The following is a 56,639-nucleotide window of genomic DNA, read 5'->3' as shown; positions in this document are numbered from 1 at the left end:
CAAGGGCGTCGGGCCGACGGTGGTGGCGCGGCTGGAGGAAATCGGCATCGCCTCGCTCGCCGAACTCGCCGAGCGCGAGCCCGAGCAAATCTGCGTCGAGGTCAGCCTGTACCTCGGCGCGAGTTGCTGGCGCAACAGCCCGCAGTCGCGCGCTGCGATCGCCGCTGCGGTCGCCTGCGCGCGCGGGGCGGCGGGCTAGCCGATACGATAAGGGACGATGTGCCGCCGGTCGGGATCAACCAGGATCGGCCGGTCGCTCGGCGGAAAGGCGCGCTGATCGCAATCGTCGCGCGGGCAGATACGGCATGACAGGCCGATCCGCGTCGCGGCTTGCGGCGCGGCGACGTCGACCCCGTCGGCATAGACGAAGTCGCCGGCATATTGCGCCTCGCACCCCAGGGCGACGGCATAGCGGCGGGGGCTTCGCGCATAGCTGCCCGACGGTTTGACCAGCCCCTTGGCCATCGAAACATAGCGCAACCCGTCGGGGGTCTCGGCAAGCTGGAACAGGATGCGATCGGGGATCGCCGCCGCCTCATGCACGATCCACAAGGGGCAGGCGCCGCCAAAGCGGGCAAATTGGAGCCGCGTCGCCGAATGGCGCTTGGTGATATTGCCCGCCATGTCGACGCGGCAAAAGAACATCGGAATGCCGCGCGCGCCGGGGCGTTGCAGCGTCGAGAGGCGGTGGCACGCCTGTTCGAAGCTGACGCCATAGTCGAGCCGCAGCCGGTCGATATCGTGGCGCAGCGCGCGGGCGCTGGCGCGAAACGGGGCATAGGGCATCAGCACCGCGCCAGCGGCATAGTTGGCGAGCCCGACGTGGAGCAGCTGGCGCGCCGCCGCGGTGCGCAGCGGTGATGCCTCGACCACGGCGGCGATTTCGTTCGCCAGCGCCAGCGCCGCAAGCTGGTGCGCCATTTGAAAGCGGCGGCTTTCGGGTGGCTGCGACGCATCGATGATCAGGTGGCGCATCGTCGCGTCGAAATCGCGCAGCCCCTGATGCTGTTGATAGACGATCGAAATGCCGAGGGCATCGCGCAGCCGCCGCTCGATCGTCTCGATCGCGGGGGAGGGGGATGAACCGCGCAGCCCCTTGGCGAGCTGTTCGGCGGCCCGGTCGATGCTGTCGACATAATTGCCGGCGTCGTGGAACCAGTCGCGCACCTCCTCCCACGGCAGGCGGCTGCCCTCGGCGGTGCCGCCGGTCAGCGCCTCGTCGATGATCTCCAGCCGCTGTCCGGCGCGGCGATAGGCGGCGTGGAGCGCGACGAACTGGTCGGTGAGTAGCGGCTGCTGAAGCGCTGCGCGCTCAAGCTGTTCGGGGGCGATCGGCGATGCCGCGAACAAGGGGTCGGCAGCCGCCTCGCGCAGTGCCGCCGCGCGCCGGTCGCCGGCGTCGGCGGCAACCTCTTCCCATTCGAGCGGGAAGAGCCTTTGTAAACGGTCGAGCAGCGCCGGGGTCAGCGGCCGGTCATCATGCTCGATCTGGCTGAGATAGGAAGCCGAGATGCCAAGCCGCGCGGCGAAGTCGGCCTGGCGTAGCGCACGGCTTTCGCGAAGTTGGCGAAGTTGGCGTCCGGCATAGAGTCGGGTGGGGGTCACCGGTTCGCTTCTCCATCCCCGTTCGCATCGAGCGAAGTCGAGATGCCGCCCAGCGTGGCGCGATGTCGATGGGTGTCTCGACTTCGCTCGACACGAACGGCAACAAAAGCAGAATACTTTGCAAAGTTTGACTTTGCAACTTTGCAAATTCGCATTTGCATGATGGCATATGTCGAGGCAGACGAGGCTGTCCGAAGCTGAGTGGAGAGCCAAGTGTCCGCCAATATCGCCGAAATGGAACGCCGCCGCGCCGCCGCCGCGCTGGGGGGCGGGCAAAAACGCATCGATGCACAGCACGCCAAGGGCAAGCTGACCGCGCGCGAGCGGCTCGACGTGCTGCTCGACGAAGGGTCGTTCGAGGAACTCGACACCTATGTCGAGCATGACTGCGTCGATTTCGGGATGCAGGACCAGAAAGTACCGGGCGACGGCGTTGTTACCGGATCGGGGACGATCAACGGCCGCCTCGTCTATGTCTTCAGCCAGGATTTTACCGTTTTCGGCGGCTCGCTGTCGAAGCGCCACGCCGAAAAAATCTGCAAGGTGATGGAAAAGGCGATGCTCGTCGGCGCGCCGGTCATCGGCCTCAACGACAGCGGCGGCGCCCGCATTCAGGAGGGCGTCGCCAGCCTTGGCGGCTATGCCGATGTGTTCCAGAAAAATGTGCTGGCAAGCGGCGTGGTGCCGCAGATCAGCCTGATCATGGGCCCTTGCGCGGGCGGGGCGGTGTACAGCCCGGCGATGACCGACTTCATCTTCATGGTGAAGGATTCAAGCTATATGTTCGTCACCGGCCCCGACGTCGTCAAAACCGTCACCAACGAGGTGGTGACGCAGGAGGAGCTCGGCGGCGCGATCACCCACACGACCAAAAGCTCGGTCGCCGATCTGGCGTTCGAAAATGACATCGAGGCGCTGCTCGCAGCGCGCGATTTCTTCGATTATCTGCCTGAAAGCAACCGCAGCGGGGTGCCGGTGCGCCCGACGAGCGATCCTTATGACCGTGCCGAGATGAGCCTCGATACGCTGATCCCGCCCAATGCCAACCAGCCCTATGACATGCACGAGCTGATCCGCAAGACGGTCGACGAGGGCGATTTCTTCGAGGTGCAGCCGGCGCATGCGGGCAATATCATCTGCGGTTTCGGGCGGATCGAGGGGCGCACGATCGGCATCGTCGCCAACCAGCCGCTGGTGCTGGCGGGTGTGCTCGACATTAATTCGTCGAAGAAGGCGGCGCGCTTCGTCCGTTTCTGCGATGCGTTCGAAATCCCGATCGTCACCTTCGTCGACGTCCCCGGCTTCCTGCCCGGCACCGCGCAGGAATATGGAGGCATCATCAAGCATGGCGCGAAGCTGCTGTTTGCTTATGCCGAGGCGACGGTGCCCAAGATCACGGTGATCACGCGCAAAGCCTATGGCGGCGCCTATGACGTGATGGCGTCAAAGCATCTGCGCGGCGATTTGAACTATGCCTGGCCGACCGCCGAGATTGCGGTGATGGGCGCCAAGGGCGCGGTTGAAATCATCTTCCGCGCCGACATTGGCGACCCCGAAAAGATCGCCGAGCGTACGAAGGAATATGAGGACCGCTTTGCGAACCCCTTTGTGGCGGCGCAGCGGGGGTATATCGACGAGGTGATCTACCCGCATTCAACGCGGCGGCGGATTGCGCTGGGCTTAAGGAAGCTCAGGAACAAGAGCCTCGAAAACCCGTGGAAGAAGCACGATAACATTCCGCTGTGAGTCTGGTCGTCACCCCGGACTTGATCCGGGGTCCCGCTGATCGGCGTTCAAAAAGCGGGATGGCGATCAAGTCCGGCATAACAAAATTGGAGAGGGTTTGGGATGAAATTGGTTTGCTCCAATCTCATGCGAAGCTGCGCTTGCGGCGGCTTCGACTTCACATTATAATGACATGATAATGTGAAGGAGATTATCATGCAAACCGAGCGCGTGACCTTTCTGACGAGCCGCGAGCATAAGGCGGCGCTGGATGCCTTTGCGTCCAAACGCGGCGAATCCGTCGGCAATGTCGTGCGGGAGGCAACGGCGCGTTATATGGCCGAGCCGGTGTCGGAGGATGAGGAGGAGGCGCTGAAACTGCTTGCTCAGGAGCTTGAAGACGCGGTTCCGAAAATGCGGGCCAGCCTTGAACGGTCGATTGCCTCTCTCGCCGCGACGCGGCGGGAGGTCGACCAGATGTTGCGTGAAGCGGGGGTGCGGAAATGAGCACGGTTGGCGACATCCTGAAATCCGTCCGCGAGGTGCTGCTGCTGCAATCGCAGGTGGAGCGGCTGGAGAATGAAATTGACGAGCAGAACAAGGAACTGCGCCAGATTTCGCGCGACGTGATCGGTTTGGACAAGCGCGTCGTCCGCATCGAAACCATGATCGAAATGTCGGGCCGCAGTGGCCAGCAACCAAGGATCGAAGGATGAAACTGGGTCGTTTGAACCATATCGGCGTTGCGACCCCCTCCATCGCCGACAGCATCGTCTTTTACCGCGACGTGATGGGCGCGACGCAGATTCGTCCGCCCTTCGACCTGCCCGAGCAGGGGGTGAAGGTGTGTTTCGTCGATACGCCGACCGATAGCGGGCTGAACGGCACGCAGATCGAACTGATCGAGCCGCTGCCCGGCAACACCTCGATCGCGGGCTTTCTGGAGAAGAACCCGGCCGGGGGGCAGCATCATCTTTGTTATGAAGTGCCCGACATCCACGCCGCCAAGGCGGAGTTCGAGGCGATGGGCAAGCGCGTGCTCGGCGAGCCGCGGATCGGGGCGCATGGGACGCTGATCTTCTTCCTGCACCCCAAGGATATGGGCGGGGTGCTGACCGAGATTATGGAGACGCCGAAGGGCGGCCACTGACCCCTGTTTGCCGTTCGTGTCGAGCGTAGTCGAGACACGTGCAGCGCGACCACAACGTCTCTCGACTACGCTCGAGACGATCGGAGAGTTTGAAAGTGACCGAAAAACCCACCCTTGACCAATGGGCTGCCGCCGCCACGAAGGAAGTGAAGGGCAAGGACCTCACCTGGGCGACGCCCGAGGGGATCGCCGTCAAGCCGCTCTATACGGCGGCCGATGTCACCGCCGACCCCGGCCTCCCGGGTTTCGCGCCCTTCACGCGCGGGGTGCGGGCGTCGATGTATGCGGGGCGGCCGTGGACGATCCGGCAATATGCGGGCTTTTCGACCGCCGAGGAATCCAACGCTTTCTATCGCCGCAACCTGGCGGCGGGGCAGAAGGGGCTGTCGGTCGCCTTCGACCTTGCGACGCACCGCGGCTATGACAGCGACCATCCGCGCGTCGTCGGCGATGTCGGCAAGGCAGGGGTCGCGATCGACAGCGTCGAGGATATGAAGATCCTGTTCGACGGCATCCCGCTCGACCAGATGTCGGTTTCGATGACGATGAACGGCGCGGTGATCCCGATCCTCGCTTTTTTCATCGTCGCGGGCGAGGAGCAGGGGGTCGAGCGCAAATTGCTCGACGGGACCATCCAGAACGACATTCTGAAGGAGTTCATGGTCCGCAATACCTATATCTACCCGCCCGAACCCTCGATGCGGATCATCAGCGACATTTTCGGTTACACGTCGCGCGAGATGCCGAAGTTCAACAGCATCTCGATCTCCGGTTATCATATGCAGGAGGCCGGGGCGACGCAGGTGCAGGAGCTGGCCTTCACCATCGCCGACGGCATCGAATATGTGAAATATGGTGTGGCGAGCGGCCTCGACATCGACAAGTTCGCCGGGCGCCTGTCCTTCTTTTTCGCGATCGGCATGAACTTCTTCATGGAGATTGCCAAGCTGCGTGCGGCGCGCGTGCTGTGGCACCGGGCGATGACGACGCTGGGAGCGCAGGACGAGCGGTCGAAGATGCTCCGCACCCACTGTCAGACATCGGGGGTCAGCCTGACCGAACAGGACCCCTATAACAATGTCATGCGCACGACGATCGAGGCGATGGCGGCGATGCTGGGCGGCACGCAGAGCCTGCACACCAATGCGCTCGACGAGGCGATTGCGCTGCCCACCGATTTTTCGGCCCGTATCGCCCGCAATACGCAGATCGTCATTCAGGAAGAGACGGGCATGTGCAACGTCGTCGACCCGCTCGGCGGCAGCTATTATGTCGAGGCGCTGACCCAGCAACTGGTCGACAAGGCGCAGGAGATCATCGACCGCGTCGAGGCGGAGGGCGGCATGGCGAAGGCGGTCGCCGCCGGCTGGCCCAAGGCGATGATCGAGGAAGCCGCCGCGGCGCGCCAGGCGCGCGTCGATCGCGGCGACGATGTGATCGTCGGGGTCAACAAATATCGCCTTGCCAACGAGGATCTGCTCGAAACGCTGGAAGTGGACAACACGAAGGTCCGCGAGGCGCAGATCGCGCGGATCAATCGGGTGAAGGCGAGCCGCGACGAAGCCGCGTGCCGGGCGGCGCTCGCGGCGCTGCGCAATGCGGCCGCGTCGCCGCAGTCGATCGAGAGCAATTTGCTGGCCCATGCGGTCGAGGCGGCGCGTGCCCGCGCAACGCTCGGCGAGATTTCGTCGGCAATGGAAGAAAGCTTTGACCGTTATGCGACGGTGCCGACCCCGGTGAAGGGGGTGTATGCGGCGCCGTACAAGGACGACAGCCGCTGGGCGCAGGTCGTCGGCGGGGTCGAGGCGGTGGCGCGGCGGCTTGGCCGGGCGCCCAAGCTGCTGGTCGCGAAGATGGGGCAGGACGGGCATGACCGCGGCGCCAATGTCATCGCCTCTGCCTTTTCCGACATGGGGTTCGACGTCGTGTCGGGGCCGCTGTTCCAGACGCCCGAGGAAACGGTCGTGCTGGCGCTGGAATCGGGCGTCGATGCGGTGGGCGCGTCGAGCCTTGCCGCCGGGCACAAGACGCTGATCCCCGAATTGATCAAGGGACTGCGCGCGGCAGGACGCAGCGATATCAAGGTGATCGCGGGCGGGGTCATTCCGCCGCAGGATTATGATTATCTGCGCGACGCGGGCGTTCAGGGCATCTATGGCCCGGGCTCCAACGTGGTCGAGTGCGCCGCCGATGTGCTGCGCCTGCTGGGCCACAACATGCCGCCCGCTGATGCCAGCGAAGCGGCCTGAGAGCCGGAGGAAAGACAATGAGCGAACAAAAGCCCGAAACGCTGGCCATTCATGCCGGAACAGCCCCCGACCCGGCGACCAATGCGCGGATCACGCCCATCTATCAGACCGCATCCTACGTCTTTGACGATGTCGATCACGCATCGCGTCTGTTCAACCTGCAGGAATTCGGGAATATCTATACCCGGATCATGAACCCGACCAACGGCGCGCTCGAAGGCAAGATCGCGGCGCTGGAGGGCGGACAGGCGGCGCTGGCGGTGGCATCGGGCCATGCGGCGCAGTTCCTGGCCTTTCACACGCTGATGGAGCCGGGGTGCGAAATCGTCGCGGCGAAAAAGCTGTACGGCGGGTCGCTGAACCAGCTCGGGCAAAGCTTTCGCAAAATGGCGTGGACGACGCATTTCGTCGATGCCGACGACCCGGCGAATGTCGCGGCGGCGATCAATGACAAGACGCGCGCCGTGTTCATCGAAAGCCTGGCCAACCCCGGGGGCGTGGTGCAGGATATCGAGGCGATTGCAAAGGTCGCGCACGACGCGGGCGTGCCGCTGATCGTCGACAATACGATGGCGACCCCGATGCTGTGCCGTCCGATCGAACATGGCGCCGACATCGTCGTCCATTCGACGACCAAATTCCTGAATGGTCATGGCAATGCGATCGGCGGGGTGATCGTCGATGCGGGATCGTTCGATTGGGCGAAGGGCGGAAAATATCCGGCGCTGAGCGAACCCAACGCATCCTACCACGGGCTGACGTTCACCGAGGCGTTCGGCAATCTTGCCTTCATCCTTGCCACGCGCACCCTGGGGCTGCGCGATCTGGGGCCGGCGCTGGCGCCGATGAATGCCTTCCTCGCGCTCACCGGCATGGAAACGCTGGCGCTGCGGATGGACCGCCATTGCAGCAATGCGACCGCGCTCGCCAAGTGGCTTCAGGATCATCCGGCGGTCGGCTGGGTTTCCTATGCCGGGCTAAGCGACAGCCCCTATCACGAGCTGGCCCACAAATATCTGGGTGGCCGCGGCGGCGCGGTTTTCACCTTCGGATTGAAGGGCGGCTATGACGCGGGGGTGAAGCTGGTGTCGGCGGTCAAGCTGTTCAGCCATCTCGCCAATCTGGGTGACACACGTTCGCTGATCATCCACCCGGCATCGACCACGCACAGCCAGCTTTCGGAAGCCGAATTGATGCAGGCCGGAGCCGGCCCCGACGTCGTGCGCGTGTCGGTGGGCATCGAACATATTGACGATATCATCGCCGACCTCGCGCAGGCGCTGGAGACTATTGCATGACCGACGAGTTGATCCGTACCGACTGGACGCGCGAGGAAATCGCCGCATTGTTCGACCTGCCGTTCGACGAACTGATGTGGGAGGCGCAGGGGGTGCATCGGCGGCACCATGCGCGGGGCGAGGTGCAGCTTTGCACGCTTCTGTCGATCAAGACCGGCGGCTGTGTCGAGGATTGCGGTTATTGCTCGCAGTCGAAGAGCGCCGACAGCGGTTTGAAGGCCACCAAGCTGATGGACCTGCGCGCGGTGCTGCAATCGGCGGCGCAGGCGAAGGACGCAGGATCGAAGCGATTCTGCATGGGCGCTGCCTGGCGCAACCCCAAGGACCGGGACATGCCCGCGATTGTCGAGATGATCGAGGGCGTGCGCCAGATGGGCATGGAAACCTGCATGACGCTGGGGATGCTCACCAAGGAGCAGGCGCAGACGCTCGCGGTCGCGGGGCTCGATTATTACAACCATAATATCGACACGAGCCCGGAGAATTACGCGAATATCATCTCGACGCGGACGTTTCAGGACCGGCTCGATACGCTCGAGGAAGTCCGCAATGCGGGGATCAACGTCTGTTCGGGCGGGATCGTCGGGCTGGGCGAGACGCGCAGCGACCGCGTCGGTTTCATCCACGCGCTGGCGACGCTCGAACGTCATCCCGAAAGCGTGCCGGTCAACGCGCTGGTGCCGGTGAAGGGCACCGTGCTCGGCGACATGCTCGCCGATACGCCGCTCGCGAAGATCGACGACATCGAATTCGTCCGCACGATCGCGGTCGCGCGCATCACCATGCCGAAATCGATGGTCCGCCTGTCCGCGGGGCGCGAGAGCATGTCGGAGGCGACGCAGGCGCTCTGCTTCATGGCGGGCGCGAACAGCATCTTCACCGGCGACAAGCTGCTGACGGCCGCCAATGCAGGCGACAATGCCGACGCGGCGCTGTTCGCGAAGCTGGGGCTGCGGCCGATGGAGAGCGAGGAGCCGATGCGCCAAGGCGCGCAGATGGAGGCGGCGGAGTGATGTTGACGACGCTGTTGGTGCTCACCGCTGCGGTGCAGGAGCCCGAGATCAATTGCGATGATGCGATGACGCAGTTCGAGCTCAATACGTGCACTTATCGGGCGTATGAGCGCGCCGATGCAGCGATGAATGCCCAGTGGAAAATTACGTCGAGACGGATGAAGCAGAACGACGCCAATATCGATCGCCGGCATGACAACCGCGCCGGATATTTCGATACGCTGCTTGCTGCGCAGCGGGCATGGCTAACCTATCGCGACAAGCATTGCGCCAACGAAGGTTACGCGATGCGCGGCGGCTCCGCGGAACCAATGGTGATTAACGGCTGCTTGGCTCAGCTCACTGCAGCGCGCACCAAGCAGCTCCAAGAGCTCATCGAGGAATATTGATACGATGTTCAAGAAAATCCTGATCGCCAACCGCGGGGAAATCGCCTGCCGTGTTATCAAGACCGCGCGGCGCATGGGCATCGCGACCGTCGCTGTCTATTCGGACGCCGACGCGCGCGCGCCCTTCGTGCAGATGGCGGATGAAGCCGTTCACATCGGCGCTTCCCCTGCGTCCGAATCCTATCTGATCGCCGACAAGATCATCGCCGCGTGCAAGGCGACCGGCGCCGAGGCGGTGCATCCGGGTTATGGCTTCCTGTCCGAACGCACCAGCTTTGCCGAGGCGCTCGCGAAGGAAAATATCGCCTTCATCGGCCCGCCCGTGAACGCGATCGCCGCGATGGGCGACAAGATCGAGTCGAAGAAGCTTGCGAAGGAAGCGGGGGTCAATGTCGTCCCCGGCTTCGTCGGCGAGATCCGCGATACCGACCATGCGGTCGAGATTTCGAACGAAATCGGCTATCCGGTGATGATGAAGGCGTCCGCCGGCGGCGGTGGCAAGGGGATGCGCCTTGCCTACACCGAACAGGACGTCCGCGAGGGGTTCGAGAGCGTCAAGCGCGAGGGGCTGAACAGCTTCGGCGACGACCGGGTGTTCATCGAGAAGTTCATCCTGAACCCGCGGCACATCGAGATTCAGATCCTCGGCGATCAGCATGGCAACATCCTCTATCTGAACGAGCGTGAGTGCAGCATCCAGCGCCGTCACCAGAAGGTGGTCGAGGAAGCGCCGTCGCCTTTCGTCACCGAAAAGATGCGCAAGGCGATGGGTGAACAGTGCGTCGCGCTGGCGAAGGCAGTCGGCTATTACAGCGCGGGCACGGTCGAGCTGATCGTGTCGGGCGCCGATCCGACGGGCGAAAGCTTCTACTTCCTCGAAATGAACACGCGGCTGCAGGTCGAGCATCCGGTGACCGAGGCGATCACGGGCATCGACCTGGTCGAACAGATGATCCGGGTCGCGGCGGGCGAGAAGCTGGCGATGGCGCAGGACGATATCCGGATCGACGGCTGGTCGATCGAGAACCGCGTCTATGCCGAAGATCCGTATCGCGGCTTTCTGCCCTCGACGGGGCGGCTCACGCGCTATCAGCCGCCGGTCGCGGGATGGACCGACGATGGCGAGGCGAACGGTCGCCGCGGCGTCGATGGCGTGCGCGTCGATGACGGCGTCTATGACGGCGGCGAGGTCTCGATCTTTTACGACCCGATGATCGCGAAGCTGATCACCTGGGGCAAGACGCGCGACGAGGCGGCGGACCTGCAGGTTGCGGCGCTCGACCGCTTCGAGCTTGAAGGACTCGGCCACAATATCGACTTTCTGTCGGCGATCATGCAGCATCCGCGTTTCCGCTCGGGCGAGCTGACCACCGGCTTCATCGCCGAGGAATATCCCGAGGGTTTCCACGGCGCTCCGACCGACGAGGCGGTGACGCGCACGCTTGCCGCGATCGCGGGCTTCATGGCGAGCGCAGAGGCGGACCGGGCACGCCGCGTCGATGGGCAGCTGGGCGATCGGCTCGATCCGCCGGCCAAGTGGCACGTCACCATCGACGGTCACGCCCATAAGGTGAAACTGGGGCGCAAGCATATCAAGGTCGATGGCGAAAAGGTCGATGTCGCCCTGGAATATACACCGGGCGACCGGCTGGTGGTTGCCGAGATCGACGATGGCGAACTGGCGGTGAAGGTCGCGAAGACGCGCACCGGCTGGCGCATGACAACGCGCGGACACATCCATGACGTGCGGGTGTTGCCATGGCATGTCGCTCCGCTGGTTGATTATATGATCGAAAAGATACCGCCTGATCTGTCGAAATTCCTCATCTGCCCGATGCCGGGGCTGCTCGTCGCGCTGCACGTCGGCGAGGGCGACGCCGTCGAGGCCGGGCAGCCGCTGGCGACGGTCGAGGCGATGAAGATGGAGAATATCCTGCGCGCCGAAAAGGCGGGCGTGGTCAAGACGGTGAACGCCGCGCAGGGCGACAGCCTGGCGGTGGATGCGGTGATTCTGGAACTGGAGTGATCCCAACCGTGCATTTCGTCATTGCGGGGCGCGAAGCGGCGAAGCAATCGAGCGTGGCGTAAGCTGTTCTGGATTGCGTCGCTTCGCTCGCAATGACGAATGAGAGCATGGTTGGTGGAATTTGATACATGCACCTAAATCACGACCCCGACGCCCCCGCGGCGTCCGAAATCGCCTTTGACGACTTCCTCCGCGTCGATATCCGCATCGGCACCATCGTCGATGCGGCGCCTTTTCCGGAAGCGCGCAAGCCTGCTTTCAAACTGACGATCGATTTCGGCCCGGCGATCGGCGTGAAGAAGAGTAGCGCGCAAATCGTCGACCGCTATCGAATCGAAGACCTGCCGGGGCGGCAGGTCGCCGCGGTGGTCAATTTTCCCCCGCGCCAGATCGGCAAATATATGTCGGAGGTGCTGACACTGGGGTTCGCCGATACGGACGGCGCAGTGATCCTGTTCGCGCCCGATCGTGCGGTGCCGAACGGGTCGCGGCTGTTCTAGCGGCGCGCCGCGTATCTGCTTTGGGGTGGGAAGCGGATGTTGCCCTCCTTCTTCATCCCGGACTTGATCCGGGATCCCGCTCTTTTGAGGCGCGGATCGCCTTCGATCTCAAGCGGGACCCCGGATCAAGCCCGGGGTGACGACGATGGATAGGTCAACTTCCGGTCGGAAACGGTCATTCCAATGACCCGCAGCGTGGTTCAATCCCCGATCAGCGCGACCGCCCGGATCCATCCCGCACTTGCGCGTTCGATTTTCACGGGAAAGCAACTGAGCGTCCAGCCGGTCGGGGGCAGGGCGGCGAGGTTGGTCAGCTTTTCGATCTGGTAATAGGGTTTGATGCGCCCGGCCTTGTGCCCCTCCCAGATGATCGACGGATCGCGCGTTTCGGCCCAGCGTCGGGCGGTGTGGCTGAACGGTGCGTCCCAGCTCCAGGCGTCGGTGCCGACGACCTTCACGCCGCGTTCCGTCAGGTACAGCGTCGCTTCTGCGCCCATGCCGCACCCCTGATCGGTGAAATTGTCGGTGCCGTAAACCGCGCCGGACTGAACAAGCACGATATCGAGCGGCTGAAGATCGTGGCCGATGCGCGCCAGTTCTGCCTCGACCTCCGCCGCCGAGACGACATGGCCGGCGGGCCGGTCCGAAAAATCGAGCTTCACGCCGGGACGAAAGAAGAGATCAAGCGGGGCTTCGTCGATGCTCGGGGCCGGGCTGGCGCCCGCGTCCGTCGTCGAATGGAAATGCCATGGGGCATCCATGTGGGTGCCGTTGTGCGTCGACAGCGTCAGGCTTTCGACCGCCCAGCCTTCGCCGTCGGGCAGATCCTCGCGGGTCAGGCCCGGAAAGAACATCGCGATCTGTTCCCACGTGTTTTCGTGGGTCATGTAGGTGATCTGGGGTCGCATGACCGGCGGGTCCGACACGACGTCGTTGGTGATCGGGATCGAAAGGTCGATGAACTGCATGGCGGCCACTCTGCCATCGAACGCGCCGTGCGCCAAGAAGGCTTGCGCGGCGCCACAGCTCAATTAGACGTTACGTAACCGTTCGAACGAGCGGATCGGAAATGGGAGGTCCGGGCGGCGTCAAATGCCGATACCGGCCAGGGGAGAGTATATGACCGAAGAGGCTGCCGCCGCCGGTGCGCGCGCGGACTATCAACCGAGCGCGAAGGAAATTCGCATGGTGATCGCCGCGTCGTCGGCGGGAACCGTTTTCGAATGGTATGATTTCTTCATCTACGGGACGCTCGCGGCGATCATCGGCAAGGCATTTTTCCCCAGCGACAATGCGACGCTGGAAATTTTGCTGGTCTGGGCGGGCTTCGCGGTCGGTTTCGGTTTCAGACCGCTGGGCGCGGTGCTGTTCGGTTTTCTTGGTGATCGACTGGGGCGCAAATATACCTTCCTCGTCACTGTCACCTTGATGGGTATCGCGACCGCCGGGGTCGGCATGATTCCATCGGCCGCGACCATCGGCATCGCCGCGCCGATCATCGTCATCCTGCTGCGCGTGCTGCAGGGGCTGGCGCTCGGCGGCGAATATGGCGGGGCGGCGGTCTATGTCGCCGAACATTCGCCGCCCGAAAAGCGCGGCTATTACACCAGCTTCATCCAGGCGAGCGTGGTCGGCGGTTTTGTCCTCAGCCTTGTCGTCGTGCTGGGGTGCAAGCTGCTGATGCCCGCCGTTGTTTGGGAAAGCTGGGGGTGGCGGGTGCCTTTCCTGCTGTCGCTGATCCTGCTGGGCATTTCCTTGTGGATGCGGCTCAAACTGTCCGAAAGTCCGGTGTTCCAGGCGATGAAGGCAGAGGGCGAGATCGCCCGGAACCCGTTGAAGGAAAGCTTCACCTATCCCGGCAATCCACGGCGCATCTTCGTCGCCCTGTTCGGCATTGCCGCCGGGCTGACCGTGATTTGGTACACCGCGATGTTCTCGGGCCTGTCCTTTCTGAAGGGGCCGATGAAGGTCGAGGATACGGCTGCCGAGATCATCGTGGGGATCGCCGCGGCGCTCGGCATGGGCTTTTTCATCTGGGCGGGGCGCCTTTCCGATCGCATCGGCCGCAAAAAGCCGATCCTCTGGGGCTATGTGGCGACGTTGTTCCTGCTCTTTCCGCTTTTCTGGCTGATGGGAAGCGTGGGCAATCCGGGGCTGACCGCCGCCGCCGACAGGGCGCCGGTGGTCGTTGCCGGATCGCAATGCAGCTTTGATCCTTTCGCGCAGAAGCAGGCAACGGCGTGCGGACGCACGCTTGGCGAACTGACAAAGCTGGGCATTCCATACAGCGTCGTGACGACCCCCGGCGACTTTGACAGCGTCAAGGTGACGATCGGCGCGCGCGAGGTGGCGGGTGAAGATCCGGCGGTGCTGAAACCCGCGCTGGAAGCGATGGGCTATAGCTTCGAAAAGCAGGTTCCGGACGCGCTGGGTATCGCCGTCATCCTTGTCGCGCTGTTGGGGCTGAGTGCGCTGTCGGGTTTTACTTATGGTCCGGTCGCGGCGCTGCTTTCCGAAATGTTCCCACCCCACGTCCGCTATTCGTCGCTGTCGATTCCCTATCATATCGGTACGGGATATTTCGGCGGTTTCCTGCCACTCATCGCGAGCTTCATCATCGCCAAGACTGGCGATGCCTATGCCGGATTGTGGTACACATGGGTGGTTGTTCTGGTCGCCTTCCTCGTGACCCTGTTCATGCTGCGCGAACCGAAGGAAGGGGAGTGGGACAAGGCGAGCGCAGCCCAGCGCTGAACCGGCCATTGGCGCTCAATTCAAACACCGCTAGGGGCGTGACATGATGCCTGTCCCTTCGCCGCTTCGCCTTCGTCTCGATTCCTCGGCGCTGGTCGCCAACTGGCGCTGGCTGCGAGCAAAGGGCGGCGCGGCGATATGCGGTGCAGCGCTGAAGGCCGACGGCTATGGCCTCGGCGCATCGGGGGTGATGCGGCACCTTGTCGCTGCGGGGTGCCGCGATTTCTTCGTCTCCAACTGGGCCGAAGCCGCGGCGTTGATGCCGCTGGCCGCCGATGTGTCGCTTTCGGTACTGCACGGGGTGAGCGACAGCGACATGGCGGCGGCGCGGGCGCTGCCGGTGCGGCCCGTGCTGTGCAGCGTCGATCAGGTCGCGCGTTGGCGGGCCGGCGGGGATGGGCGTCCGTGCGACGTCATGGTCGATACCGGAATGAACCGGCTGGGCTTGCGTCCCGACGAGGCGATGGGCGGGGCGCTCGACGGACTCGCGATCGACACGCTGCTCAGCCATCTGGTCTCCGCCGACGAGGAAAGCGATTTGACGGCGCGCCAACTCGCGGCCTTTCATCGGCTGCGTGCCGCAATTCCGGCCCGCCGATACAGTCTTTCGAACAGCGCCGGCGTTTGCCTTGGCGCCGACTATGGTTTCGACCTGACGCGCCCCGGTATTGCGCTTTACGGCGGCGTACCGCGTGCCGAGGCGGCGGGGCAAATCCGGCAGGTCGTGTTTCCGGAAGGCCGCGTGCTGCAATTGCGGACCGTGCCCGCCGGTGAAACGGTCGGCTATGGGGCAAGCTGGGCTGCGCGGAGCGATGTCCGCGTCGCGGTGGTCAACATGGGTTATGCCGACGGCTATTTGCGCTGCCACGCGGGGAGCGGCGGTGCGCGGTGGGGCGACATTTGCCTGCCGCTGATCGGGCGGGTGTCGATGGATCTCATCGCCTTTGACGCCAGCGCCGCGCCCGGCCTGGCCGAGGGGGACTGGCTGGCCGTTGACTACGATCTTCCCGGCACCGCGGCCAAAAGCGGGCTGTCGCAATATGAGTTGCTGACCGGGCTTGGCGCGCGCTTCGATCGTCAGTGGATCTAGCGCGCGCCGATACCGGGTTCAGAAACGCGCCGTTGCGCCGATCCGGAAATAGCGGCCCAGCACCCCGCTGAAATAGGTGATCGTGCCGCCGCTGGCGGGATAGGGATGGGGCGGCTGCTTGTCGAAGAGGTTGTCGACCGCGACGCGGAGGTTGAAACGCTCCGCCACGCGCACATCGGCCCCCATGTTGACGAAGGCGATGCTTGGCAAACCGTCCAGCCCATCGGGGTAAAAGCCCGGTGCGGCCTGCGGATCGATCTTTGCCTTGCCGATATACTGGACCTGCGCGAACAGGCCGAAGGCGTCGCCGCGATAATCGATCGTGGCCAGCGCCTTGTGCCGCGAATAGCCAAGCCCGCCGTCGAGGCGAACACGCGCCGACGCGCCATCGGCCCGGGTGCTGAGTTCGTCGAGATACTGATAGGACAGATTGACGCCGACGCTGCCGCCCGCGCCGAAAGCGGGCAGGCGATAATCGAGGGCCGCAAGATAGCCCTTGTACCGCTGTTCGGCGAGGTTGAGATATTGTACCTCGATAAAGTTCAGCTGCCGATCGGCGCCGCGTGTGAAGCGCGCGCAATCCGGTGCGTTCGGAAAGTCCGCCGAGTCATAACAGGCCGCCACGATGCTGTTCGCGCCGCCGTTGGTGATCGCATCCTTGAGGTGGATGTTGATATAATCGACGCTGGCACGCAATTGCGGCGCAAAGCGCGGCTCGATCATCAGGCCAACGGTCCAGCTATCGGCCTTTTCATTCCGCAACGCCGGATTGCCTTCGATCGCCTGCGTGAACGTGCGGCTGTTCGACAGCGAAGCGAAATTGGCGGGCAGGCCGGCTGCGGTGCAGTTCGCCTGCCGGGTCGCGGGGGCCGGGCCGTTGCCGCGGTTCGCCGCGTCGCAAGGATCGACCGCAAAGCCGAAATAGCTGCTCGACGGATTGAACAATTCGGTAATGGCGGGCGCCCGGATCGCACGGGTAAAGTTCCCGCGCAGCATCACGCCGGGAACGACGCCCAGCCTGCCGCCCAGTGTCCAGGTCCAGTCGCCGCCAGCCAGCGAATGATCGACGTAGCGCGCGGCGCCGCGAATCTCCAAAAGGTCGATCGGCGCGCCGGTCGTCTGGCCGATGATCGGCGCCAGAAATTCGAACGAGAATTCGTCGGTATTGAACTTGCCATATACCGGCAGCACCGGTGTCGCGCGGCCATAGCCGACGCGGTCGTTCGCTGGGTCGCCATCGCCGTTGCTGTCGGTCAGCGGGTCGGGATCGTCGGCGCCATGGAAAAAGGCTCCGGGATCGAAATCCTGCGATTCTCGGCGATGTTCATAACCGATTGCCACGGTGAAATCGCCGCCGGGCAGCGCGAAGACGGGTCCGGTGACGGATGCGGTGAACTGCGTCTGCTGGTTCAGCGAAACGGGGCGAGCGACGGCGGTGACATAATCCAGCGCGGCCTGTGAACTGCGTCCGGCTCCGAACAGGTTCAGCGGTGCGCATTGCGCGCCGGGTGCGGTGATCGACGAGCTGACGTGACCGGGTCGGCACACGATGTTGCCGCCGCCGTCACGGATCGCATCGACGGCGTTCAGGAAGTTCTGCTGGATCAGTTCACGCGAACTGCTGCGCGTTCTGGAGCGGCCATAGTTGCCGGCGACCTCCCACTCCCATTGCCCCGATAGCAGGTCGAAGCTGCCCGAAAGCCCGGCGACGAAGCGCATGACCTCGACCTGCCCCAACGAGGCGCCGGTGGTCAGGTCGCCGTTGGCGCGCGCGAGATAGAAATAATCTTGTCCAGGCGCGCCGCTGTTGAGATCGGACAGCGGGTTCGTCGCGATCGCGTTCAGGATCGCGGTGCGCGCGGCGGACGACAGATAGGGGTTGTCGATGCTGATCAGAATATTGCCGTCGGGCGACCCGGCCGGACCAGCAAGTCCGGTATTGAAAACCGGCTGACTGCGCAGGTTGCGCCCCTTGCTGTTCGAATACCAGGCCTCGCCGAACAGGCGAAGATTGTCCGACAGGTCGAAATGCGCGAGCGCCACGCCATTGTAGCGGCGGGTCGAGGCGAGCAAATTCGTCGTCGATGCGGCGCTGAAGCCGTTGCCGCCTTCGAAATCGACACCGAAACTGCCGGGTGCGCCAGCGTAGCGGCCAAAGACGATCGGCGTCAGATTTCCGTCGGCGTCAAAGCGCAGCTGCTCGCCAGCCGCGCCGGAGACGCCGAAGTTGAGCCCCGGAAAGCCGAAAAAGGCAATCTGTTGCTCGGTGCTCAGCGGGATGCCGTCGCCGACCAGCGGAATGCCCGATTCCGACACCGCAGGCAGGCGGCGATCGGCATAGAGTTGCTGGACGAAGGCCGAGGACGGATCGCTCGATGGTGCAAAGAACAGATTGCTCGCGGCGATCGCGCGCATGGCGTTGGTCAGCCCGTGCGCGCGCTGATATTCGCCCGCGATCGTGATGTTGCCGCGCCCGTCGCCGAAATTCTGGCCGGCAATGGCACGGACACGATAATTGGCCGCGTCGCCGCGGCTGGCCAGGCCATATTGACCGTCGAGTTCCAGCCCCTGATAGTCGCGCCGCAGCACGACATTGACCGTTCCGGCCACCGCATCGGCGCCATAGATCGGCGCCCCGCCCACCGCGATGGTTTCGATGCGGTCGACCAGCTTGGTCGGGATGGCGTTCAGGTCGACCTGGCTTCCCGCGCCGGTGGGACCGAAAATGGAGGCCGTGTTCGACGATACGAAACGGCGCCCGTTCACCAGCGTCAATGTCCGCTGCGATCCCAATCCGAGGAAGTTGACGAAGCTCTGCCCCTGGCCGACGGCGGACTGCGCCCCGACCGGCGATGCGCCGGGCACACCAAAGGCAGGCTGTTCCTTCAACGCCTGTCCGATCGTTTCGAAACCGCGGGCGTCGATCGCCTTCGACTCGACAACGAACGCCGGATCGACCGTTTCAAAGCGCGTACGCGCGATGCGCGAGCCGGTAACGATAATCGTATCGGCATCGCAGCCGGTTTCAGCGGCTAAACCATCGCAAGCATTGGACATATCCTGCGCCAGCGCCAACGGACTGACCGAGGTGGCAAGGGCAAGGGTGGCGACGCTCATGACGAGACGCGGCGTATTCATTCGAGACTCCGGTGTTTGGATCACATCATCGTGACGCACCGGATTCTAGGGGCGAATGGTTAACAAAAGTGGCGGCGGTTCGGCAACGCACCCGGCGAGGGTCGTCGATTATCGCCGCATTCGCGCGCCATGTTGCGATGCATCATGCAATGGTGCTAATGCTGCGCAGCATATTCGCGGAACGCGTGGCGGGCTTGCCTTTGCCATGGCTTGAGGGAGTTGAGGGCCGGCATGGCAAAATCGAAAACGGGCGCCGCCGATGACGTGGTGGTCATCAAGAAATATGCGAACCGGCGCCTCTATGACACCGAACGCAGCTGTTACATCACGCTCGATGATCTGGGGACGATGGTGCGCGACGGGCGCGAGTTTCGCGTCGTTGATGCCAAGAGCGGCGAAGATATCACGCACAATGTGCTGACGCAGATCATCATGGATACCGAGACGCGGGGCGAGACGCTGTTGCCGGTGTCCTTTTTGCGCCACCTGATCGGCATGTACGGCGACAAGATGCAGTCGATGGTGCCGCAGTATCTCGAAGCCTCGATGACCGCCTTTCGCAAGAATCAGCAGGATGTCCGTGCGGCCTTCGAGGGCGCGCTGGGGTCGAACCCGCTCGCCGAAATGGCGCGGCGCAACATGGAAATGTTCCAGCAGGCGGCCGGCGCGTTCATGCCGGGGATGAGCGGCGGCAAGTCGCAGGACGCCGAAATCGCGGCGCTGAAGGCGGAAATCGACGCGCTCAAAGCCGAACTCGCCAAGAAAAGCAAATAAGGGCGCGCGGCGCCCGCTTACGACGGAAAACAAGAATATCATGGTCAAACATGCGCTCAGCGTAACCCGGCAGGCCGACTTCGCGGCCTGGTATCAGGATGTCATTGCCGAAGCCGACCTTGCCGAGGAATCGGGCGTGCGCGGCTGTATGGTGATCAAGCCGTGGGGATATGGCATCTGGGAACGCATCCAGAAGGTGATGGATGCGAGCATCAAGGATGCGGGGGTTCAGAACGCCTATTTTCCGCTGTTCATTCCCCTGAGCTTTTTCGAGAAAGAGGCCGACCATGTCGACGGCTTTGCCAAGGAGATGGCAGTCGTCACGCATCACCGCCTGATCGCGGATGGCAAGGGCAAGCTGGTTCCCGATCCCGAGGCAAAGCTGGAAGAGCCGCTGATTGTCCGCCCGACATCCGAAACGGTGATCGGTTCGGCGATGAGCCGCTGGGTTCAGAGCTGGCGCGACCTGCCGCTGAAGGTCAATCAATGGGCGAATGTCGTGCGCTGGGAAATGCGGACCCGCATGTTCCTGCGGACCAGCGAATTCCTGTGGCAGGAGGGGCATACCGCTCACGCCGACAGGGATGATGCGATGGCCGAAACGCTGCGCGCGCTCGAAATGTATCGCGGCTTTGCCGAAGACGTCCTGGCGATGCCGGTCATCGCGGGCGAGAAACCAGAGAATGAACGCTTTCCTGGCGCCGTCGCGACCTATTCCATCGAAGCGATGATGCAGGACGGCAAGGCGCTCCAGGCCGGCACCTCGCATTATCTGGGGACGGGCTTCGCCGAGGCGGCGAACATCCGCTATCAGGACAAGGAGGGCGGCCACAGCCTGTGTCACACGACGAGCTGGGGCACATCGACCCGTATGATCGGCGGCGTGATCATGACGCACGGCGATGACGATGGGCTTCGCTGTCCGCCGCGCATCGCGCCGCATCAGATCGTCATCGTGCCGATGCTGCGCGACAATGACGAAGACGCCGCCATCCTCGATTATTGCCGCGCGCTCGAAACCGAGCTGAAGGCGCTTGATGCCTTCCGCGAGCCGGTGCGCGTGCTTCTCGATTCCAGTGCCAACAAGGCGCAGACCAAGCGTTGGGGCTGGGTCAAGAAGGGCGCGCCGATCATCCTCGAGATCGGCCCGCGCGATGTTGCGAACGGCAATGTCGCGGCCATCCGCCGCGACCGGCTGTACAAGGATGACGGCAAGCTCAACACCGCCTTCCTGGCCAAGGATGATTTCACCGCGGCGGCGGTCGCGATGCTGCAAGAGATTCAGCAAAGCCTTTATGCCGAGGCGAAAGAACGGCTTTATTCCAACATCCGCCGCGACGTTGCCGACCTTGCGGCGCATTTTTCGGGCGACGACAAATTTGTCGGCTGGGTCGAGGTGCAATGGTCGCGCCCGACCGGCGCCGCGCTCGATGCGGTGGTGGAAAAGCTGAAGGCGCTCAAGCTGACGATGCGCAATACGCCGCTCGATGCTGCGCCTGCCGATGGTGCGTGCTTCTTTACCGGCGAACCGGCGGTCGAGCGCGTGCTGATCGGGCGGACCTATTAATTGGCAAAAGGTCCCAAACGGCCGCAGCCCGCCGGGCTTCCTTCGCGCGACGACATCCTGCGTTTCATCGAGGAGAGTCCCGGCGCGATCGGCAAGCGCGAGATCGCAAAGCATTTCGCGCTGCGCGGTGCAGACAAGATCGCGTTGAAGGCATTGCTGAAGGACATGACCGACGAGGGTGTCGTCGACATGGCGCCGGGACGCGCCTTTCACAAACATGGCGGCTTGCCGCGCGTCACCGTGCTGCGCGTCGCGGCGGTCGAGGGCGATGCCGTCTGGGCAGTCCCCGATCGGTGGGAAGGCAGCACCCCACCACCGCGACTGCGCGTGATGGAAAAGGGGCGGCGGGGCGCGCTTGGCATCGGCGACCGTATCCTCGCCCGGACCGAGGAGCGTGGCAGCGGCCATGTCGCGCATCCGATGAAAAAGCTTCAGGCGGGCGGCGAGAGCGTCATCGGGGTGCTCGTCGCCGATACCGGCCCGGGGGGCAAGCCGATGACCTGGCTGCGCCCCGCCGACAAGCGCGCGCGTTTCGACTTTGCGGTTTCCGACATGGGGGATGCCGCCATCGGCGATCTGGTGCGCGCTGAACTTTCGGGACGCGGTCCCGCGACCAAGGCGCGGGTGATCGACCGTATCGGCGACCCTTTCGCGCCACGTTCACTCAGCATGATCGCGATCGCGCGGCACGAGATTCCGCATGTCTTTGGTGACGAAACGCTCGCCGAGGCGGAAAAGGCTGCGACGTTGCCGCTTGCTGCCGACGGGCGCGAGGACCTGCGCGATCTTCCCATCCTGGCCATCGATCCGCGCGATGCCCGCGATCATGACGATGCCGTCTGGGCGGCACCCGACGAGGATCCTGCGAACAAGGGTGGCTGGCGCGCGATCGTCGCGATCGCCGATGTCAGCTATTATGTCCGGCCCGATGGCGCGCTCGACCGGGAGGCGCGGCGCCGCGGCAACAGCGTCTATTTCCCCGACCGCGTGGTTCCGATGCTGCCCGAAACCTTGTCGGCGGGAATGTGCTCGCTCAAGGCGGGGCAGGATCGCGCGGCCATGGCGTGCCATCTCGTCGTCGACAGCCATGGGCGGGTGACGGCGTGGCGCTTTGCGCGTGCGCTTGTGCGGCTGCGCGCGAATATCGCCTATGAAGATGCCCAGGCGGCCCATGATACGGCGGTTCCCAAGGCGGATTGGGACGATGAGGTTCTGCCCGCCCTGCAGCATCTGTGGGGGTGTTGGACGCTGCTGGCGAAGGCGCGCGACGCGCGCGCTCCGCTCGACCTTGACTTGCCCGAGCGGCAGGTGATGCTCGACGAACAGGGCAATATCGCCGAAATCCGTGTCCGCGAGCGGCTCGATGCGCATCGGCTGATCGAAGATTATATGATCGCGGCGAATGTCGCGGCGGCGAAAGCGCTGGAAGCGAAGAAGTCGCCGGTGATGTACCGCATTCACGAGCCGCCGAGCCGCGAGAAGCTTGTCAGCCTGAAAGATTATCTGGACACTTTCGACCAGAATTTCGCGTTGGGGCAGGTCATCACCCCCGCCGTGTTCAACCGTCTGATCGACGGCTTTTCCGGCGACGACCGGCTTCCGGAGATTATGGAGGCCATATTGCGCAGCCAGACGCAGGCCTATTACGGACCCGCGAATGCGGGGCATTTCGGCTTGGCGCTAGGCTCTTACGCGCATTTCACCTCACCGATCCGCCGCTACGCCGATCTTGTCGTCCACCGTGCGCTTGTCGATGCGTACAAGCTGGAGGTTCCGATCAAGACGAAGGGCGTGCCCGAGCGCAGCGGGCTTGGCGAGGCCGACCGCAAGGGGCTGTCGCGGATCGGCGAAGCGATCAGCGCGCTCGAACGCCGCGCGATGGAGGCCGAGCGCGAAACGATCGACCGCTATGTCGCCGCCTATCTTGCGACAAAGGTGGGAGAGATCGTCCCGGCACGGATAACGGGGGTCCAGCCGTTCGGCTTTTTCGCGACGGTCGATGGGCTTGGCGGGGACGGTCTTGTCCCGGTTTCGATGCTGGGCAGCGAGCGCTTCTTTTACAACGAGGCGGCGCGCACGCTCGACAGCGAACATGGGCGGATCAGCTATGGCGTGGGCCAGCGGCTCGACCTGCGTTTGATGGAAGCCAATCCGATCAGCGGGGCGCTGCGTTATGAACTGCCCGACGCGCCTTCGGGGGGCGGTGTCAAGCGCCCGCCACGCCGGGACGGAAAGGGCAAGCATGTCGTGGGTCGGCGCGGCAGACCCGCCAATATTCGCCATCAGGGACGGCGGCGCTAATCACTGCGTCGCCCGATCGCGCCCTCCTGCTCAGCTGTTGAACACGGCGAGCTGCGATGCGAAAATTCCGAACAGGCTGCTGCCAAAGACGGAAAGCGCGATGATGACCGCGGGCGCGGAAGCGCGCGGGCGCCGGGGCGCGGGTACGATATCGGCCTTTCCGCGAAACAGGGTCGTGACAGCGGTCAGGTGCAGTACCAGCCAGATGCCGCTGGCGAGGCAGCAAAGTATGAGCAGTGCCATCAACGCGGGTAGGGCCCATATTTCCACGGTGGTTTCCTCCGTCGGTTCTTGCAGTGCGAAAAGGAAACGTGGCACCCTGCGGCAAGGTTCCTTCAAACCGACGCTATGAACGGGCGTTCTGTCCAAGCTGATTCAACAGGCGCGCGCTTTCGGCGTCCGCCGGGAAAAAGGCTTCGATGGCGAGTTCGGACAGGGTGATGTCGACCGGGGTGCCGAACAGGGTCACGGTCGAAACGAACGACAAGCGCCCGACCGGGGTGTCGAGGATCAACGGGACAGCGATGTCGTTCGCGGTCTTGTCCCCTTCCATATTGGCGTTCGTGTCGCCGCCGACGCCATAGTCGGCGAGTTCGTCGCGCAGCGCGGCCAGGCCATTGTCGGCGGTCGCTTCGATCTGTCCGTCCAGCCGGTCGAGAATATGCTGACGCCACTCGGCGATATTGACGATCGCCGGTGCAAGGCCGTCGGGGTGGAGGGCAAGGCGCAGCACATTGACCGGAGGCTCGAGCAAGGCGGGTGCGACGCCGCGTGTCAGCAACGCGATGGCGGCGTTGGCGGCGATCATGTTCCAGTGCCGATCGACCGCCAGCGCCGGATAGGGTTCATGGCCGCGCAGCACATGTTCGACGATGCGCTTCATCCCATCCATTTCGGGACTGTCGAGCGGGCGCTCGCGATAGTGGGGGGCGTGGCCCGCCGCCAGCAACATCGCGTTGCGGGCGCGGTGGGGTAGGGCAAGCCCATCGGCGAGGCGCTCGATCAGCGGCGCGCTTGGTTTCGACCGGCCGGTTTCGATGAAGCTCAGGTGGCGCGTCGAAATCTGCGTTTCGAGCGCGAGGTCCATCTGGCTCATGCGGCGCCGATTGCGCCAATCGCGGAGCAGTTCGCCGAGCGGCGGGGCCTTTGCGGCATGCATGACAATCTCCCTTGATGTCCGCCGAAATATACCGGTCGTTTCGTCGTTTCCATTACCTGTGACGTAATCGACGCGCCGCATTTTCCGCGCGACATGGCGGTCATTCGAAAGGAGAATGAACATGTCGCTCTTTCATCTCAAGAATGTACTGATCGCCGATGCGATCACCTGTGCCGTGATGTTCCTCTTGTGCGTGCTCGCCACCGCTGCGGTGTCCGCGCTGCTGGGTTTGCCCCCGGCGCTCGTGGCAATTGCCGGATGGATATGCCTCGCCTCGGCGCTCCTGATGCTGACGACGGCCTTTCGCCAGCCGGTGAGCGCGGGGCTCGTCCATCTGATTGCGTTCGGCAATCTGGGTTGGGTCGCGGCGAGCGCCGGAGTGCTGTCGCTATATTGGGGCACGATGGCATGGCCCGGCGCCCTTCTGGTGGCCGGGCAGGCAATCGTCGTCCTGATCTTTGCACTGTTGGAAATGCGGGGCGCTGCCGCCTTGCCGCGGGCTGCGCGCGTCTAGCTCAGTTCATCCAGCCGGGCGATGTCTATCCCGCCCGGCACGACCATCACCGGGCATGGCAGGGTTCCCGCATCATGCCCGGTGAAATGCGCGACCAGCGGCCCCGGCGCGCCGCTTGCGGCAGTGCCCAGCACCAGCGCTGCGATCGCTTCATTGCCGCTGATGACATCGCGTACGATCTCCACCGGTTTGCCCGATTTGACCATGATCTGCGGCGTGACATTGGCTTCCTGTACCACCGCGTCGGCGGCGGCGGCGACCAGCCCTTCGGCATGTTCGCGGGCTTCGGCCTCGATGGTCGCCTGCACCCCGCTAAAGGCCAGGAAATCCTGCGGCTGCACGATCGCCAGCACGATGACACCGCCCCCGGTTCGGGCCGCGCGCCGCGCGGCAAAACGCAGCGCCAGCGAGGATTCGGGGCTGTCATCGATCACCACCAAATATGTCCGCACGATCGACCCCCCGTATTTTTGATGGGCGCGAGAGTGCGTCACATTCGTATGAAAGGCAAGTTTCACCCGATAGACCTTGACCGAAGCACCGCTTATGGCGAGGGAGAAACCGTAGCGGCAAGCGCCGCCAGCCAGACTGACGAGGGACGAATCCTACGATGCCGATCGAACTGAAAATGCCCGCCCTTTCGCCGACCATGGAGGAAGGGACGCTTGCCAAATGGTTGGTGAAGGAAGGCGACAGCGTCCGTTCGGGCGATCTGCTGGCCGAAATCGAAACCGACAAGGCCACGATGGAATTCGAGGCGGTCGACGAAGGAACCATCGCGCAAATTCTGGTTCCCGAAGGCACCGACAATGTCAAAGTCGGCGCGGTCATCGCGGTGATCGCTGGCGAGGGCGAAGATGCGGCCAGCGCCAAAGCGGCTCCAGCTCCGGCTCCCGCGCCCGCGCCGGCTCCCGCCGCAAAGACTGAGGCCGCCCCGGCCCCGGCCCCGGCACCAGCGGCCCCCGTTGCCGCTCCGCCCGCCGCTTCGGGTGATCGTATCAAGGCAAGCCCGCTCGCCAAGCGCCTCGCCGCCGAACGCGGAATCGACCTCGCGGCACTGACCGGCACCGGCCCCGGCGGGCGTATCGTCAAGGCGGATCTGGAAGGCGCAGGCGCAGGCGCAGGCGCTGCCGCACCGGCGCCTGCGGCCGCTGCGTCGTCCGCCGCGCCGGTCGCGGCCGCTTCGGCGCCCGCTCAGCCGTTCACGACCGATATTCCGCACAGCGCGGAAAAGCTCAGCAACATGCGCAAGACCATCGCGCGGCGCCTGACCGAGAGCAAGCAACAGGTCCCGCACATCTATCTGACGGTCGACGTCCAGCTCGACAAGCTGCTGAAACTGCGCGGCGAACTCAATGCGGCGCTCGAACCGCAAGGCGTCAAGCTCAGCGTCAACGACCTCTTGATCAAGGCGCTTGCCAAGGCGCTGATCCAGGTGCCCAAGTGCAACGTCAGCTTCGCGGGCGACCAGCTCATCAGCTATGAACGCGCCGACATTTCGGTCGCGGTCAGCGTCCCGGCGGGTCTGATCACCCCGATCATCGTCGGGGCCGACGAAAAGGCGGTGAGCAAGATTTCGACCGAGATGAAGGAACTCGCGGGCCGCGCCAAGGAAGGCAAGCTCCAGCCGCAGGAATATCAGGGCGGCACCGCCAGCCTGTCGAACATGGGCATGTTCGGCATCAAGCAGTTCGAAGCCGTCATCAACCCGCCGCAGGGCATGATCATGGCGATCGGCGCGGGCGAAAAGCGTCCTTTCATCGTCGACGACGCGCTGGCGATCGCGACCGTGATGTCGGCGACCGGCAGCTTCGATCACCGGGCGATCGACGGCGCCGACGGCGCACAGCTGATGCAGGCGTTCAAGCAGATTGTCGAAAACCCGCTGGGACTGGTGGCGTAACATGGCGGACACCAATTACGACCTTATCGTCCTCGGTTCGGGTCCCGGCGGCTATGTCGCCGCGATCCGCGGGGCGCAGCTGGGGCTCAAGACCGCGATTGTCGAGCGTGAACTGCTCGGCGGCATCTGCCTCAACTGGGGCTGCATTCCGACCAAGGCGCTGCTGCGCTCGGCCGAAATCTATCATTATATGCAGCATGCGAAGGATTACGGTCTCGCCGCGGCGAGCATCAGTGCCGACATCGAGGCAGTGGTCAAGCGCTCGCGCGGCGTTGCAAAGCAGCTTAATCAGGGCGTCACGCACCTGATGAAAAAGAACAAGATCGCCGTCCACATGGGCACGGGCAAGCTCACGGCGCCCGACAAGCTGGAGGTGTCGGGGGACAAGGGCACCGAGACGCTCTCGGCGAAGCACATCATTGTCGCAACCGGCGCGCGCGCGCGCGACCTGCCGTTCGCGCCCGCCGACGGCAAGCGTGTCTGGACCTATCGCCATGCGATGACGCCCCCCGAGATGCCGAAAAAACTGCTCGTCATCGGGTCGGGTGCAATCGGCATTGAATTTGCAAGCTTCTACAACGACATGGGCGCCGATGTCACGGTCGTCGAAATGCTCGACCGCATCGTGCCGGTCGAGGATGCCGATGTGTCGACCTTCCTCGAAAAATCGCTGAAGAAGCAGGGCATGACCATTCTGACCGGTGCCGGGGTCGAAGAGCTGAAGGTCAGCGCGACCGGCGTTTCAGCGAAGATCAAGACGAAAGACGGCAAGGTCCAGGCCAACGAATATAGCCACGCGATCGTCGCCATCGGCATCGTTCCCAATACCGAGAATATCGGCCTCGACACGCTGGGCGTGGCGACAACCAAGGGACATATCGACACCGACCCCTATTGTCGCACCAATGTAAAGGGTCTTTGGGCGATTGGCGACGTGACGGCGCCGCCGTGGCTTGCGCACAAGGCGAGCCATGAGGGCGTGATCGCGGCCGAAGCCATCGCGCAGGAACTGGGCAACAAGGATGTCCACCCGCACCCCATGGATGCGCGCAACATCCCCGGCTGTACCTATTGCCATCCGCAGATCGCGTCGGTCGGTTTGACCGAAGCGAAGGCGAAGGAGGCCGGGCACGAGGTGCGCGTCGGGAACTTCCCCTTCATCGGCAATGGCAAGGCGATCGCGCTCGGCGAGGCCGAGGGGTTCGTGAAGACGGTGTTCGACGCGAAAACGGGCGAACTGCTCGGCGCGCATATGGTCGGCGCCGAAGTCACCGAGATGATCCAGGGTTATACCATCGGCAAGACCGCCGAACTGGTCGAGGAAGATTTCCTGCACACCGTCTTCCCGCATCCGACGATCAGCGAGGCGATGCACGAAAGCGTCCTCGGCGCCTATGGGCGCGCGTTGCACATCTGATTTGGGTTGAGGGGCGCGCTTTGCGGTTTCGGTAGCAGCGCTATTGCCGCTTGCCGCCGCCGCGGCGCGCTGCCTCGATCCCAAAAGCATCGTGCCTAGCCGGTCGCGGTGCGCCGGGCGCTTGCCCGGCCCGTCTCTTTCGGCCACGCTGCTCGAATGACGCCATCGATCCTCTATTTTTCCCGTGCGGGAAGCATGGTGAAATCGCTGTTCTTTTTGGGCGTCGGGCTGGCCGGCCTGGCGGTCGCCTATGCGATGCATGCCGAACGCAATCGACCCGCTTCGATGATCGAGGCGCCCGGAGGGCTCCTCCTGCCACCGCCGGCGCATCGTGACAGCCCGGTCGATTCGATCCGTATCATCATCGCGGTCGTGGCTGGCGGCGCGGCGCTGCTGTTTGCCGGCAGGCATGGTGCACGCCTGTTCTCGCGGGCGGCCGCTGTGCGGCTGGAGGGCGGGCATTTGCATTTCCACCCGAGCTATGGCGAGGTTTCGGGGCCGCTGGCTTTGGAGCAGGTCCGCGCGATGCGTTTTGATCGGGCCGACCGGCTGGCCCCCGATGGCGCCGGGTCTTCCGCGCGCCTCGGCGCGCGGGCCCGCCATGCGCTGTTGATCGAATATGATCGGCAGGGGCGGATCGAGGCGATACGGCTTGTGGACAATGACTTTGACGGTGGGGCCGATCAGCTTCGGCGGTTTGCGGCCTTTGTCGACAGCCACCGCCAGTCGGCGCACCGACGTGGAGGCGGAGGCTGATGTCCGATGGGCAAAGGCGCATATGCCTTGGTCTTGGTGCGGGCGCGGCCCTCGCGTTTCTGATGGTCAGCCTGATGATGGGGGCTGGCTTTGCAGACCCCATCGACCGTCAGTTGTTGCAGAGTATCGCGCTGCGGCAGGGGGACGCGCCCCTGCTGATCGATTTCATGCAAGGGGTCAGCTGGCTGGGCGGGGGACTCGCACGCTGGGCGCTCGTGCTGATGTTTTGCGCCGGTCTGTGGCGTTTTGCGGGGCGCCGGGCGGCCCTGCTGCTCGCGGGGATGGCGGCCGTCACCAATATCGCATCGAGCGGGCTGAAAATGTTGTTCGCGCGCGCGCGGCCCGATGTGGTGCCGCACCTCGATCCTGTAACCAATCTTTCCTATCCAAGCGGTCATGCAGCCAGCGTCGCCGCGGTCGCGATCGGGCTGGCGTTGCTTGTTCCGCCGCGTCACCGTTTCATGGCTGCCTGGGCGGCGGCATGGGCCATTCTGCTGACCGGCTTGTCGCGGATGATGCTAGGGGTTCACTGGCCGACCGATGTGCTGGGCGGGACGTTGCTGGGCGCCGCTGTCGCCTTTGCCGTGGTCGGGCTTTTCATCCGTGCGCGTTGAATCGTTCGCGCTATCCTGTTTGCGTGATTTTTCGCTGTTCGGAGCGGACTGATTTTGCCATCATCCATGCTCATTTGACGAGCGCAAGGGGCGGCGGACATGGATTTCACGGCGAAAATCGGAACGATATTGGGCGCGGCGGCGGTCGCCGGAATGACACTGAGCCCGACATCCGCTGCCGCCGCCGACGCCGGTCAGACGGTGATCACCGCAGCGCGCTATGTTGACGTGCTCACTGGCAGGACGGTCGACCATCCGGCGATTTTCGTCGGCGCCGATGGCCGCATTACCAATGTGGCCGATGCGCGGACCGTCCGCTGGGGACAAGGCGTCAAGCATATCGACCTTGGTGACCGTACCTTGCTTCCGGGACTGATCGATATGCACGTCCATCTGGACGGTCCCGCCGACATCGGCGGTTATCGCGGGTTGGAATTCACCGACAGCTTCTGGGGCATGACCGCGGTAAAGAATGCGCGCGACATGCTGCACGCGGGCTTTACGACGGTGCGCAACGTCGGGGCGGGCAATCGCAACGATATCGGGCTGAAACAGGCGATCGACGCGGGCTATGCGATCGGGCCGCGCATCGTTCCGGCTGGCTATGCGCTCGGGGCGACCGGTGGGCATTGCGACAGCACTTTCCTTCCGCCGAGCCTTGAAAAAGCGAACGGCAAGGAAGAGGGGATCGGCGATACGCCCGACGAGCTGCGCTATCAGGTCCGGCGCCAACGCAAATATGGCGCCGAGGTGATCAAGGTGTGCGCGACCGGTGGGGTATTCTCCCGCAATACCGAGCCTGGTCAGCTTCAGGTGCCCGAAAACGAGCTGCGCGCCATCGCCGACGAGGCGCACCAATGGGGGCTGCGCGTTGCGGCCCATGCGCATGGCGCGGCGGGCATTCGCGCGGCTGTCGCGGCGGGGATCGATACGATCGAACATGCCAGCCTGGTCGATGACGAGGGGATTCGCATGGCGGTGGCGCGGAAGCGCCCGGTGTGGTTCGCGATGGATATCTTCAACACCGAATATACCCAGGCCGAGGGCGCGAAAAACGGCGTGCTCGAGGATAATTTGCGCAAGGATCGCGAGATTGCGCAGATCCAGCGCGACAATTTCCGCAAGGCGCACCGTGCCGGCGTCCGCATGGTCTTTGCCTCGGACGCCGGGGTGATGCCGCACAGCGATATCGGCGGACAATTCCGCGTCATGGTCGAATATGGGATGACCCCGATGGAAGCGATCCAGGCGGCCACGCGCAATGCCGCGGAAGCGCTGGGGCGTGAAAAGGATCTCGGTGCGATTGCGGTCGGGCGCTATGCCGACATGATCGCGGTCGACGGCGACCCGCTGGCCAATGTCCGCGAGCTTGAAAGCGTCGACGCAGTCGTCAAGGGCGGGGTACTGGTGAAGGGGTAAGCGCACCAGCCCGCCCGGCATGGGCGGGCAGGTCGGATGGCTTACACCACCAGCTTGTCGATCATGGCCTCGCGCATTGCGGGGGTGACGTTCAGCACCGCCTCCGCATAGCTTGGCACGTCGCCATGGTCGCGCCGCACCGTCGCCAGCGCGGCATCCAGAAAGGCCGGATTGACCGACATCAGCATGCGGATCGCATCATCCGCAATCTCGCGGCCGTAACGCGCCCGAATATGCGCACCGCCCTGCGCGATCCGCTCCTCGATCTTGCCCGCGCTGTTGGTCAGCAGATAATCGTGCATCAGGTCATCTTCGTGCACACCGAGCAGCCGGTGAACGATGGCGACGGCAAAGCCGGTGCGGTCTTTCCCCGCGACACAGTGGACCAGACTGGGGGCGTCATATTCGGCCAGTGCGGCGAGATAGAGACGAAGCGTGGCGACCAGTACCGGGCGATAGGGCATTCCGGCATAGGTATCGACCATCCGTGCCCGCGCGGTGTCGACGTCGATGGCTCCCTGTGCGGCTTGCAAGTGCGGTGCCAGCCCGGCGGTATTGCCCTCCGCAAACAGCACGCGCGCGGCAAAATTGTCGGATCGGCGGCACGGATGCAGCGCCCGTTCGTCGTCGCCGCGCAGGTCGATCACGGTTTCGAGGCCCAGCGCATCGATCGCCGCCAGATCCGCGTCGGTCGCGGCCTCGTGATGCGCCGAGCGCCAGAGCCAGCCTTCACGCAGTTGCCCGCTGCCCTCGACCGCATAACCGCCGTAATCGCGGAAATTGTGGACGCCCGACAGGGGCAGGACCGGATCGGCCAGCATGGTCATTCTCCCGTGAACACCGGCGCGCGCTTTTCGATGAAGGCGTCGATCGCCTCGCGATTGTCGGCGGTTTCATGGACGATCGCCTGATATGCCGCGCTCAGTTCCAGAATGTCGCTCATCCGGCTATGCTGTGCCTCGCGCAGCAGGCGCTTGGTCAGGCGCAGGGCGCGCGGTGGGTTGCACACGATCCGTTCGGCGATGGCGATGGCATGGTCCAGCAGTTCGTCGTCAGGGACGACTTGCGAGACAAGACCATATTCCTTCGCTGTGGCCGCGTCGAAACGATCGCCGGTGAGGAACAGTTCGGCGGCGCGCGGATAGCCCAGAACTTTTTGCAGCAGCCAGGCGCCGCCGTCGCCCGGGACGATCCCCACCTTGACGAAGCTGCAGGCAAATTTGGCGCTTTCCGCCGCAATGCGGATGTCGCAGGTACACGCCAGGTCGCAGCCCAATCCGACGGCATGGCCGTTGACCGCCGCGATCATGGGAATTTCGCAATCCATCAACGCGCGGATCACCGCCTGCACGCCCTTGCGATAATTGCTGCGCGTCGAATCGGGCTGGTCGAGTACGCCGATTCCCTGACGATCCTTCATGCCTTTCAGATTGCCGCCCGCACTGAACGCCTTTCCGCTACCGGTCAGGATGATCGCGCTGACGCTGCGATCCTCTCCCAGCTCTTGCAGCGTTCCTATGATATCCTGGCAGTCCTCATGGGTGCCGATCGCGTTCATGCTTTCGGGCTTCGCCATCGTCAGGATGGCAATCTTGCCCCGCCGCTCGACACTCAGAAACTCACCCATCGCAATCTTGTCCTTTCCCGGCGTTTCGCCAGCTTCCTGTTTCATAGCATGATCGGGCGCAAGCCGCTAAAAATTGCGGCGCGCGGTGGGGGCGGCTCAGCGCACCGCGCCGCCTTCTTGAAGCGCGGCGATCCTCGAGTTGTCGTAGCCCAGATCGGCCAGAATCGCCTCGGCGTCGGCACCGACCAGCGGTGCGGCGCGCGGTTCATCGTTCATCGTCACCGAATAGCGCGGGGCGGGCGCCGGCTGAACCGCACCGCCGACCTCGACAAAGGTTTCGCGTGCGACATTATGGGGATGCTTCGGTGCCTCGTCGAGTGACAGGACGGGCGCGAAACATATGTCCGTCATTTCCATGATCGCGCACCATGCATCACGGCTTTTGGTCGCGAAGAGCGCCGTCAGCTTGTCTTTCAGCGGCCCCCATTGCGACGGATCGAGTTGGGCGTCGAAGGCAGGATCGGCGTCGAGGCCGGTCTTTTGACGCAGCAGCGCATAGAATTGCGGCTCGATCGATCCGATGGAAATGAATTTGCCATCGGCGCAGGCATAGGTGTCATAGAAATGAGCTCCGCCATCGAGCATATTGACCCCGGCCTCGTCCTTCAGCCGTCCCATCGCCTTGAACCCCCAGGTCATTCCCGCGAGCAGCGCCGAGCCGTCGGTCATCGCGCAATCGATGACCTGGCCTTCGCCGGTCCGCGCGGCATGCAGCAATGCACTCGTCATGCCAAAGGCCAGCATCATGCCCCCGCCGCCGAAATCGCCGACATAATTGACCGGCGGTACCGGGCGTTCGCCCGCGCGCCCGATGCCGTGGAGAACCCCGGACAGCGCGATATAGTTGATGTCATGCCCCGCCGCCTGGGCATAGGGGCCGAACTGTCCCCAGCCGGTCATGCGGCCGTAAACAAGCCTGGGATTGTCGCCGATAAGGACGTCCGGACCCAGCCCAAGCCGTTCCATGACGCCGGGGCGATAGCCTTCGATAATGCCGTCGGCGCTCTTGCAAAGGTCGCGCGCGACATCGACGGCGCCCGGCGCCTTCATGTCGAGCGCGATCGAGGTTCGGTTGCGCGATAACGGGTCGCGCGGGTCGAGGAATCCGCCGGGCCGATCGATGCGGATAACGTCCGCCCCATGATCGGCGAGCATCATCGCGCAAAAAGGGCCGGGGCCTATTCCAGCGAATTCGATGATCCTGATTCCCTTCAGCGGGCCTGACATATTATGCTCCTCTTTCCTGATTCATCGCGGCGGTGCCCGTTCGACAACTGTCTTTGATTTGTCCCATTTGCGTCGCAGTGCGTCATGGGTTCGTAACCGGGAGAATATTGTTCATGCTTGACCGTCGCCAGTTTGCCGGAGTTGCCCTTGCTTTCGCGGGCCTCGCCACCCAGAGCCGCGCCGCCGCTGGCGGCCTGATGGCGACGACGCCCGGCTATGGGCCGTTGCAACCCGATCCGGCCGGGCTGGTGGATTTGCCGCCGGGCTTTTCCTATCGCATCGTCTCTGAACTCGGGCAGCGCATGAGCGATGGTTATCGCGTGCCCGACCGCGCGGACGGCATGGGATGCTTTCGGCTTCCCAATGGCAAGATCGCGCTGGTCAGAAATCACGAATTGCAGCCGAGACACGGCGCGCAAGGCCCGTTTGGCGGGCAGGCGGTGGCGCCGCCCGAGGCGTTCGACAGCAAGGCCGGAAGTGCGCTTCCCGGCGGAACCACGACCCTCGTGCTCGATCCCGGCAGTCTGGAGGTCGAGTCCCAATATCTCAGCCTTGTCGGCACGATCCGTAATTGTGCCGGCGGTGTGACACCCTGGAACAGCTGGCTGACCTGCGAGGAAAGCGTCGACGGGCCTGAAAAGGGGGTGGGTCAGCCCCACGGCTGGATGTTCGACGTGCCGGCTGATGCCGGAAGGCTGGTCAAGGCGGAACCGCTGAAGGCAATGGGACGCTTCATGCGCGAGGCCGCTGCCGTCGATCCACGGACGGGGATCGTCTATATGACCGAGGATCGCGAGGACAGCCTCTTCTATCGTTTCCTGCCCGATGTTCCCGGGTCGCTGCATCGCGGCGGGCGTTTGCAGGCGCTGGCGCTTTTTGACCGCGGCATCGGTGACAGTCGCAATTGGGCGGGGCGCGCCATGCAGACGGGCAGCTGGCATTTCGCCGACTGGGTCGATCTGGACAACCCCGAAAGCCCCGCGGACGATTTGCGGTTTCGCGGCGCGGCAAAGGGCGGGCTCCTCTTTGCGCGCGGGGAGGGGATTCACTGGGGCGATGGCGAACTCTATTTCACCTGCACGTCCGGCGGTCAGTCGAAACAGGGACAGATCATGCGCTATCGCCCCTCGGCTCACGAAGGGACCGACAAGGAACGCGCGATGCCGGGGCGTTTGCAGCTTTTCCTCGAATCGACCGATCCGGCCCAATATAGTTTTGGCGACAATCTGACAGTCGCGCCCAATGGCCATCTGATCGTCTGCGAAGACCAGTATGAAGATACGGTCGACAACCATCTGCGCGGTGTCACTCCCCATGGCGAAGTCTATGCCTTTGCCCGGATACGGGTCCAGACCGAACCGGCAGGCGTTTGTTTCTCGCCCGACGGTTCGACCATGTTTGTGAACCTTTACAGTCCGACGAAGACGCTCGCGATACGCGGACCCTTCTGAGCCGCCGAAACTATATACGTTCGATGATGAGCGCGGGCGCCATGCCGCCCGCCGCGCACATGGTGACAAGGCCATAGCGGCCACCCGATCGGTCCAGTTCGTCGAGTGCGGTCCCGATCAGGATCGAACCCGTCGCGCCGATGGGGTGGCCGAGCGCCATCGCGCCGCCGTTGATGTTCACCTTGTCACGATCGAGGTCGAGGTCGCGGATGAACTTTTCGGCGACCACCGCAAAGGCTTCGTTGATCTCCCACACATCGATATCGTCCTTGGTCAGTCCCGCCTTTTCCAGCACTTTCTTTGCGGCGGGCACCGGGGCGTTGAGCATCAGCGTGGGGTCGTCGCCGATGTTGGCATAGGCGACGATCCGCGCGCGGGGTTTCAGGCCGTTCTTGTCGGCATATTCCTTTGATGTCAGCAGGATGGCGGCGGCGCCATCGACCACACCGGATGAGTTTCCGGCATGATGGAAATGCTGAATCTCTAGGTCGGGATAGCGGCGGTTGATCTGCTTGCGAAAGGTAAAGCCGCCGCCCATGTCGAAATCGGCGAGGCCGACGAAACTGGGTTTGAGCGCGGCGAGCCCCTCGGCGGTCGTTTCGGGGCGTGGAAACTCCTCGCGGTCCAGCGCGACGCTACCGTCGGGATTGTGCACCGGCACCACGGACCTGGCAAAGCGGCCTTCCCTGATCGCGCGGTCGGCGCGCTGCTGGCTCACCAGCGCGAGGGCGTCGAGCGCTTCGCGGCTGATGCCTTCGATGGTCGCGATCGCGTCGCCGCACACGCCCTGATGCGATTGCGGGTGCATCGCGTCGAGCGCTTCGTGCCCCGAACCCATCAGCCGCGGTGGCAGCCCGGCGTTCGCCTGTTCGGCGGCGTGGGCGCTGGTATAGCTCATCATTTCGGTGCCGCCCGCGATGACGCAATCCTCCATGCCGCTCATCACGCTCGCCGCCGCGAAATTGACCGAACTGATCCCGCCGCCGCAGAAACGATCGAGCGTGGTTCCCGAAGCCTTGGTGTCATAGCCTGCCGACAGCGCCGCCATGCGGCCAAGGTCGCCGCCCTGCTTGCCGTTCTGCGACGAAGTCGACCAGACGATGTCATCGACGGTCGCGGTGTCGAGATGGTTGCGGTCGCGGATCGCCGCAAGAACGGTTGCGGCCAGATGCTGCGGGTGAAGGTGCGACAGGGCGCCCTTGCCGGGCTTGCCGATCCCGCGCGGGGTGCGGACGGCGTCGATGATATAGGCTTCGGCCATGGTGATATCCTTTCTGTCGAATCTTAGCGCGGTGCCATGCGGATGGCGCCGTCGAGACGGACCGCCTGACCGTTGAAATAGGTGTTGCGGACCATCTCCATCGCCAGACTCGCATATTCCTCGGCCTTGCCGAGCCGTTTGGGGAAGGGGACCGATGCCTCTAGGCTTTCCTTCACCTTTGGATTCATATTGTTGAGCAGCGGCGTGCCGAATACCCCCGGCATGATCGAATTGACCCGGATGCCGAGGTCCATCAGGTCGCGCGCCATCGGCAGGACAAGGCCGTTTACGCCAGCCTTTGCCGAGCCATAGATCACCTGCCCGATCTGGCCGTCCTGCGCCGCGACCGACGCGGTGAGCACGATCGCGCCGCGCTCGCCATCTTCCATTTCGGGCAAGCCGGCCATGCCTTCGGCCGCGATCGATACGACGCGATAGCTGGCGGTCAAAATCCCCTCGACACCAAAGGCGTAATCCTCGGTCGGGGTCCGGCGATAGCCGCCCGTTTCCTTGTCATAGGCGAGGGTCTTTCCGCGGCGCGAGGTCATCGCGCAGTGAATGCAGATGCGTTCCTGGCCATGCGCGGCGCGCGCCTTGGTATAACCGTCGAGCACCGATTGCTCGTCGGTGATATCGACGTGAACGAACAGGCCGCCGATCGACGCGGCCACTTCTTCGCCCAGGGCGTCATTGATATCGAAGATCGCGACTTTCACGCCCGCGGCAGCCAGCGCCTCGGCGGTCGCGCGGCCGAGCCCTGACGCCCCGCCTGTCACGACGGCTGCGGTGGTGGAATCGATTTTCATGATGGCGGCTCCTTCAGGCGGGAATCTGGTTGAAGGGGATGCCCTTGTCGGGGCGGTGATCCTGCGGCAGGCCCAGGATCTTTTCGGCGATGGTGTTGAGCAACGTCTCGTCCGATCCGCCCGCGATGCGCCCCGTTGGCGCGTTGATCCAGCTCGATGCCCAATCCTCTTTCTGCGAAGCATGGGCGTCAAAGGCGAAGCCGTCGCTTCCCTGAAGGTCGAGCGCGAGTTCGGAGAGTTTCTGGCGCGAGCGTACCGCGACCAGCTTGTTGAGCGAACCTTCGGGGCCGGGCATCATTCCGGCCTGCATCATCAACCTTGCACGATGGTTGATCGAATCGAGCCCCGACCGCATCGCATAATTGCGCGCGATCTGTGCGCGGATGCGGCCGTCCTCGATCGCCGGACGACCATCGCGATGTGTCTCTTTCGCCAGGCGGATGAAATGGCCCAGATGCGGGCCGAACCCCGCGCTGTCGGTCGCGACATAGCGTTCGATCATCAATGTTGCGATCGCGACCGCAAAACCGCCACCGACCGGGGACATGCGCTGGTCGTCGCCGATCTTCACATCGTCGAAAAACACTTCGTTGACGTGGCTGTCGCCGCCCGCGAGCTTGATCGGGCGCACCGTGACGCCGGGTGCTTTCATGTCGACCCAGAAATAGGTCAGCCCCTTGTGCTTGGGCACCGCCGGGTCGGTGCGCACGACGATGACGCCATAGTCGCTGTAATGGGCCCAGCTGGTCCAGACCTTTTGCCCGTTGATTTTCCAGCCATTGCCATCGACCTCGGCGCGGGTGCGCAGCGCCGCCAGGTCGGAGCCGCCCGACGGTTCCGAGAAAAGCTGGCACCAGATTTCCTCGCCCTTCAGGGCTTTCAGCACCCGTTCCTTCACAAAGTCGCGGTCAGTGCCGAACTGCATCAGCACCGGTACGGGCATGCCGAGCGAAATGCCGAAATAGAAGTTGGGAAAGCCATGCTTCATTTCCTCGGCGTCAAAGGCAATCTTTTCGATATGGCCCAGGCCCTGACCGCCCAAATCGGTCGGCCAGTTGATCCCGGCATAGCCCGCATCGAACTTGGCACGCTGATAGCGGCGGCCGAGCGCCAGATCGTCGGCCTCGGACAGCCCCTGGCGCGCGCTGCGGCCATAGATGGGGGCCATCGATTCAAGCCACGCCGCAGCGCGTGCGCGATAGGCTTCCAGATCGCTCATGCCGTTTCCTCCGCCAGTTGGTCGACCAGCACATCCTCCCAGAACAGGCCGCTCCCTTGTTCGATCGCCAGGCTGCGCGCGCGGCGCATGTGCAGGTGAAGACCGATGTCCCAGGTCACGCCGATACCGCCGTGGATCTGGATGCAGTCGCGCGCGGCCGTGTCATAGGCCTCGCTCGCCGACAGCCGCGCCGCGGCGGCGGCCTTCAGAAAATCGGCCTGGCCTTCGCGCGCCGCGGCGTGGATGCAATTGGCCCGCGCGAGTTCGACGAGACCATAAAGTTCGGCGATGCGATGCTTGACCGACTGAAAGGCGCCGATCGGCTGACCGAACGCCTTGCGCGTCACGGCATAGTCGCGGGCAATCTCCATCAACATCTCCGCGCCGCCGGTCTGCTCATGCGCGGTGACGACCGCCTGCAGCGCCAGGATGTGGAGCGCGGCGTCGCGCGCCTCGGTTCCGATCAAAAGCGTCTCGGCGGCTGTCGTCTCGAAATGCAGGTCGGCGATACAGCGGCTGTTGTCGAAGCTGGCGACCGCGGTGCGGCGTACCGGGGCCAGATCGGCGAGGAGCAGGGCGGGCGTGCCTGCCGCATCGGCGGCAAGGACAATGGCAACATCGGCCTTCAGCCCACCCGTTACGCCGCGCGAAAGGCCGCCGAGACGGCCGTCCGCAAAGGTCGCGTCGGGCCGCGACGGCAGTATGTCGGGACCGCCGGCAAAGGCGATGGCGCCGATGGTCTCGCCGCTCGCGAGGCCGGGCAGCCAGCGCGCCTTCTGGGCATCGCTTCCGTAAAGCGCGATCGCTTTGGCTGCGCCGAAGCCGGAGGTCAGGAAGGGCGCGCCGCTCATCGTCCGGCCTGCCTGATGCGCAACCAGACCAAGCTCGATCAGCCCGAGCGCGAGACCGCCATGCGCCTCGGGAAGGGTGAGGGCGGTCCAACCCTGTTCCTTGGCTAGCGTCCAGAAGGGTTCGTGATATTCGCCGCTGTTTTCGAGCAGCGGGAGCAATTCTTCCATGCTGACCCGCGCTTCGAGCGCGCGCCGCGTTTCGGTCGCGATCGCCTGCTGGCCCTCGTCATAAAGGATCGTCATGGCTGCATCCGTCCTTCTCCCATCGCTCGTTCGGCATCTGGTTCTTTTGCGCAACAAACCGGACGTTAACGTAAACGTCAAGAATTATGGTGCGGGTCGCCGCGACAGGCAACTGACGAACCTGTCAGCTTTGGGCTGCCAGCCAGTCGCGCTTGATCTTTTTCGCCAGGCTCCATTTGTGAACCTCGGTCGGGCCGTCATAGATGCGAAAGGCGCGAACCTCGCGAAACACCTGCTCGACGATCGTGGCGTCGGTGACGCCCGTGCCCCCCATCACCTGGACGCAGCGGTCGGCGATCCGCATCAGCGCCTCCGATACCGCGACCTTCGCCATCGAGCTTTCGGCGGTGCCGAGCGATCCGCTGTCGAGCACGCCCGCGCACCAGTCGATCATCAGTTCCGCCTGTTTGATGTCGATCAGATTCTCGGCGAGCATGAAGCCGACGCCTTCATGATCGACCAGCGTTTTTCCAAAGGCCTGGCGGCGGTTGGCATAATCGGTGGCGATCTCGTTGGCGCGGATACAGGCGCCGAGCCAGCGCATGCAATGCGACAGCCGCGCCGGCGACAGGCGAATCTGCGCATAGCGAAAGCCTTCGCCGGCCTCGCCCAGCATCTGGTCGGCCGGAACGCGCAGATTGTCGATCACCACCGTCGCGTGGCCGCCGGGCATCGAACTGTCGATGGTGTTGGGAACATGTTCGATACGGATTGCGGGATCGGGCAGATCGACCAGGAACATGCATGCGCCTTCTTCCGCTCGGGCCATGACAATGCCGACGCGCGCGCCCTCTGCCCCGGTGATGAAGCATTTGCGGCCGTTCACGACCCAGTGATTGCCGTCGAGCCGGCACGACGTCTTCAACATCGATGGATCGGAACCCGCACCGTCATCCTCTGCGGGTTCGGTCATGAAAAAGGCGGAACGTACGCGCCCGTCGATCAGCGGATTGAGGAAGCGTTGCTTGATGTCCGGGCTGCCGACATGTCCCAGCAGATACATATTGCCTTCGTCGGGCGCCATGGTGTTGCACGCCAGCGGGCCGAGCGGCGACAGCCCGCTTCTGGTCAGCACCATGGCGGTTTCGCGCTGGGTCAGGTGGCTGCCGTCCGCCAGAATGTGCGGCGTCAGCACCCCGGCGGCGCGTGCCTTTTCGCGCATTTCCATGACCAGTTCATCGGTCGGGGCGCCATGATGGTCACGGCGCGGATCGCGCTCATAAGGGACGATGCTCTGCCGCACGAAGGCTTCGACTTTGTCGGCGATCAGGCGCGCGCGCTCGGGGCTGCTCATGCGGTTTCCTCGGCTAGTGGGTGGGGCCTGCGACAAATCAACCCGACGTTGACGTAAGCGTCAAGTTAATTCATGGATCGACCAACATAAGCGCTAGTGGGTCGCCAGCAGCTCAGGGAGAAATGGAATGGCTTTCAAGACGCGGATCACCGAGATGCTGGGCATCGAACATCCGATCGTGCAGGGCGGGATGCAAAGCGTCGGCTATGCGGAACTGGCGAGCGCGGTGTCGAACGCCGGGGGATTGGGCATTTTGACGGCCCTGACCCAGCCCAGTCCCGAGGCACTGCGCGACGAGATCGAACGGTGCCGCGCCATGACCGCCAAGCCATTTGGTGTCAACATGACCGTCTTTCCGACCATCAACGCCCCCGACTACAAGGCTTATGCGCAGGCGATCATCGATGGCGGCGTCAAGATCGTCGAGACGGCGGGAACGCAGGCGGTGCGCGAAATTTGGGAGATGCTGAAACCCCATGGCGTCACCATCCTCCACAAATGCACCGCGGTGCGCCACGCGCTGTCGGCCGAGCGCGCCGGTTGCGACATCATTTCGATCGACGGCTTCGAATGCGCCGGGCACCCGGGCGAGGACGATATTCCGGGGCTGATCCTGATCCCGGCGGCGGCGGACAAGGTAAAGATCCCGATGCTCGCCTCGGGCGGTTTCGGTGACGGACGCGGGTTGGTCGCGGCGCTCAGCCTTGGTGCTGAGGGGATCAACATGGGCACGCGCTTTTGCGCGACCAGGGAAGCGCCGATCCATGACAATGTGAAACAGGCCTATGTCGACAATGACGAGCGCGGCAGCTTCCTGATTTTCCGGAGCCTCAAGAACACTGCCCGCGTCGGCAAAAGCGCCGTATCGGAAGAGGTGGTGCGCCGGCTGGCGGTGCCCGACGCTAGCTTCGCCGATGTCGCCGAACTGGTGAACGGCAAGGCTGGCCGCGAGCTTCTGGAAACCGGCGATTTGTCGAAGGGTGTCTTTTGGGCCGGCATGGTCCAGGGGTTGATCCACGACATTCCAACCTGTCAGCAACTGATCGACCGCATAATCGAAGAGGCCGAAGCGATCGTGGATCAACGGCTCGCCGCCTTTCGCGGCTGATCCTGCCCCCGCGCGACTGGCGCGGTGCGCTGGCTTTCGATATGGATCGAATCCCATATTCGGTCCGTCGCAAAGCCGCCCGCAATTCGCCGGCGCGCAAGGCAAGGGGGTTGCTTGACCAGTTTCGATTTCAAGGGCTTCGGCGGTCTCCGGCTCGCTGCCGACCGGTTGGGCGATGAGAATGATCCGCCGGTGCTGCTGGTTCCCGACGCCGGGGACGGGCGCGGCGCATGGCGCGACGTCGCCGAAGCACTGGTCCTTTCGGGGCGCCGCATTGTCAGCTTTGATCTGCGCGAAACGGACACTGCGGAATGGAGCGGCGACGATCTGGTGGCGCATGTCGAGGATTTGCGCGCCGTGCTGGCTCAAATGGGCTCCCGCCCCGTCGTCGTCGCGGCGCACCGCGCGGGGCATATCGCGGCCCGCGCCCTTTCGCCGGACGGAGCGCATCTGGCCGCAGGGCTGGTCCTGGTCGATATGCCCGACGACAGTGACCTGATCGCGAACGGCACCGCGGCCCGCATTTCGTTGCCGACCCTGGTGATGCGCGGCGGACTTTCGCCCGCCGAATGCACCGCGGCCAGCGATGTGCTCACCAACACGCTGCCGATGGGGGAATGCGCGGACATCGACGAGGCCGACGTCGATCACGCGACCGATCGGCGCGAAGCGCTGCTTGGCCAGTTGCTCGCGTTTCTGGAGCGACATCAACCGCGCGACGCGATGGAATTCAAGGCGGGGTCGGATCCGCGCACGCTGCGCGACGCGATGGGATGTTTCGCGACTGGTATCACTATCGTCACAACGCTCGACGAAGCGGGGGTGCCGGCAGGGCTTACGGCGAACAGCTTTACGTCGGTGTCGCTCGATCCGCCGCTGTTGCTCGTCTGCATCTCCAATGGGGCAGGGACCGCGCCCTTGCTGCGCGACGCGGCGCATTTTGGCGTCAATGTGCTGCAGATCGGACAGCAGCCCGCATCGAATCGCTTCGCGATGAAGGGTGAAGATCGCTTTTCGGGACTGCCCTGGGCGACGGGCCAGACGGGCGTGCCGTTGCTCGGTGGTTCGCTCGTTTCGTTCGAATGCCAGCGCGAGGCTGTCCACGAGGCAGGCGATCACTTCATCCTCGTCGGCCGCGTCGTCCGCGCCCAGTTCGAGCCGCATCGCGATCCGCTGCTCTATTTTCGCGGCAAGTACCGGCGACTGCACTTCGCGTGACGCCCATCGGCGCCTGGCGTTGCGGAATGCGATGGCGGAGAGGTGGTGAGCCCTGCTGGGTTCGAACCAGCGACCTACTGATTAAAAGTCAGTTGCTCTACCGACTGAGCTAAGGGCCCCAACGTGGCGCTGAACCTGTCGGCGCCCGAAGTGAGCCGTCGCCCTAGAGCCCCGCCGCGCCCCGGTCAACCGGCTTTGGCCGGACAAATTTCGCGCCAAGCTGTCGAATCGTTAGCCCGCTGACCGGATGGCGCCAGTTTGCGGCAATTGTCGCGAGCGGCGCGAGGACGAAATTCCGTCGTTCGATTTCGGGGTGCGGAATGGTCAGCATATCGTCGGCCCATGTGCCGCCGGACCAGAGCAATATGTCGAGATCGAGGGTGCGCGCGCCCCAGCGCTGCCCCATGCGTCGGCCAAACTCCGCCTCGATCGCCTTGAGGTGGGCCAGCATCTCGGGCGGGCTGAGCGAAGAGGCAACAAGGAGGACCGCATTGGCGTAGCGTCGGCGTGACGGCCCCAGCGGCGCGCTCGCGATGATCGGGCTAGCGTCGACCGCTTCGACCGCTTCGCTCTCTATGGCTGCGATCGCGCGCAGCAGCACCCGGCGCGGGTCCCCGAAACGGGCATGGCGCCGGTTCGACCCAAGGCCGATGGCATAAAGAGGGAGAGGCATTGCCTGGGTCATGTCTTGGCCCCTATCGTTCGGCCATGGATATGGCCAGCCCGCTTCGTCGCTGCGAGCCGCCGCGCAACTGCCGGCGCTGTCCGCGCCTGGTTGCCTTGCGCCGCGAATGCCGGGCCGAGCATCCGGACTGGTGGAATGCGCCGGTTCCGGTGTTCGGCGATGGTGATGGCTGGCTGGCGCTGGTCGGGCTGGCGCCGGGGCGACTTGGGGCAAACCGGACCGGGCGCCCGTTCACAGGCGATCGGTCCGGGGACGTGCTCTTCGATGCGCTTGCCCGTTTCGGCCTCAGCAAGGGGCGCTTCGATGGTCGGGCGGATGACGGCCTCGTGCTGGATGGCGCCATGATCTTCAATGCTGTCAAATGCCTGCCGCCCGACAATCGGCCGCTGCCGTCGGAGATCGCCGCCTGCCGTCGCTATTTCGAGCGCCAGCTCGCCGCGATGCCTCGGTTGCGCGTCATCATCGCGCTAGGACGGATCGCGCACGAGGCCGTGCTGCGCGCCGCGGGCGAGCGGCTTGCGGCACACCCTTTTGCGCATGGCGCGGTTCATCGGATTTCGGGCGATCGCTATCTGGTCGATAGCTATCATTGCTCGCGCTACAATATGAACACCGGGCGGCTGACGCCCGACATGTTTGCCGGCATGTTCGCCAGCGCGATGGCGCTGCGCGACAAATAGGGCCGCATCCGCACGATCCGACGATGTGCCCTCGACTGCGGTGCGATGCGCGCGCTCAGGCCTCTGTCAAGTCGAGCAGCGCGCGGGCGTCGAGCCCGATTCGCTGCATCTGTTCTGCGACAGGCGGCCAGACATTGGTCAGAAAATCCTCTCGCATCAGGGTGCGAAGCCGATCGGTTGCCCCTTGGGCGACGAACATCCCCACGCCGCGCTTTACCGTTACAAGGCCTTCATCCTGAAAGGTTTGATAGGCTTTGGCGACCGTCAGCGGATTTGCGCCTTCCTCGGCCGCCAGCGAGCGCACCGACGGAAGCATGTCGCCATCGCGATAGGTGCCGTCGAGGATAGCGTTGGCGATCACGTCGCGCAGGCGCTGATATACGGGTTTGGGCTGATCGAGCATGGCGATTTAATGCCATAAGACAGCAGCACAGTCAAATGCCGAAAATTATAACTGACGGAATTTGAGTGAAACTATATGTCCCACGTGCGAACAACATCGTCATAATCGGGGCGAGGGCGTTCCTCGAGCGATTTTGCAGGCGTGCCGAGGAAGAAGAAGCCGACGACCCTGTCGTCCGTCCCGGCGCCGAAGGCTGCGGCCACGGTGGGGTCAAAGGCGGCCCAGCCGGTCAGCCAGCTTCCGACAAAGCCGTGGGCATGGACCGAATGGAGCAGGTTCATGCCGAGGGCGCCGGCCGACATTTGCTGTTCCCACACGGGAATCTTGCTGTTCGCGACCGGGGTGGAGAGCAGGACGAGCAGGGTCGGGGCCTGGTGCGCAAATTGATCGAGCGCCGCGAGGTCCATCCCCGCCGCGCCGGGATTCGCCGCGACCCATGCCCGTTTGAGCAGCGTGGCAAAGGCACCGCGCTGTTCGTCCGCGATCGTGACGACCCGCCACGGCGCGAGCTTGCCATGATCGGGGGTGCGCAGCGCAACCGAAATGATGTCGCGAAGCTGCGGAGCGTCGGGACCGGGCGCCAGCATGTCGCGGGCCTTGCCCGAGCGGCGGGTGGCGAGATGGGCGAGAAGCGAGGAGGTGTCGTTGAACATGGTTGGCATGTGGCCTTTGCCGCGCAGCGATGCAAGTGTTGCGATCCATTCGCAATAATTTGATCCGCGCCGGATGGTTTCCAGCGCAATTAGATTCTTCCCTTACGCAATTTTCCCGTTAGGTTGCGCCGATCCGCCCCGTTCGAGGGGCCAAATCATATATGATCTCCAGGGAAAGGGTCGCCATGACCAAAGCCTATGCCCAGCACGGGGACGCCGCGGGGACGTTCCTCGGCCATCCCAAAGGGCTCTTTGTCCTCTTTTTCGCCGAAATGTGGGAACGCTTCTCCTACTATGGGATGCGCGCGCTCCTGATTTTCTATCTGACCAAGCATTGGCTGTTTTCCGATGGCGAGGCGGGCGTCATCTATGGTGCCTATACCGCGCTGGTTTACATCACCCCGGTGCTCGGCGGCTATCTGGCGGACAAATGGCTCGGGCAGCGCAAGGCGGTGCTATATGGGGCCATATTGCTGACCTTCGGCCACTTCATCATGGGGTTCGAAGGGGACGGCGGGCAGGATCCGGCCAGCCTGAACATATTTTGGCTGGCGCTGGCCTTCATCATCGTCGGCTCGGGCTTTTTGAAGGCCAATATTTCGGTGATCGTGGGACAGCTTTACCCGCGCACCGACGTGCGCCGCGACGGCGCCTATACGATTTTCTACATGGGCATTAACCTCGGTGCTTTCCTCGGATCGCTGCTTTGCGGCTATCTGGGCGAGACCTATGGCTGGGCCTATGGCTTTGGCGCTGCCGGCTTCGGTATGCTGCTCGGCCTGATTGTCTTCGTCTGGGGCAAGCCGTTCCTTCTGGGACGCGGCGAAGCGCCCGATCCGGCAAAACTCGCCGCGCCCGTCATGGGCATCAAGTTCGAATGGCTCCTCTATCTTGTCGGGATTGTCGCCGTCGGCGTTTGCTGGTGGATGGTGCAGAATCAGGCGGTGGTCGGAACCCTGCTGGGCATCGCCGGGGCGATCTTGGTTGCTTATGTGATATTCACCGCGGTGGTGAAGCTGCCGTCCGAAGATCGCGATCGTATCTTCGCTGCCATGTTCCTGATCCTGGGGTCGATCCTGTTCTGGGCGCTTTTCGAACAGGCAGGCTCTTCACTCAATCTGTTTACCGACCGCTATGTCGACCGGGCGGGCGTTCCGGCTTCGGTATTCCAGTCGCTCAACGCCGGGTACATCGTGATGCTCGCACCGTTGTTCGCGGCTCTGTGGACTTGGCTTGGGCGCAGGGGGTGGGAACCTTCGGCTCCGGCCAAGTTCGGTTTGGCGATGCTGCAACTCGGCCTTGGTTTCCTCGTCCTGAAATGGGGGGCGGAAGCGGTCGGTCTCGGCCATGCGACGCCGGTGATCTTCATCTTCCTCATCTATCTGCTGCACACGACCGGCGAATTGTGTCTGTCGCCGGTCGGGCTCAGCGCCATGAACCGGCTTGCTCCCGCCCATATGGCCAGCCTGATCATGGGGACCTGGTTCTTTGCGTCGGCCACTGGCAATTTTGCGGCCGGGCTGATCGCGGCGGCGACCGGATCGGAAAAGGCGAGCGGCGAGGGCGCCGGAAAGGCGCTGGTCCTTGACGTTTATCAGACGATCGGCCTGTGGGCGATCGGCTTTGGCGTGCTGGTGATTGTCGTGTCGCCGCTGATCCGCAAACTGATGCACCTCGATACGCTGCGCGATGCAGATGATCTTGCTGGTGCGAACGAGCTCGCCGAGCCGCAGGCTGCTGGCGTCCATCCCGAACCCAAAGGGGCGTAAATCATGATCCGACGTATGAAGGGCGGCCTGTTGGCTGCGGCCTCGCTGATGTTTGCGGGCTGTGCCGCGACCGGTACAACGGCGGCCAAACCGGCGGGCGACAAGCCCGCCGCGACGGCCGAAAAACCTGCCAAGTTCAACAAGGACCCCTATCCCTCGACGTACAAACCCTATCCGGGACAGGCGACGGCGGTGCGCAACGTCACGATCTTTGACGGCGAGGGCAAGCGGATCGATAATGGCACGGTGTTTTTCAGCGGGGGCAAGGTTACGGCCGTCGGCGGTCCCGATACGCCCATTCCCGCCGACATCGCGGTGTTCGATGGTACCGGAAAGTATCTGACCCCGGGGATTATCGACATTCACAGCCACCTCGGGGACTATCCGTCGCCGGGTGTCGAGGCGCATTCCGACGGCAATGAAGCGACCAGTCCGACCACCCCCGAAGTCTGGTCGGAACATAGCGTATGGCCGCAGGACCCGGGTTTCACGCGGGCGCTTGCCAATGGCGGCGTTACCGCGCTCCAGGTTTTGCCGGGCAGCGCGAACCTGATGGGCGGGCGATCGATCACGCTCAAGAATGTGCCGTCGCGCACGGTGCAGGGGATGAAGTTCCCTGGCGCCCCCTATGGCCTGAAAATGGCCTGCGGAGAGAATCCGAAGCGTGTCTATGGCGGCAAGGGCCGGACACCCTCGACCCGGATGGGCAATTTCGCGGTCAACCGCCAGACCTGGGCGAAGGCCGCAGCGTTCAAGAAGAAGATGGACGACGGCAAGGCGACCGATCGCGATCTGGCGATGGAAACGCTGGCGGGCGTGTTGTCGGGTGAAATACTCATCCACAATCACTGCTATCGTGCCGACGAAATGGCGCTCGTGATCGATATGTCGAAGGAATTCGGCTATAAGGTCTCGACCTTTCACCATGCGGTCGAAAGCTACAAGATCGCCGACATATTGGCGAAGGAAGGCATTTGTTCGGCGATGTGGGCCGACTGGTGGGGGTTCAAGATGGAGTCCTATGACGCCGTCCCGGAAAATGTTCCGCTCGTTTACAAGGCCGGGGCCTGCACCATCGTTCACTCCGACGATGCCAATCAGATTCAGCGACTGAACCAGGAAGCCGCCAAGGCGCTGGTGGCAGGACGCCGTATGGGTATGTCGATCAGCGATGCCGAAGCCTGGACGTGGCTGTCGCTCAACCCGGCGAAGGCGCTTGGCATCGGTGATGTCACGGGCAGCCTGAAGCCCGGCAAGATGGCGGACATCGTGCTTTGGAACGGCAATCCGTTCAGCGCTTATACGCGGCCTGAAAAGGTCTGGATCGACGGAGCCTTGATGTTCGATGCGGCGGACCCCCGCCGCCGGCCCGTTACCGATTTCGAATTGGGGCAGCCGGGCGAAGGAGATGTGAAATGATCCGCACCCTGCTTCTTTGCGCGACCGCGCTGGTCGCGGCCCCCGTCGTCGCACAGGATGTGGCGATCACCAACGCGCGTCTGGTCATCGGCGATGGCAGCGCGCCGGTAGAGGGCGGCACCGTCGTCGTGCGCGGCGGAAAGGTCGTCGCGGCCGGGGCCGGAGTGGCCGTGCCGGCGGGTGTCGAGCGCGTCGATGCGCAAGGCCGCTGGGTCACGCCCGGCATCGTCGCGGCGTTCAGCCGGGTCGGACTGGTCGAAGTTGACGCGGTCAGCGGGACGAACGACCGGTCGGCACGGCGCAGCCGCTTTTCGGCCGGGCTCGATATCGCCCCGGCGCTCAACCCAATGGGATCGCCGGTCGCGGTCAACCGCGCGGCAGGCGTGACGCGGGCGATCGTTGCGCCCGAGGCGAGCAGCAACCTGTTCGCCGGGCAGGGCGCCGTCGTCGATCTTGCCGACGATATGAACATGGTCACGCGCTCGCGCGCCTTGCAATTCGTCGCCTTTGGCGAGGATGGCTCGTCAAGGGCAGGGGGCAGCCGCGCCGCGACCTTCCTGTTGTTTCGTGAACAACTGCTCGCGGCGCGCAGCTATTCCCGCAATCCTTCGGCGCTTGCCGAATGGGGGAATGACGCGATGCTGCAGCGTGCCGATGCCGAGGCGTTGGTGCGCGTGATCGATGGAACGACGCCCCTGTTCGTTCGGGTCGACCGTGCTGCGGACATCGTCAATGTATTGAAACTCAAGGGCGAGTTTCCCGCGTTAAAGCTGGTTCTGGTCGGGGCAACCGACGGCTGGCTGGTGGCGCGCGAGATTGCGGCGGCAAAGGTTCCCGTGCTCGTGTCGCCGCTCACCGACCTGCCGGGCAATTTCGAACGGCTGGGCGCGACGCAGTCGAATGCCGGTCGCCTGAAGGCTGCTGGCGTCGACGTGTCGGTGGGTGTTTTCGACGACGACGATGCCCACAAAATGGGCTATACTACGCAATATGCCGGTAATTTGGTTGGCCTGTCGCGCGTCCCGGGGGCCAGCGGCCTGAGCTGGGACCAGGCCTTTGCCGCGATCAGCAGCGCGCCCGCGCGTGCCGTTGGCATGGATGCGACGATCGGATCCTTGCGGCCGGGGCGGGTCGGCGACGTGGTGATCTGGGACAATGATCCTCTCGAACTTGGCAGCCGTCCGACTGCCGTCTGGATCGATGGTCGTCCGCAATCGCTCACGACCCGGCAGGACCGGCTGCGTGATCGCTACGCGACGCCGCAGGAAGGCGCATTGCCGAAGGCCTATGATCGCTAACGGTTTCTGAGGCAAAAGCGCCTGAAAAGGTTGGAAAGGAAGGGATAATCCGATGCAGCCCATGACGCTTTTGTTGACGACCGGCGCCATTTTCGTCGGCTCGCATCTGCTCCTGTCTCATCCGCTGCGCGATTCTCTCGCCGGGCGGATGGGCGAGCGGGCGTTTCAGATGGTCTATTCGATCGTCGCCATCGCGACCTTCATCATGATGGTGCAGGCGTGGCGCGGGATGCCGCCGGAACCGCCGATGTGGGCGGTCGGCGATGGGCTATGGGCCTTTTCTTCGCTGCTCGTCTTGCTGGCGAGTGTCCTGTTCATGGGGTCGCTGATCGGCAACCCTGCCTTGGCGGCGCCGGGGGCGAGGGCCGCGGCGCAAGCCGCGCCGCGCGGGGTGTTCGCAATTACGCGTCACCCGATGATGTGGAGCTTTGCCCTCTGGGCTTTCGCGCATGCGCTCGTCGTCCCGACTCCTGGACAAATTTTGTTGTCGGGCATCATCGCCTTCCTCGCGCTTGCCGGGTCGGCGGGTCAGGATCGCAAGAAGGCGCGATTGATGGGCGATGCCTGGCGGCATTGGGCGGCTCGGACCAGTTTCCTGCCCTTTGCGCGGCAGATTTCGGGAACCAGCCCGTGGGGTGATGCGATCCCGCGGGGGCACGCACTGTTCGGCGGAATCGCCCTCTGGCTGGCGGCGAGCTGGGCGCATGGCGCGCTTGGCTATATGGTCGCGGGTATCTGGCGCTGGGTGGGGTAGGCGGTGTGTCGTCCGACACGCATCTGACCGATTTGTCATTGCGTTTGCTCGGACGGGCATTCGACCAGCTTGATCCGGAAGAGCGCCGGGTCGTTCAGGCGATCGCAGATCGCGCACCCACCAGCCGCGATGCCGCCGACCTCGACGATGCACAGGCGGGCTTCGGCGACCGCCTGGCCGACCGGGTGGCTGCGGTTGGCGGTTCGTGGAGCTTCATCGTCATCTTCGCGCTGATTCTGTTCGGCTGGATGCTGCTCAATTCCGGGGTGCTCGAACGGTGGGGCATGGCCTTTGACCCCTATCCCTATATCTTCCTGAACCTGATGCTTTCGACGCTTGCGGCGGTGCAGGCTCCGATCATCATGATGAGCCAGAACCGCCAGGCGGCCAAGGACCGGCTGTCGGCCAGCGTGGATTATGAGATTAATCTGCGCGCCGAACTTGAAATCATGCGGCTGCATGAAAAGATCGACCAGATGCGGCTCGCCGAACTGGTCGAAAAGGTCGATGCACTCCACGCCAGGCTGGCGGAGGGCGATCGCGACCCTCGAGCATCCTAGCCTGGGACTGGCGGTTTTCCGTTACAGACGGACCATGCGCATACCCTGCTCGCCATAGCGCGGGCCGCTGGTCCCGCCTCGCGGCGCGGCGGCGTCGATAACGGCAAGATCGTCTGCGGTCAGCGCCAGTTCGGCGGCGGCGACGCTGTCCTCCATCGTTGCCCGGCGCTTGGTTCCCGGTATCGGAACGATGTCGTCGCCCTGGGCCAGCAGCCATGCGAGCGCGACCTGTGCCTTGGAGGTTTCATGCCGGTCGGCAACCGTTCCGATCGCATCGACGATGCGCAGGTTGGCCGGCAGGTTTTCGTCCGAATAGCGGGGATCGTTACGCCGCCAGTCGCCGTCGGGAAGATCGTCGCGGCGGCGCACCGCCCCTGCCAGGAAACCGCGGCCAAGCGGCGAGTAAGGGACAAAACCGATGCCGTGCTCGCGGCAGACGCCGAGTATCTCTTCCTCGACGTCGCGTTCCCAGATCGAATATTCGCTCTGCAGTGCGGTGATCGGAGCGGCGGAGGCCGCCCGGCGGAGCGTCGCGGGGCCGGCTTCGGACAGCGCGATGTGGCGAACCTTGCCCTCGGCGACCAATTCCATCATTCCGCCGACGGTTTCCTCGATCGGCACGGCCGGGTCGACGCGGTGCTGATAGAAAAGGTCGATTGTCTCGATGCCCAGCCGCTGGAGCGATCCTTCGCATGCGCGACGGGCATTTTCCGGGCTTCCATCGACCCCGACGATCTGTTTGCCTTCAAAGCGAAAGCCGAATTTGGTTGCGATCACCAGCCCGTCGCGCTTGCCGCGGATTGCTTCGCCCAGCAGTTCCTCGTTGCTGAACGGGCCATAGATTTGGGCTGTGTCGAAAAAGGTGACGCCAAGGTCGATCGCCCGGTGAATGGTGCGCGTCGATTCGTCGATATCGGCGGCCTCGCCATAGAGGATATTGCCGCCCTTTATCATCGGCATGCAGCCGATGCCGATTGCCGAAACCGTCAATCCCCGGCCCAGTGAGCGATATTTCATGGCGCTGATCCTTCTTGCGCGGCCTCATCCTCGACCCCGTCGGCGGCATATTTGGTCACGGCCACGTCGGCGACGACATTGCCGATCGTCCGGAATATGTCGGGAAAGGTCTCGACCGCGACGAGCAGGCCGAGGGGAGCGACCGGCACGCCCATCGACACGGCGATGGGTGCGATCGAGGTGACGAAGCTGATCGATCCGGGCAGGCTGACCGAACTGAGCGCGGCGGCCATCGCGACCGCCAGGCCGACCGCCATTTCCCATGGCGTCAATTCCAGCCCGAATAGCCAGGCGATATAGACCACGACCGCCAGATTCATCGCGGTGCTGGTAAAGCGAAACAACGCCACCGCCAGCGGCAGGACGATGTCGGCCTTCTTGGCGTCGACCCCCAGCGTGGTGGCCGCGCCGAGCATCGCGGGCAGGCTGGCGAGCGAGCTTTGGGTCGAGATCGCGACCGCCAGCGTGGGAACCATCGCGCGGACGAAGCGCGGCAGCGGAATGCCCACGACCAGCCAGGCCAAAAGCAGCCCCAGAATCACGACGCAGACGCCGATGCCCGAAACGATCAGCACATAATGGAGAAGGCCGCCAAAGGCCGCGAACCCGGCCTTGACCGCCAGGGCATAGCCGAGCGCGAACACGCCGAACGGTGCCAGGGCCAGAACCCAGCCGATCACGATCAGCATCGTATCGCCCAAAGCCTTGAAGAATCCAGACAGGGTGGCCCGCTGTTCGGGGCCGACGCGGGTGATCGCAAAGGCGAAGATGGTCGTGAAGACGATAAGCGGCAGGACTGCCGTTTCGGCGGCGGCGGCGATCGGGTTTGTGGGGATCAGCGACAGCAGGAAGTCGGAAAAAGTCGGCGACGCGCCAGCCTCCGTCGGGCCCCCCAGGCCGTTGCGCAAGGCATCGGCCGCGCTTGCGGACAGCGGAAACAGGCGCAGCAATGTCGGCGTCATGATGAGCGACATCAACCCCGACAAGAAGATCGCGACCAGAAAGATCGCGACCGAGCGTGCCGCCAGCGCTCCGGCGCGCGCGGCGTCGGCGGTGGCGGTGATGCCGGTGATCAAAAGCGCGACGATCAAAGGGATGATCGTCATTTTCAGGGCGTTGAGCCATAATGTTCCAAAGGGCTCGACAAAGGGGAGGGAGGCCTGTGCCGCATCCGGCGAAACCGCTTCTACCCCGATCCCTAAAAGCATCCCGGCGATCAGCGCCGAGAGGATAATCCATGCCGATTTCACGTTATAATCTCCCGGCAAACCCCAAGGCCAACTTGCCAAGCAAAAATGGGTGACCTAGTGCCATCCCGAGTGTGCCGGGTCGGGCCCATGTCCTGTCCACGGCTTAGGAAGCAGAGGTGCCATGCGCAAGTTTTTCGGAACCGACGGGATACGCGGACTGACCAACAAGACGCCGATCACCGCTGAAGTCGCGATGCGCGTCGGCATGGCGGCGGGCGCACATTTCCTGCGCGGGTCGCACAAGCATCGCGTGGTGATCGGCAAGGATACGCGCCTTTCGGGCTATATGATCGAAAATGCGCTGGTCGCGGGTTTTACCAGCGTCGGCATGGATGTGGTTCAGGTGGGGCCGATGCCGACCCCGGCGGTTGCGATGTTGACCCAGTCGATGCGCGCCGACCTCGGGGTGATGATTTCGGCCAGCCACAACCCCTTTCACGATAATGGCATCAAGCTGTTCGGGCCCGATGGCTACAAGTTGTCGGACGAGGACGAGCTTCAGATCGAGGCGTTGCTGGAAGCTGCTCCGACGCTTGCCGACCCGGCGCATATCGGCCGCGCGAAGCGGATCGAGGACGCGCGTGGACGCTATATTCACGCGGTCAAGCAAAGCCTGCCGTCCGATGTCCGGCTCGACGGGCTGAAGATGGTAATCGATTGCGCCAATGGTGCGGCCTACAACAGCGCGCCGACCGTATTTTGGGAATTGGGCGCCGATGTCGTCACCATCGGGGTGACGCCCAACGGTACCAACATCAACGACCGTTGCGGTTCGACGGCGCCGGGATTGCTTCAGGAAACGGTGGTGGCGAGCGGGGCCGACATCGGCGTTGCGCTCGATGGCGACGCGGATCGGCTGATCGTGGTCGACGAAAAGGGCGCGATCGTCGACGGCGATCAGATCATGGCGCTGATCGGTGCGTCGTGGGCGCGGCAGGGGCGGCTGAAGGGCGGCGGCGTCGTGGCGACCGTTATGTCGAACCTGGGCCTTGAACGCTATCTCGAAGGTCAGGGGCTGCGACTCGAACGTACGAAGGTCGGCGACCGTTACGTCCTCGAACGGATGAAAAGCGGTGGGTTCAACGTCGGCGGCGAACAGTCGGGTCATATGATCCTTTCCGACTATGCGACGACGGGCGACGGCACGCTGGCGGCGTTGCAGGTGCTCGCGGAACTGGTGGTGGCCGGGCAACCGGCGAGCGAATTGCTGCACCAGTTCGACACCGTTCCGCAATTGCTCAAGAATGTGCGCTTTGCGGGCGGAAAGCCGCTCGAAGATGCCCAGGTCCGCGCGGCGATCGCCGAGGGAGAAAACAGCCTGAACGGTCGCGGCCGCCTGGTTATCCGGGCGTCGGGAACCGAGCCGGTCATCCGGGTCATGGCCGAAGGCGACGATGCGGGACAGGTCGAACAGGTCGTGGACATGATCTGCGAAGCCGTTCGCACGGCGGCGGCCTGACGTGGCCGGTCCGGTCGTCAATCTCGATCGACTGACCTTTGACGATGTCGAGGACAATGGGGTGTTCACGTCGCGGCGTGCCTTCATCGGCGAGCGGATCGGCGCCCGCGACCTTGGCTATAATCTGACCATTCTTCCGCCGGGCAAGGTCCAATGCCCGTTTCACAGCCATCATGGCGAGGAAGAGATGTTCTTCATCCTCGAAGGCGAAGGCGACGGCGAGCTGCGTTTCGGCGATCGGCGCTATCCGCTTCGTCAGCATGACGTCATTGCCTGTCCGACCGGCGGAGCCGAAGTCGCGCACCAGATCATCAACACGGGGTCATGCGACCTAAAATATCTCGCCGTATCGACGCTGGTTGATGTCGAGGTTTGCGAATATCCCGATTCCGGCAAGTTCAGCGCCGTCACGGGACGGCCTGGCGAGCGGGGAATGAGGCATATCGGCCGTCTGGCCGATGCAGTCGATTATTATGACGGAGAAGAGAATTAACATGCTTGAGATGCGACCCGATTGCGAACGTTGCGGGCGTGACCTGCCTGCCGACCTCCATGGTGCGTTCATTTGTTCGTTCGAATGTACATTCTGCGCGAATTGCGCCGACAAACTCGACGAACGCTGCCCCAATTGCGGCGGTGATCTGCTCGACCGCCCCTTGCGCGAAGGCGCTGCGCTGGCGAAATTTCCTGGATCGACGGAGCGGAAATATAAGGGATGACCGCTCGCGTTCTGATCGTCGCGGGGTCCGATAGCGGCGGCGGCGCGGGAATTCAGGCCGATATACGCACGGTCACGATGCTGGGCGGCCATGCGATGACCGCCATCACCGCCATCACTGCGCAAAATACCACAGGTGTACAGGGCGTTCATGCCATCCCCACCGAAATGGTGCTGATGCAGATCGACAGCGTCGTCACCGACATCGGTGTCGATGCGGTCAAGATCGGCATGATCGGCAGCGCGGAGACGGCGCAGGCGGTTGCGGCCCGTCTGACCAAGCCCGACCTTGCCGGCGCCGCGGTCGT

At 63.9% G+C, this 56,639-nt stretch carries 54 protein-coding genes and 1 tRNA gene (2 of these 55 running past the window's edge); 35 read left to right on the top strand and 20 right to left on the bottom strand.

Features of this window, described 5'->3' with window-relative positions; genetic code table 11:
- On the top strand, positions 1-199 hold the 3' portion of the coding sequence (locus tag U0S50_RS04950) for a helix-hairpin-helix domain-containing protein (RefSeq protein ID WP_322307649.1). 53 nt of this gene lie to the left of the window's left edge; the window shows 199 of its 252 coding nt (coding positions 54-252); the start codon falls outside the window, past its left edge; it ends in the stop codon at positions 197-199.
- Here U0S50_RS04950 and U0S50_RS04945 read toward each other — a convergent pair.
- Positions 196-1,605, bottom strand: a complete 1,410-nt coding sequence (locus tag U0S50_RS04945; protein ID WP_322307648.1) for a helix-turn-helix domain-containing protein — start codon at positions 1,603-1,605, stop codon at positions 196-198. The genes U0S50_RS04950 and U0S50_RS04945 overlap by 4 nt on opposite strands.
- Before the next feature lie 213 nt (positions 1,606-1,818).
- On the opposite strand from U0S50_RS04945, the gene U0S50_RS04940 reads away from it, so the two are divergent.
- The 10 genes from U0S50_RS04940 to U0S50_RS04895 all read left to right on the top strand — a co-directional run bounded on the left by U0S50_RS04940 (position 1,819) and on the right by U0S50_RS04895 (position 11,955).
- Positions 1,819-3,351 (top strand): acyl-CoA carboxylase subunit beta, encoded by a 1,533-nt coding sequence (locus U0S50_RS04940; RefSeq protein ID WP_322307647.1) that lies wholly within the window; start codon positions 1,819-1,821, stop codon positions 3,349-3,351.
- A gap of 195 nt (positions 3,352-3,546) precedes the next feature.
- Positions 3,547-3,837, top strand: a complete 291-nt coding sequence (locus U0S50_RS04935; protein ID WP_322307646.1) for a hypothetical protein — start codon at positions 3,547-3,549, stop codon at positions 3,835-3,837.
- Positions 3,834-4,046 (top strand): hypothetical protein, encoded by a 213-nt coding sequence (locus U0S50_RS04930; RefSeq protein WP_322307645.1) that lies wholly within the window; start codon positions 3,834-3,836, stop codon positions 4,044-4,046. Before U0S50_RS04935 ends, U0S50_RS04930 begins: the two co-directional genes overlap by 4 nt.
- On the top strand, positions 4,043-4,480 hold the full coding sequence (mce, locus tag U0S50_RS04925; RefSeq protein ID WP_322307644.1) for a methylmalonyl-CoA epimerase: 438 nt from the start codon (positions 4,043-4,045) through the stop codon (positions 4,478-4,480). The genes U0S50_RS04930 and mce overlap by 4 nt, the downstream gene beginning before the upstream one ends.
- A 95-nt stretch (positions 4,481-4,575) precedes the next feature.
- Positions 4,576-6,729 carry a methylmalonyl-CoA mutase gene (gene scpA, locus U0S50_RS04920; RefSeq protein WP_322307643.1) on the top strand — a complete coding sequence of 718 codons (2,154 nt, stop codon included), beginning with the start codon at positions 4,576-4,578 and terminating at the stop codon, positions 6,727-6,729.
- Positions 6,730-6,746: 17 nt separating this feature from the next.
- A complete protein-coding gene (locus U0S50_RS04915) occupies positions 6,747-8,027 on the top strand; it encodes an O-acetylhomoserine aminocarboxypropyltransferase (RefSeq protein WP_322307642.1) in 1,281 nt (426 codons plus the stop codon).
- Complete coding sequence (gene bioB, locus U0S50_RS04910) at positions 8,024-9,040, top strand: biotin synthase BioB (RefSeq protein WP_322307641.1); 1,017 nt, start codon at positions 8,024-8,026, stop codon at positions 9,038-9,040. The genes U0S50_RS04915 and bioB overlap by 4 nt, the downstream gene beginning before the upstream one ends.
- Positions 9,040-9,429, top strand: a complete 390-nt coding sequence (locus tag U0S50_RS04905) for a lysozyme inhibitor LprI family protein (protein ID WP_322307640.1) — start codon at positions 9,040-9,042, stop codon at positions 9,427-9,429. The genes bioB and U0S50_RS04905 overlap by 1 nt, the downstream gene beginning before the upstream one ends.
- A gap of 4 nt (positions 9,430-9,433) precedes the next feature.
- Positions 9,434-11,455, top strand: coding sequence for an acetyl/propionyl/methylcrotonyl-CoA carboxylase subunit alpha (locus U0S50_RS04900; RefSeq protein WP_322307639.1), 2,022 nt, complete (start codon positions 9,434-9,436; stop codon positions 11,453-11,455).
- A gap of 128 nt (positions 11,456-11,583) precedes the next feature.
- Positions 11,584-11,955: a tRNA-binding protein gene (locus U0S50_RS04895; protein ID WP_322307638.1), complete on the top strand. Its 372-nt coding sequence runs from the start codon at positions 11,584-11,586 to the stop codon at positions 11,953-11,955.
- A 200-nt stretch (positions 11,956-12,155) separates the two neighbouring features.
- Here U0S50_RS04895 and U0S50_RS04890 read toward each other — a convergent pair whose 3' ends face one another.
- The gene (locus U0S50_RS04890; RefSeq protein ID WP_322307637.1) at positions 12,156-12,923 is read right to left on the bottom strand and encodes a cyclase family protein; all 768 of its coding nucleotides are present in this window, start codon (positions 12,921-12,923) and stop codon (positions 12,156-12,158) included.
- A gap of 151 nt (positions 12,924-13,074) precedes the next feature.
- Here U0S50_RS04890 and U0S50_RS04885 point away from each other — a divergent pair, with 151 nt between their 5' ends.
- Positions 13,075-14,709, top strand: a complete 1,635-nt coding sequence (locus tag U0S50_RS04885; RefSeq protein ID WP_322307636.1) for an MFS transporter — start codon at positions 13,075-13,077, stop codon at positions 14,707-14,709.
- 43 nt (positions 14,710-14,752) lie between these two features.
- A complete protein-coding gene (locus tag U0S50_RS04880; RefSeq protein WP_322307635.1) occupies positions 14,753-15,799 on the top strand; it encodes an alanine racemase in 1,047 nt (348 codons plus the stop codon).
- An 18-nt stretch (positions 15,800-15,817) separates the two neighbouring features.
- On the opposite strand, the gene U0S50_RS04875 is transcribed toward U0S50_RS04880, so the two are convergent.
- A complete protein-coding gene (locus U0S50_RS04875) occupies positions 15,818-18,937 on the bottom strand; it encodes a TonB-dependent receptor domain-containing protein (protein ID WP_322307634.1) in 3,120 nt (1,039 codons plus the stop codon).
- A 231-nt stretch (positions 18,938-19,168) separates the two neighbouring features.
- Here U0S50_RS04875 and phaR point away from each other — a divergent pair, with 231 nt between their 5' ends.
- Genes phaR through U0S50_RS04860 form a run of 3 tightly spaced genes read left to right on the top strand, consistent with a single transcriptional unit; the run spans position 19,169 to position 23,579 of the window.
- Positions 19,169-19,711 carry a polyhydroxyalkanoate synthesis repressor PhaR gene (gene phaR, locus U0S50_RS04870; RefSeq protein ID WP_322307633.1) on the top strand — a complete coding sequence of 181 codons (543 nt, stop codon included), beginning with the start codon at positions 19,169-19,171 and terminating at the stop codon, positions 19,709-19,711.
- Between the two features lie 40 nt (positions 19,712-19,751).
- Positions 19,752-21,278, top strand: coding sequence for a proline--tRNA ligase (proS, locus tag U0S50_RS04865; RefSeq protein WP_322307632.1), 1,527 nt, complete (start codon positions 19,752-19,754; stop codon positions 21,276-21,278).
- Complete coding sequence (locus tag U0S50_RS04860; RefSeq protein ID WP_322307631.1) at positions 21,279-23,579, top strand: VacB/RNase II family 3'-5' exoribonuclease; 2,301 nt, start codon at positions 21,279-21,281, stop codon at positions 23,577-23,579.
- Between the two features lie 30 nt (positions 23,580-23,609).
- On the opposite strand, the gene U0S50_RS04855 is transcribed toward U0S50_RS04860, so the two are convergent.
- Together U0S50_RS04855 and U0S50_RS04850 are read right to left on the bottom strand one after the other, a co-directional pair.
- Complete coding sequence (locus U0S50_RS04855; RefSeq protein WP_322307630.1) at positions 23,610-23,849, bottom strand: hypothetical protein; 240 nt, start codon at positions 23,847-23,849, stop codon at positions 23,610-23,612.
- A 76-nt stretch (positions 23,850-23,925) separates the two neighbouring features.
- Positions 23,926-24,738, bottom strand: a complete 813-nt coding sequence (locus U0S50_RS04850; RefSeq protein ID WP_322307629.1) for a helix-turn-helix transcriptional regulator — start codon at positions 24,736-24,738, stop codon at positions 23,926-23,928.
- 121 nt (positions 24,739-24,859) lie between these two features.
- Here U0S50_RS04850 and U0S50_RS04845 point away from each other — a divergent pair, with 121 nt between their 5' ends.
- The gene (locus U0S50_RS04845; protein WP_322307628.1) at positions 24,860-25,252 is read left to right on the top strand and encodes a hypothetical protein; all 393 of its coding nucleotides are present in this window, start codon (positions 24,860-24,862) and stop codon (positions 25,250-25,252) included.
- Here the strand turns inward: U0S50_RS04845 and U0S50_RS04840 are convergent.
- Entirely contained in the window at positions 25,249-25,704 is a 456-nt protein-coding gene (locus tag U0S50_RS04840) for a universal stress protein (protein WP_322307627.1), read from the bottom strand. The genes U0S50_RS04845 and U0S50_RS04840 overlap by 4 nt on opposite strands.
- Before the next feature lie 158 nt (positions 25,705-25,862).
- Here U0S50_RS04840 and U0S50_RS04835 point away from each other — a divergent pair, with 158 nt between their 5' ends.
- From U0S50_RS04835 to U0S50_RS04815, 5 genes are all read left to right on the top strand, one after another.
- Positions 25,863-27,155 (top strand): pyruvate dehydrogenase complex dihydrolipoamide acetyltransferase, encoded by a 1,293-nt coding sequence (locus U0S50_RS04835; RefSeq protein WP_322307626.1) that lies wholly within the window; start codon positions 25,863-25,865, stop codon positions 27,153-27,155.
- A 1-nt stretch (position 27,156) separates the two neighbouring features.
- The gene (lpdA, locus tag U0S50_RS04830; RefSeq protein WP_322307848.1) at positions 27,157-28,572 is read left to right on the top strand and encodes a dihydrolipoyl dehydrogenase; all 1,416 of its coding nucleotides are present in this window, start codon (positions 27,157-27,159) and stop codon (positions 28,570-28,572) included.
- Between the two features lie 156 nt (positions 28,573-28,728).
- Complete coding sequence (locus tag U0S50_RS04825; RefSeq protein WP_322307625.1) at positions 28,729-29,328, top strand: hypothetical protein; 600 nt, start codon at positions 28,729-28,731, stop codon at positions 29,326-29,328.
- On the top strand, positions 29,328-29,942 hold the full coding sequence (locus U0S50_RS04820; protein ID WP_322307624.1) for a phosphatase PAP2 family protein: 615 nt from the start codon (positions 29,328-29,330) through the stop codon (positions 29,940-29,942). The genes U0S50_RS04825 and U0S50_RS04820 overlap by 1 nt, the downstream gene beginning before the upstream one ends.
- 99 nt (positions 29,943-30,041) lie before the next feature.
- Positions 30,042-31,361: a metal-dependent hydrolase family protein gene (locus tag U0S50_RS04815; protein WP_322307623.1), complete on the top strand. Its 1,320-nt coding sequence runs from the start codon at positions 30,042-30,044 to the stop codon at positions 31,359-31,361.
- Between the two features lie 41 nt (positions 31,362-31,402).
- On the opposite strand, the gene U0S50_RS04810 is transcribed toward U0S50_RS04815, so the two are convergent.
- The 3 genes from U0S50_RS04810 to U0S50_RS04800 all read right to left on the bottom strand — a co-directional run bounded on the left by U0S50_RS04810 (position 31,403) and on the right by U0S50_RS04800 (position 34,215).
- On the bottom strand, positions 31,403-32,182 hold the full coding sequence (locus U0S50_RS04810; protein WP_322307622.1) for a tyrosine-protein phosphatase: 780 nt from the start codon (positions 32,180-32,182) through the stop codon (positions 31,403-31,405).
- Between the two features lie 2 nt (positions 32,183-32,184).
- Positions 32,185-32,988: a crotonase/enoyl-CoA hydratase family protein gene (locus tag U0S50_RS04805; RefSeq protein WP_416194960.1), complete on the bottom strand. Its 804-nt coding sequence runs from the start codon at positions 32,986-32,988 to the stop codon at positions 32,185-32,187.
- Between the two features lie 96 nt (positions 32,989-33,084).
- Positions 33,085-34,215, bottom strand: coding sequence for a CaiB/BaiF CoA-transferase family protein (locus tag U0S50_RS04800; RefSeq protein ID WP_322307620.1), 1,131 nt, complete (start codon positions 34,213-34,215; stop codon positions 33,085-33,087).
- A 113-nt stretch (positions 34,216-34,328) separates the two neighbouring features.
- Here U0S50_RS04800 and U0S50_RS04795 point away from each other — a divergent pair, with 113 nt between their 5' ends.
- On the top strand, positions 34,329-35,666 hold the full coding sequence (locus U0S50_RS04795; RefSeq protein WP_322307619.1) for an alkaline phosphatase PhoX: 1,338 nt from the start codon (positions 34,329-34,331) through the stop codon (positions 35,664-35,666).
- Between the two features lie 10 nt (positions 35,667-35,676).
- Here U0S50_RS04795 and U0S50_RS04790 read toward each other — a convergent pair whose 3' ends face one another.
- The 5 genes from U0S50_RS04790 to U0S50_RS04770 form a co-directional block, all read right to left on the bottom strand.
- Positions 35,677-36,927 (bottom strand): acetyl-CoA C-acetyltransferase, encoded by a 1,251-nt coding sequence (locus U0S50_RS04790; RefSeq protein ID WP_322307618.1) that lies wholly within the window; start codon positions 36,925-36,927, stop codon positions 35,677-35,679.
- Positions 36,928-36,950: 23 nt separating this feature from the next.
- On the bottom strand, positions 36,951-37,733 hold the full coding sequence (locus U0S50_RS04785; protein ID WP_322307617.1) for an SDR family NAD(P)-dependent oxidoreductase: 783 nt from the start codon (positions 37,731-37,733) through the stop codon (positions 36,951-36,953).
- A gap of 13 nt (positions 37,734-37,746) precedes the next feature.
- Complete coding sequence (locus U0S50_RS04780) at positions 37,747-38,952, bottom strand: acyl-CoA dehydrogenase family protein (RefSeq protein ID WP_322307616.1); 1,206 nt, start codon at positions 38,950-38,952, stop codon at positions 37,747-37,749.
- A complete protein-coding gene (locus tag U0S50_RS04775; protein ID WP_322307615.1) occupies positions 38,949-40,046 on the bottom strand; it encodes an acyl-CoA dehydrogenase family protein in 1,098 nt (365 codons plus the stop codon). Before U0S50_RS04775 ends, U0S50_RS04780 begins: the two co-directional genes overlap by 4 nt.
- 124 nt (positions 40,047-40,170) lie before the next feature.
- Positions 40,171-41,340 carry an acyl-CoA dehydrogenase gene (locus U0S50_RS04770; protein WP_322307614.1) on the bottom strand — a complete coding sequence of 390 codons (1,170 nt, stop codon included), beginning with the start codon at positions 41,338-41,340 and terminating at the stop codon, positions 40,171-40,173.
- 127 nt (positions 41,341-41,467) lie between these two features.
- Between U0S50_RS04770 and U0S50_RS04765 the strand changes: the two genes are divergently transcribed.
- Positions 41,468-42,448, top strand: coding sequence for a nitronate monooxygenase family protein (locus U0S50_RS04765; RefSeq protein WP_322307613.1), 981 nt, complete (start codon positions 41,468-41,470; stop codon positions 42,446-42,448).
- Positions 42,449-42,562: 114 nt separating this feature from the next.
- Positions 42,563-43,666 (top strand): flavin reductase, encoded by a 1,104-nt coding sequence (locus tag U0S50_RS04760; RefSeq protein ID WP_322307612.1) that lies wholly within the window; start codon positions 42,563-42,565, stop codon positions 43,664-43,666.
- Positions 43,667-43,709: 43 nt separating this feature from the next.
- On the opposite strand, the gene U0S50_RS04755 is transcribed toward U0S50_RS04760, so the two are convergent.
- Positions 43,710-43,785 (bottom strand) — tRNA-Lys (locus U0S50_RS04755).
- A 44-nt stretch (positions 43,786-43,829) separates the two neighbouring features.
- A complete protein-coding gene (folK, locus tag U0S50_RS04750; RefSeq protein ID WP_322307611.1) occupies positions 43,830-44,351 on the bottom strand; it encodes a 2-amino-4-hydroxy-6-hydroxymethyldihydropteridine diphosphokinase in 522 nt (173 codons plus the stop codon).
- 23 nt (positions 44,352-44,374) lie between these two features.
- Between folK and U0S50_RS04745 the strand changes: the two genes are divergently transcribed.
- A complete protein-coding gene (locus tag U0S50_RS04745) occupies positions 44,375-45,031 on the top strand; it encodes a uracil-DNA glycosylase (RefSeq protein ID WP_322307847.1) in 657 nt (218 codons plus the stop codon).
- Positions 45,032-45,086: 55 nt separating this feature from the next.
- Here U0S50_RS04745 and U0S50_RS04740 read toward each other — a convergent pair whose 3' ends face one another.
- The gene (locus U0S50_RS04740; RefSeq protein ID WP_322307610.1) at positions 45,087-45,434 is read right to left on the bottom strand and encodes a GntR family transcriptional regulator; all 348 of its coding nucleotides are present in this window, start codon (positions 45,432-45,434) and stop codon (positions 45,087-45,089) included.
- A gap of 71 nt (positions 45,435-45,505) precedes the next feature.
- Positions 45,506-46,087, bottom strand: a complete 582-nt coding sequence (locus U0S50_RS04735; RefSeq protein ID WP_322307609.1) for a nitroreductase — start codon at positions 46,085-46,087, stop codon at positions 45,506-45,508.
- Between the two features lie 185 nt (positions 46,088-46,272).
- On the opposite strand from U0S50_RS04735, the gene U0S50_RS04730 reads away from it, so the two are divergent.
- From U0S50_RS04730 to U0S50_RS04710, 5 genes are read left to right on the top strand one after another with little or no spacing between them, the layout of a single operon-like run.
- Positions 46,273-47,856 (top strand): peptide MFS transporter, encoded by a 1,584-nt coding sequence (locus tag U0S50_RS04730; protein ID WP_322307608.1) that lies wholly within the window; start codon positions 46,273-46,275, stop codon positions 47,854-47,856.
- Between the two features lie 3 nt (positions 47,857-47,859).
- Positions 47,860-49,275, top strand: a complete 1,416-nt coding sequence (locus U0S50_RS04725; RefSeq protein ID WP_416194954.1) for an amidohydrolase — start codon at positions 47,860-47,862, stop codon at positions 49,273-49,275.
- Positions 49,272-50,573, top strand: coding sequence for an amidohydrolase family protein (locus U0S50_RS04720; protein ID WP_322307607.1), 1,302 nt, complete (start codon positions 49,272-49,274; stop codon positions 50,571-50,573). The genes U0S50_RS04725 and U0S50_RS04720 overlap by 4 nt, the downstream gene beginning before the upstream one ends.
- 52 nt (positions 50,574-50,625) lie before the next feature.
- A complete protein-coding gene (locus U0S50_RS04715; protein WP_322307606.1) occupies positions 50,626-51,327 on the top strand; it encodes an NnrU family protein in 702 nt (233 codons plus the stop codon).
- A gap of 5 nt (positions 51,328-51,332) precedes the next feature.
- Entirely contained in the window at positions 51,333-51,887 is a 555-nt protein-coding gene (locus U0S50_RS04710) for a DUF1003 domain-containing protein (RefSeq protein WP_322307605.1), read from the top strand.
- A gap of 21 nt (positions 51,888-51,908) precedes the next feature.
- Here U0S50_RS04710 and U0S50_RS04705 read toward each other — a convergent pair whose 3' ends face one another.
- Positions 51,909-52,904, bottom strand: coding sequence for an aldo/keto reductase (locus U0S50_RS04705; protein WP_322307604.1), 996 nt, complete (start codon positions 52,902-52,904; stop codon positions 51,909-51,911).
- Positions 52,901-54,154, bottom strand: a complete 1,254-nt coding sequence (locus U0S50_RS04700) for a dicarboxylate/amino acid:cation symporter (RefSeq protein WP_322307603.1) — start codon at positions 54,152-54,154, stop codon at positions 52,901-52,903. The genes U0S50_RS04705 and U0S50_RS04700 overlap by 4 nt, the downstream gene beginning before the upstream one ends.
- A gap of 121 nt (positions 54,155-54,275) precedes the next feature.
- Here U0S50_RS04700 and glmM point away from each other — a divergent pair, with 121 nt between their 5' ends.
- The 4 genes in view from glmM to thiD are tightly spaced (at most 1 nt apart) and all read left to right on the top strand, a layout consistent with a single transcriptional unit that may run on beyond the window.
- Positions 54,276-55,613 (top strand): phosphoglucosamine mutase, encoded by a 1,338-nt coding sequence (gene glmM, locus U0S50_RS04695; protein WP_322307602.1) that lies wholly within the window; start codon positions 54,276-54,278, stop codon positions 55,611-55,613.
- Position 55,614: 1 nt separating this feature from the next.
- Complete coding sequence (locus tag U0S50_RS04690) at positions 55,615-56,106, top strand: cupin domain-containing protein (RefSeq protein ID WP_322307601.1); 492 nt, start codon at positions 55,615-55,617, stop codon at positions 56,104-56,106.
- A gap of 1 nt (position 56,107) precedes the next feature.
- Positions 56,108-56,332, top strand: coding sequence for a DUF1272 domain-containing protein (locus U0S50_RS04685; RefSeq protein WP_322307600.1), 225 nt, complete (start codon positions 56,108-56,110; stop codon positions 56,330-56,332).
- A protein-coding gene (gene thiD, locus U0S50_RS04680; protein WP_322307599.1) for a bifunctional hydroxymethylpyrimidine kinase/phosphomethylpyrimidine kinase crosses the window boundary here: on the top strand, positions 56,329-56,639 show its start. The gene runs 832 nt beyond the window's last position; only the first 311 of its 1,143 coding nucleotides appear in the window; its start codon is at positions 56,329-56,331; its stop codon lies beyond the right edge, outside the window. The genes U0S50_RS04685 and thiD overlap by 4 nt, the downstream gene beginning before the upstream one ends.

Origin of the sequence: Sphingopyxis sp. (assembly GCF_034380315.1) — a bacterium.
In the GTDB taxonomy this organism is placed as follows: Bacteria; Pseudomonadota; Alphaproteobacteria; order Sphingomonadales; family Sphingomonadaceae; genus Sphingopyxis.
The sequence above is the reverse complement of the archived record's forward strand: the minus strand, read 5'-3'. Positions and strand labels throughout refer to the sequence as shown.

Excerpts from the sequence above, each read along its gene's own strand:
- bioB (WP_322307641.1), top strand. The coding sequence starts at position 8,024 with ATGACCGACGAGTTGATCCGTACCGACTGGACGCGCGAGGAAATCGCC.
- U0S50_RS04685 (WP_322307600.1), top strand. The coding sequence starts at position 56,108 with ATGCTTGAGATGCGACCCGATTGCGAACGTTGCGGGCGTGACCTGCCT.
- U0S50_RS04875 (WP_322307634.1), bottom strand. The coding sequence starts at position 18,937 with ATGAATACGCCGCGTCTCGTCATGAGCGTCGCCACCCTTGCCCTTGCC.
- U0S50_RS04775 (WP_322307615.1), bottom strand. The coding sequence starts at position 40,046 with ATGACGATCCTTTATGACGAGGGCCAGCAGGCGATCGCGACCGAAACG.
- proS (WP_322307632.1), top strand. The coding sequence starts at position 19,752 with ATGGTCAAACATGCGCTCAGCGTAACCCGGCAGGCCGACTTCGCGGCC.
- mce (WP_322307644.1), top strand. The coding sequence starts at position 4,043 with ATGAAACTGGGTCGTTTGAACCATATCGGCGTTGCGACCCCCTCCATC.
- U0S50_RS04705 (WP_322307604.1), bottom strand. The coding sequence starts at position 52,904 with ATGAAATATCGCTCACTGGGCCGGGGATTGACGGTTTCGGCAATCGGC.
- lpdA (WP_322307848.1), top strand. The coding sequence starts at position 27,157 with ATGGCGGACACCAATTACGACCTTATCGTCCTCGGTTCGGGTCCCGGC.
- U0S50_RS04935 (WP_322307646.1), top strand. The coding sequence starts at position 3,547 with ATGCAAACCGAGCGCGTGACCTTTCTGACGAGCCGCGAGCATAAGGCG.
- U0S50_RS04805 (WP_416194960.1), bottom strand. The coding sequence starts at position 32,988 with ATGGGTGAGTTTCTGAGTGTCGAGCGGCGGGGCAAGATTGCCATCCTG.
- U0S50_RS04810 (WP_322307622.1), bottom strand. The coding sequence starts at position 32,182 with ATGCTGGCCGATCCGGTCCTGCCCCTGTCGGGCGTCCACAATTTCCGC.
- U0S50_RS04770 (WP_322307614.1), bottom strand. The coding sequence starts at position 41,340 with ATGAGCAGCCCCGAGCGCGCGCGCCTGATCGCCGACAAAGTCGAAGCC.
- U0S50_RS04890 (WP_322307637.1), bottom strand. The coding sequence starts at position 12,923 with ATGCAGTTCATCGACCTTTCGATCCCGATCACCAACGACGTCGTGTCG.
- U0S50_RS04745 (WP_322307847.1), top strand. The coding sequence starts at position 44,375 with ATGGATATGGCCAGCCCGCTTCGTCGCTGCGAGCCGCCGCGCAACTGC.
- U0S50_RS04765 (WP_322307613.1), top strand. The coding sequence starts at position 41,468 with ATGGCTTTCAAGACGCGGATCACCGAGATGCTGGGCATCGAACATCCG.
- U0S50_RS04835 (WP_322307626.1), top strand. The coding sequence starts at position 25,863 with ATGCCGATCGAACTGAAAATGCCCGCCCTTTCGCCGACCATGGAGGAA.
- U0S50_RS04930 (WP_322307645.1), top strand. The coding sequence starts at position 3,834 with ATGAGCACGGTTGGCGACATCCTGAAATCCGTCCGCGAGGTGCTGCTG.
- U0S50_RS04725 (WP_416194954.1), top strand. The coding sequence starts at position 47,860 with ATGATCCGACGTATGAAGGGCGGCCTGTTGGCTGCGGCCTCGCTGATG.
- U0S50_RS04780 (WP_322307616.1), bottom strand. The coding sequence starts at position 38,952 with ATGAGCGATCTGGAAGCCTATCGCGCACGCGCTGCGGCGTGGCTTGAA.
- U0S50_RS04845 (WP_322307628.1), top strand. The coding sequence starts at position 24,860 with ATGTCGCTCTTTCATCTCAAGAATGTACTGATCGCCGATGCGATCACC.
- glmM (WP_322307602.1), top strand. The coding sequence starts at position 54,276 with ATGCGCAAGTTTTTCGGAACCGACGGGATACGCGGACTGACCAACAAG.
- phaR (WP_322307633.1), top strand. The coding sequence starts at position 19,169 with ATGGCAAAATCGAAAACGGGCGCCGCCGATGACGTGGTGGTCATCAAG.
- U0S50_RS04740 (WP_322307610.1), bottom strand. The coding sequence starts at position 45,434 with ATGCTCGATCAGCCCAAACCCGTATATCAGCGCCTGCGCGACGTGATC.
- U0S50_RS04720 (WP_322307607.1), top strand. The coding sequence starts at position 49,272 with ATGATCCGCACCCTGCTTCTTTGCGCGACCGCGCTGGTCGCGGCCCCC.
- folK (WP_322307611.1), bottom strand. The coding sequence starts at position 44,351 with ATGACCCAGGCAATGCCTCTCCCTCTTTATGCCATCGGCCTTGGGTCG.
- U0S50_RS04900 (WP_322307639.1), top strand. The coding sequence starts at position 9,434 with ATGTTCAAGAAAATCCTGATCGCCAACCGCGGGGAAATCGCCTGCCGT.
- U0S50_RS04820 (WP_322307624.1), top strand. The coding sequence starts at position 29,328 with ATGTCCGATGGGCAAAGGCGCATATGCCTTGGTCTTGGTGCGGGCGCG.
- U0S50_RS04785 (WP_322307617.1), bottom strand. The coding sequence starts at position 37,733 with ATGAAAATCGATTCCACCACCGCAGCCGTCGTGACAGGCGGGGCGTCA.
- U0S50_RS04905 (WP_322307640.1), top strand. The coding sequence starts at position 9,040 with ATGTTGACGACGCTGTTGGTGCTCACCGCTGCGGTGCAGGAGCCCGAG.
- U0S50_RS04795 (WP_322307619.1), top strand. The coding sequence starts at position 34,329 with ATGCTTGACCGTCGCCAGTTTGCCGGAGTTGCCCTTGCTTTCGCGGGC.
- U0S50_RS04735 (WP_322307609.1), bottom strand. The coding sequence starts at position 46,087 with ATGTTCAACGACACCTCCTCGCTTCTCGCCCATCTCGCCACCCGCCGC.
- U0S50_RS04850 (WP_322307629.1), bottom strand. The coding sequence starts at position 24,738 with ATGCATGCCGCAAAGGCCCCGCCGCTCGGCGAACTGCTCCGCGATTGG.
- U0S50_RS04800 (WP_322307620.1), bottom strand. The coding sequence starts at position 34,215 with ATGTCAGGCCCGCTGAAGGGAATCAGGATCATCGAATTCGCTGGAATA.
- U0S50_RS04730 (WP_322307608.1), top strand. The coding sequence starts at position 46,273 with ATGACCAAAGCCTATGCCCAGCACGGGGACGCCGCGGGGACGTTCCTC.
- U0S50_RS04915 (WP_322307642.1), top strand. The coding sequence starts at position 6,747 with ATGAGCGAACAAAAGCCCGAAACGCTGGCCATTCATGCCGGAACAGCC.
- U0S50_RS04715 (WP_322307606.1), top strand. The coding sequence starts at position 50,626 with ATGCAGCCCATGACGCTTTTGTTGACGACCGGCGCCATTTTCGTCGGC.
- U0S50_RS04895 (WP_322307638.1), top strand. The coding sequence starts at position 11,584 with ATGCACCTAAATCACGACCCCGACGCCCCCGCGGCGTCCGAAATCGCC.
- U0S50_RS04880 (WP_322307635.1), top strand. The coding sequence starts at position 14,753 with ATGATGCCTGTCCCTTCGCCGCTTCGCCTTCGTCTCGATTCCTCGGCG.
- U0S50_RS04790 (WP_322307618.1), bottom strand. The coding sequence starts at position 36,927 with ATGGCCGAAGCCTATATCATCGACGCCGTCCGCACCCCGCGCGGGATC.
- U0S50_RS04825 (WP_322307625.1), top strand. The coding sequence starts at position 28,729 with ATGACGCCATCGATCCTCTATTTTTCCCGTGCGGGAAGCATGGTGAAA.
- U0S50_RS04815 (WP_322307623.1), top strand. The coding sequence starts at position 30,042 with ATGGATTTCACGGCGAAAATCGGAACGATATTGGGCGCGGCGGCGGTC.
- U0S50_RS04885 (WP_322307636.1), top strand. The coding sequence starts at position 13,075 with ATGACCGAAGAGGCTGCCGCCGCCGGTGCGCGCGCGGACTATCAACCG.